Consider the following 53722-nt stretch of genomic DNA (forward strand, 5'->3'; position numbering starts at 1 on the left):
TGGCGAGCGCGGCCATGGGCGTCAGCGCGATCCGCCGGCTGCTGGCGGGGCTGGGCCCGTCCGTGGCGCAGTCGGTGACGGTCGGCGCGATGAATCTCGGCCTGCTGCTCTGGTACAGCGTCCCGATGGCGCTGGCCGCGATCGGCATGCTCGTCGTGATCGCCGGTGTGTTCCTGGGACTCGGCCTGTGGCAGGTGCGCCGGCAGCGGCAGCTCGTGGTGCTCTCCAACAAGCTGAACAACCAGGCGTTCCAGACCCTGCGCGGGCTGCCGAAGCTGCGGGTGGCGGCAGCCGAGAACTACGCGTACGCGGCCTGGGCGGAGCGGTTCGCGCACAGCCGTGAGCTCCAGCAGCGCCTCGGCCGGATCAAGAACCTCAACACGGTGCTGGGGGCGGTGTACCTGCCGTTGTGCTCCCTGCTGATGTTCATGCTGCTGGCAGGTCCGGCGCGGGGCGCGCTGTCGGCGGCGGACTTCCTCACCTTCAACACGTCGATGACGATGCTGCTGACCTCGGTCACCTCGTTGACCGGTGCCTTCGTGTCGGCGGTGGCCGCGCTGCCGCTGTTCGAGGAGATCCGGCCGGTGCTGGAGGCGACTCCCGAGGTCCGCACGGCGAGCACCCGCCCGGGTCCGCTCTCCGGCGCCCTTGAGGCCCGCCGGCTGTCGTTCCGCTATTCCGACGACGGCCCCCTCGTCCTCGACGACGTGAGCTTCGCGGTCCGGCCGGGCGAGTTCGTGGCGATCGTCGGTCCCAGCGGCTGCGGCAAGTCGACTCTGCTGCGCCTCCTGATCGGCTTCGACAGGCCGGTCTCGGGCAGTGTCCTCTACGACGGCCAGGACCTGGCGGCGCTGGATCAGTCGGCGGTGCGGCGGCAGTGCGGTGTCGTCCTCCAGCACGCCCAGCCGTTCACCGGCTCGATCCTGGACGTCATCTGCGGCACCGAGGCGTACTCGCCGGAGGAGGCGATGGCGGCCGCCGAGATGGCGGGGCTCGCGGAGGACATCAGGCGGATGCCGATGGGCCTGCACACCATCGTCTCCGGCGGCGGCGCGGTCTCCGGCGGCCAGCGCCAGCGGCTGATGATCGCGCAGGCGCTCATCCGCCGGCCGCGCATCCTCTTCTTCGACGAGGCGACCAGCGCCCTCGACAACGAGACCCAGCGCACGGTCATCGAGAGCACGCGCAAGCTGAACGCCACCCGTGTCGTCATCGCCCACCGTCTGTCGACGGTGATGGACGCCGACCGGGTCGTGGTGATGGAGAACGGCAGGATCGCCCAGCAGGGCCCGCCCGCCCAGCTCCTCGCGGACACCGGCGGACGGCTGCACGGGCTGGTGCGGCGGCAGCTGGCGTAGTCAGGTCCCGCCGGGCACCGGCGCACCGGACGGGAAGCCCGCCTCGACGTAGGCGCGGTAGTAGGTCTCCCACGACCGCGCTCCCCCGTCGGACGGCGCCGCCTGCCCGTCGCGCACCTGCGCGTCGAGGGCGGTCAGGCAGACCTCCCAGCCGGCGGCGTTGCGGGCGGCCGCGTCGGCGGACGCCAGGACGTTCGTGAGGGTGAGGCTGGTGCCGTTCTCGTCGGCCTCCAGGTCGAAGCGGAGTTCGTCGCCGCCCCACTCGAAGGACAGCCGGCTCAGGGCGTCCACGGCGAGTACCGTGCCGGTCGACTCCGGCATGTGGGGGTCGCCGCCGAACCTGATCGTGGCGCCGGGCCGCAGCTCCAGCTCGACCCGGGACGGGAACCAGTGGGCGAGTTCGGCGGGGTCGGTGACCAGTTGCCAGATCCGGCCCACGGGATGGGCGTAGGTGCGGGTGAAGCGGATGGCGGGGCGGCCGTCGTCCAGGGTGAGGCGGGTGCCGGTGAGGTCGGGCGACATCGCCGGCCGGCCGTGTCCCGCGGGGTCGGAGTGGTCCGCGCCGTGCTCCGTCCAGCTGTAGAGGTGCAGTTGGATGCCGTCGGGGTCGTCGAAGACGAGCAGCCGGCCGAAGGTGGCCTCGATGAGCGGGGAGTGCGGGACGCCGAGCGCGTCGAGGTGGGCGGCCCAGGCCTCGACGGCGGCGCGATCCCGGACGGCGAAGCTGACCGGGTCGAAGTTCCGGCAGCCGAGGGCCGCCTCCGGGTTGACCCGCAGGGCGAGCAGGGTGTCCCCGAGCCCCGGGACAGGGCCGCCGACTCCGCGCAGAACACCCTCGGCGTCGGGGAACTCGTGCGTGACCTTCCATCCGAACACCCGGCCGTACCAGTCGCGGGCCCGGTCGAGGTCGGTGACGGGGATCTTCACGTGATGGATTCCGGCGAGTTCCGGCATGACGTCCACGCTACGGCTCCGCCCCGCCCCCTCGCTAACGAAACTTTGCCGTTTCGCTGGAAGTGGTCTAACCTCGATGTGTACGAAACGGTTTCGTTTGCGGTTTCTTTGCCTTCCCTCTGCTCCTCCCGCACCAAACCCCCTGGAGTGGTTCCCCATGCCCTCGAAGATCTTGACGGGCGGCGCCCGAACAGGCGCCGACCAGGCGCCGCAGGCCGCCTCCACCAAGAAGTGGTGGATCCTCGCGGTCGTCGCCCTGGCCCAGCTGATGGTGGTCCTGGACGCGACCATCGTGAACATCGCCCTGCCCTCGGCCCAGGCCGACCTCGGCTTCTCCGACGGCAACCGGCAGTGGATCGTCACCGCGTACGCGCTGGCGTTCGCCTCCCTCCTGCTGCTCGGCGGCCGGACGGCGGACCTCTTCGGCCGCAAGACCACCTTCCTCGTGGGAGTCGTCGGCTTCGCCGCCGTCTCCGCGGTCGGCGGCGCCGCCACCAATTTCGAGATGCTGGTCACCGCCCGCGCCCTCCAGGGCGCCTTCGGCGCGTTGCTCGCGCCGGCCGCGCTCTCCCTGCTCAACACCACGTTCACCGACGCCAAGGAGCGCGCCAAGGCGTTCAGCGTCTACGGCGCCATCGCCGGCGCGGGCGGCGCGGTGGGCCTGCTGCTCGGCGGCGTCCTGACCGACGCCCTGGACTGGCGCTGGACCCTCTACGTCAACGTCGCCATCGCCGTGCTCGCCTTCGCGGGCGGCTGGATCCTGCTGACCAACCACCGCGACGCCCAGAACTCCAAGCTGGACGTCCCCGGCACCGTGCTGGTCGCCACCGGTCTCTTCGCCCTGGTGTACGGCTTCTCCAACGCCGAGACCCACGACTGGGGGTCGCCGCAGACCTGGGGCTTCCTGATCGCGGGCGGGGTGCTGCTGGTGGCGTTCACCTGGTGGCAGACGCGCGCCGCGCACCCGCTGCTGCCGCTGCGCATCCTGCTCGACCGCAACCGCGCGGCCTCCTTCCTCGCCGTCCTCATATCCGGCGCGGGCATGTTCGGTGTGTTCCTCTTCCTCACCTACTACCTGCAGCTCAACCTGGGCTTCAGCCCGACAAAAACCGGTGTGGCGTTCCTGCCGATGGTCGGCGCGCTGATGGTGACGGCGCAGATCGGCACGACGGTCCTGGTGCCCCGGATGGGTCCGAAGGCGGTCATCCCGCTGGGCTTCGCGATCGCCGCGGTCGGCATGGCCTGGCTGACCGGGATCGGCGTCGGCTCCCACTACGCCAGCGCGGTGCTGCCGCAGCTGGTCGTCACCGGCATCGGCCTGGGCCTGGTCATGCCGCCCGCCATGCAGATGGCCACCGGCGGGGTCGCCGCCGAGGACGCCGGCGTGGCGTCGGCGACGGTCAACGCGATGCAGCAGGTGGGCGGTTCGATCGGTACGGCGCTGCTGAACACCCTGGCCGCGGGCGCCGCGACCGACTACCTGGCCGGCCGGGACGCCTCCAGCAAGCTGGTCCAGGCGCAGGCGACCATCGAGAGCTACACCACCGCCTTCTGGTGGTCGGCGGGCCTCTTCGCGGCGGGCGCGCTGATCGCGTTCCTGCTCTTCCGCCGCGGGGTGCCGCAGCAGGACGCGGACGCCGCACCGGTCGTCCACATGTGACACGTCCGGGGAGCCGCACCGGGGAACGAGGGGCCGCCGTCCGTGGGGACGGCGGCCCCTCCTGCCCGTCGCGCAGCGTAGGGAAGCGTGCCTTTGGGTACTCGCCGGGCCATGAGAATCAGTGTGCTGGACGTGGGGTCGAACACCGTGCGGCTGGTGGTGGCGGACGTGGAGGGCGGGGTGCCACTGCCGGTCCACACGGCCAAGTGGCGGCTGAGGTTGTCCGAACAGGTGAGACCGGGCGCGCCGATCCCCGAGGAGGCCGTGGAACGTCTGGTGGCAGCGGTCACCGCGGCGGCCCGTACCGCGGACCGGTGGGGTGCGGCGGGCCCGCTGGCCTTCGCGACCGCCGTGGTGCGCGCCGCCCCCAACCGGCAGGAGGTGCTGCGCGCCGTCCGGACCCGGACAGGTGTCGCGCTGTGCACCCTGCCGGGCGAGCTGGAGGCCGAGCTGACCTTCCTCGGCGCGCGGCGCTGGATGGGCTGGCGGTCGGGTCCGCTGGCGATGCTGGACATCGGCGGCGGCTCGTTCGAGGTGGCCTTCGGGCGGGGCCGGCTGCCGGACTTCGTCGCCTCGCTGCCGCTCGGGGCCGGCCGGCTGACCCACGACTTCTTCGCGGGACAGGACCCGCCGTCCCCGGAGCAGGTCCGGGCGGTGCGGCGCCGGGTCCGCCACCAGCTCAGGGACGTGGCCGCCCGGATCCGCTGGGAGGGCCCGCGCACCGCGGTCGCCACCTCCCGCACGTTCCAGCAGCTGGGCCGGCTGTGCGGGGCCTCGCCCGGACGGCACGGTCCGTTCGTGGAGCGCACCCTGCACCGCCGTGACCTGGGTGCGGCGGTCGAGCGGCTGGCCGCGCTGCCCGCCGCGGAACGCGCCCGGCTGCCCGGTATCTCCGCGCCGCGCGCCGCACAGAGCCTCGCCGGGGCGGTGGTGGGGCACACGACGATGAAGCTGACCGGGCTGCGGACCGTCACCGTCTGCCCCTGGGCCATCCGCGAGGGCGTCATGCTGCGCCACATCGAGGACGGGGCGTCCTGGTGGGCGGAGGTGACCCGCCTCGCCGACGAGACCACGACCACCCCCGAACCGGTGCCGCTGCGCGTCGCGCGACACTAGAGGGCGTGTTCCGAAGGTCCCGTCCGGCCCGCGACGCCTGGCGCGGCGCCTCGCCGCGTTGCGGGGATCGTCCGCGTACGCCCCGTACGACGCCCGGTGCGCACGGCACCGGAGCGACGGGCCCCGCCCTCCGGGCGGACGACGCCGCTTTCGCCACACGCCCTGGACAGCAACGATGACGGAAACGTGAGGAGTCAGCCATGTCCGACGACCGCGAGCCCCCCGAGACCGCGCTCGAAGAGGTACTCAGGGAGATAGAGGACGCCGAGACCCGCGCGGACGATCCCGAGGACGAGCGGCGCCGCCGCCGGGGCGAGGCCGCCGAGGCCATCACCCCCAACCAGCGCGCCCAGGAGGAGTCCGAGGGCGACTGACGGACGGGTGGACCGGTGTCCCCGGGGTACCCGGCGCGCATGGCACACGAAGGCCCACGACTGCCGTCCCCCCGGGGCCCGGTCTCGGCGGCCGTCGCGGCGTACCTGCTGGAGAAGGGCCCGCTCCCGTCCGCCGGGGCGGTCGCGTCCGCCGCCCCGTACGGCGACGACCTGCAGCTGGCGCTGTATCTCTGCTACGAACTGCACTACCGCGGCTTCGCCGGGGTGGCCCCCGACCGCGAGTGGGACCCCGGCCTGCTGCGGGTGCGTGCCGCGCTGGAACACCGCTTCCTGACCGCCCTGCGTGAGGACACCACCGTCCACGACACGGTCGACGACGCGCTCGCGGACCTTCTCGTCGAGCCCGTCGACGGGACGGGCGTCAGCCATTTCCTGTCCGCCGACGGTGAGTTGTGGCAGCTGCGCGAGTACGCGGCACAGCGCTCCCTGTACCACCTCAAGGAGGCCGACCCGCACGCGTGGGTGCTGCCCCGGTTGTGGGGACGGGCCAAGGCGGCGATGGCGGCGGTCGAGTTCGACGAGTTCGGCGGCGGCCGCCCCGACCGGGTCCACGCCCTCCTGTTCGCGGACCTGATGACCGACCTCGGCCTGGACACCGCCTACGGCCGCTATCTCGACGCCGCCTGCGCGCAGACGCTGGCCACGGTCAACCTGATGTCCCTGTTCGGGCTGCACCGCTCCCTGCGGGGCGCGCTGGTGGGCCACTTCGCGTCCGTCGAGATCACCTCGTCCCCAGGTTCGCGCCGGCTCGCCCGGGCGATGCGCCGCGCGGACGCCGGGCCCGCCGCCGTGCACTTCTACGACGAGCACGTCGAGGCAGACGCGGTCCACGAGCAGGTCGTACGTCACGATGTCATCGGCGGTCTCCTCGACGAGGAGCCGCACCTCGCCCCCGACATCGCGTTCGGCATCGACGCCACCGGTCTGCTGGAGGACCGTCTCGGCGACCACCTGCTCACCGCCTGGCGCGCGGGACGTTCGTCCCTGCGCACGGCCCTCCCCACCGCACCGACTCCCGAAAAAGACCATATTTCCTGAATGTCGGGGTACCTGATCGGCGTGCAACCACTGGTGCTCCCGGGCGTCTACGCCCCTCAGGAGGACACCGCCCTGCTGGCCGGGGCGCTGTCCGAGGAACCGCTGTCACCGGGCGCCCATGTCCTGGACGTGGGGACGGGTTCCGGCGCGCTGGCCCTGGCGGCGGCGCGGCGCGGCACCCGGGTGACCGCGGTGGACGTGTCATGGCGGGCGGTGTACGCCGCGCGCCTGAACGCCTGGCGGGAGCGGCTGCCGGTGCGGGTGCGGCGCGGGAACCTCTTCGACCCCGTGCACGGCCAGTCCTTCGACCTCATCCTGACCAACCCGCCGTATGTGCCGGCGCCGGCCGGCGGACAGGCGCCGCGCGGAAGGGCCCGGGCCTGGGACGCGGGCCGGGACGGCCGACTGCTGCTGGACCGGATCTGCCGCGAGGCACCCGGGCTGCTGCGACCCGGCGGGGTGCTGCTGATGGTCCACTCCGCGCTGAGCGACCCCGCCAGCACCCTCACCTTCCTGCGGACGTCGGGACTGAAGGCCTCGGTGACCCGGCGGCGCCGCATCCCCTTCGGGCCGGTGCTGCGCGCGCGGGAGGACTGGCTGCGGGACCGGGGGCTGCTGTCCGCCGACGAGGAGAACGAGGAACTGGTGGTCGTCCGTGCCGAACTCCCCTGCTGACAGGCCCCGCCGGATCAGTGTCCGGCGCCAGGGTCCACTGCTCGTCGAGGGCCCGGTGGAGGTGGAACTCGAGGACGGGACGACGGTGACGTCCGACCGCTTCCGGGTGGCCCTGTGCACCTGCCGGCGCAGCCGCCGCTATCCCTGGTGCGACACGAGCCACCGGGACTCCCGCCCCAAGACCCGCAAGACAAGCGAGACGCCTGGAATTCACCGGGACGAGTGAAACAGATCTTGTCTCCTGCAGCGTAGGGATGGTGTGCGCCTCGCCGGGGTAGCTACCGCCTTCGACAGCACCCCCTGCCGAGGTGGAAACGGACATGACGCCACCGGCCAACTCGCATGCGCGTACTCGTGTCAGCGGCCCGTACACCGTGGTGGAGGTGGCGGGCGAGATCGACCTGGCCACGGCGGGCCTCCTCGCGGACCATCTGGACGCCGCGACGGCCCTGGCGGCCCCGGACGTCCTGGTCGATCTGCGGAGTGTGGTGTTCTTCGACTGTTCGGGGCTGCGGGTGCTGTGCCGGGCCGAGGAGCGGGCGCTGCGGGCCGGCGGACGGCTGCGCATCGTCTGCGACCAGCCGTCGCTGCGCCGGCTGCTCGGCGCGACGGGCCTGCTGGGCCGGTTCCCGCCGCTCGACTCGGTCCCCGGCACCCTCCCCGGCAGTACGGGGTGATCCCAGGGGCCGGCGGGCGGCCCCACTCCGCCCGTCCGGCCCCTGGTTACGAGATCGCGGTCGTCCCGTGTTCAGTGGCTCGCACTCCCCACGTCACGAGCCGGTCACGGCGCCCACGGGAGCCACGCGATCCCGGTCTCAGAAGGCGAAGAGACTGCTCCCGGCAGCGTTCTTCACACACTCGTTGGCGAAGGCGCGCTCGAAGGAGACGCGCTTGCCCTGCCACACCCCGTCGACGGTGACGACGACGGGGTCGTACTGCTTGGTGCACATGGCACCACCCGGACCCGCCAGGGCGTCCAGGTCGCCGCCGGCGGCGCGCAGTTCGGCGCAGGCCGAAGCGGCGGCGGGGTGGGTGCCGGAGGGCCCGGGCGCACAGCTCAGGGTGACCGCCCGGGCGGCGCCGACGGTGGCGGCGCTCTCGCCGTGGCCAACGGTGAGCACCAGGGCGGACGGGGCGTAGAGCGAGGCCGGTGGTGCGGCCGGGGCGGCGAGCGCGGCCCCGCCGAGGGGTGCGCAGAGGGTTGCGGCCGTGAGGCCGAGGGTCGCTGCCCAGCGCGCGGTGTTCCGCATTGTGTGCATCCTTCCGCTCGATTCGGGGGGTGCCGCATCCGGCGCGATCGGTGCCGAACGCGGCGACCGCGAGTCTGCCGAGTCCGCGGCGGAAACTCACATCGACCCCACAGGTTTCAGTAACCTTGCGTATTGAATCAGTGGCGCGAAGTCACGGATTCACACGTTCCAACTCCCGAAGCAAGCGCTTCATGATCCGCTCCCTCGGCCACAGTGGCCGATTCCCATCTGTTCGTTAATCGGCCTGAAACATTCCGCTCCCGCCCTCTTTCCGCTCTCGGCTGACCGCTGCGCGACCCCTTGTGTTCATGGATCATCGGAGTAATGGTCATTACATGATTACTTCAGAGCAGACAGAGAAGCTGAGGGGCTGGTTCGCCGGGCGGCTGCCCGACGACCTGTTCGAGGAACTCGTCGAGGTCGCGGTCGACCGCGAGGAGATCACCGTGATCGGCCGCGTCCCCGCGCCCCGGCTGGCCGAGGACGCCCCGGCCGCCGAGCGGGAGGCGGCCGTGACCGCCCGGATCCAGGAGTTCCGGGAGCGCACCCGGGAGGCCCGGATGGCCGTGGCCCGGGACGCCGAGCACCGCTTCCGCCGGAAGGTGTCCTGGGGCGTGGTGTGCGACGGGGAGCGGGCCCTGTTCACCCATGTGGCGGCGCCGGTCATGACCCGGCTGCGGCAGCCCGAGCGGCAGGTCCTCGACACCCTCATCGCCGGGGGTGTGGCGCGCAGCCGCAGCGACGCGCTCGCCTGGTGCGTCCGGCTGGTCCAGCGGCACACCGACGACTGGCTCGCCGAACTGCGGGACTCCCTGGAGCACGTGCAGCGGGTGCGGGCGCAGGGACCGGACGCGGAGGACGGTTCGTCCACTCAGGACGCGGAAGAAGGATGATTCGCCACTGGCCGGGGTCCTGCCCCACCTCGTGGGTTCGGCGGACCCCGTCCCGGACGGCATCCGCCCGCGTCACCCCCCTCCCCGCGGCAGCGACGGCCGCCCGGTCCGGGCCGCGACGTTCGCCACGTTGATCACCACGGCGGCCGTTACCGGTTCGTGCCCGGCTGCAACTGGCGGGGTATGACCGCCTGATGGGTGTCGGCGCTGCTCAGTGTGCTGTTCGCGAACTCTCTGCCCGCGCGCTCGAGGGCGGGTCCTGGGAGCTGGTGGAGATGGACACGGGCCACTGGCCGATGTTCTCCCGGCCACGCGAACCGGCCCGCATCCTGCGCGAGTCGGCCGCCGCCCGCTGAGCCGGTACCGGTCGGTATCGTCGCCGTGCGCGCGGGCTCGACGACGAGAGGCGGAACGTACGGATGGCGAAGCACTGGGCGGACTTCCAGTACGAGATCTATCTCAGCGGGATGACGGGCGGGGTTCCCCGGCTGCCCACCGATCTGACCCGGCTGGAGGAGCTCACCGAGCGGCTGCTCGGGCCCGGTCCGGTCGGCTATGTGGCGGGCAGCGCGGGGGACGGCAGTACGGCGCGGGCGAACCGTGCCGCCCTTCAGCGGCGCCGGATCGTGCCGCGCATGCTGCGGGACGTGCACGAGCGGGATCTGTCGGTCGAGGTGCTGGGCCGCGCCCTGCCCGCCCCGCTGGCCCTGGCGCCGGTCGGCGTGCTGTCGATCATGCATCCGGACGCCGAGTCCGCGGCGGCCCGGGCGGCGGCCGCGCAGGGGGTGCCGTACATCCTGTCCTCCGCGTCGAGTACGCCGATCGAGCAGGTCGCCGAGGCCATGGGGGACGCCGAACGCTGGTTCCAGCTGTACTGGTCCAAGGACCGCGAGGTGACCCGGAGTTTCCTCGGCCGGGCGCGCGCGAGCGGTTTCACGGTGCTGGTCGTCACCCTCGACACCCCGCTGCTGGCCTGGCGTCCACGCGACCTCGACCAGGCGTATCTGCCGTTCCTGCACGGCGTGGGCACCGCCAACTACTTCTCGGACCCGGCTTTCCGGGCGGGCCTCGCCAAACCGGTGCACGAGGATCCGAACGCGGCCGTGCTGCACTTCCTCGGTCTGTTCGCGGACCCCGGCAAGACCTGGCCGGACCTGGCGTTCCTGCGGGAGAACTGGGACGGCCCGATCGTCCTCAAGGGCGTCCTGCACCCGGACGACGCCCGCCTCGCCGCCGAGGCCGGGATGGACGGTGTGGTGGTCTCCAACCACGGCGGCCGGCAGGTGGCCGGTTCGATCGCGGCCGCCGACGCGCTGCCCCGGGTCGCGGCGGCGGTCGGCGACCGTCTGACGGTCCTCTTCGACAGCGGCATCCGCACCGGCGACGACGTGTTCAAGGCCCTCGCCCTGGGCGCCCGGGCGGTCCTGCTGGGCCGCCCGTACGTCTACGGCCTCGGCCTGGACGGACAGCCCGGAGTCGAACACGTCATCCGGTGTCTCCTCGCCGAACTCGACCTGACGATGGCCCTGTCCGGCCACGCCACCGTGTCGGCCGTCGGTCCGCAGGACCTCGTGGAGGAGGCCGGCTGACTCCCGCTCAGGCCGTGTCCGCGGAGAGCTCCACCGGCTGCGCCGGCGGGGGTGCGTCCGTGCCGGTGACGGTCAGGGAGCCGGGGGTGGCGTAGGCCGTGTCGGGGAGCCAGCGCTGGGCGGTGGAGTGGTCGCGGACCTTCACCACGACGTCGGCACCCGGGTCCTCACCGGCGCCGGCCAGGGCCAGGGCGTCGTCCCAGCGCGGCAGCAGCTCGCCCTGGACGGTGAAGTCGTAGCGGACGTCGTCGGCGCGGGCGTCGCCGGTGTCCGCGCAGTCGCCGAGGATGACCACCCCGGCGTCGGCGTGGGAGTCCACGCACAGGTCGGGCTGGGCGGCGCTGCGCAGCTGGCCGTCCTGGGCGTACGACCACAGCTGGGTGGCGTCGGCGCCGCAGTCGGCGAGTTCCAGGCCGGCGCCGGCCTTCGCCTCGCCCCTGACGTCCAGACAGAGGTCGCCTGCGGCGTTGCGCAGCCTGGTGCGCTGGGGGGCGGTGGGGAGTTGGGCGGTGCCGGGTGACGTCGGAGAAGCGGTCGCGGCCTGCGAGTCGGTGCCGGGGACGGCACCGCTGGTGGAGGCGGCCGGGTCGGCGCCGCCGTCGTCAGCCCACATCCCGGCGGCGAGCAGGGTGGTCACCAGCCCGGCCGAGGCGAGGCCCACGCCGGTGAAGAGGGCGCGCGGGGACCTCGCTTCCCCGTTCGCGCGACGGCGCGGCGACGGGATGCGCGAGAGCAGGTTGCTCCCCCGCCCGCCGCGCGGGCGTCCGCCCCGGTGCCGGGCGGACCCCTTCAGCCGTACGGTCTGCTGTTTGTCGCGGGCCGGGCGCGAGTCGTGGTAGCGGCGGGCGCCCCAGCCGAGCACCGCCTCGGCGAGCAGGAGGCCGAGGCCGCCCTCGAACTGGCCGAGCTGTTCGGCGGCGGCGCGGCAGTAGCGGCACTCGTCGAGATGCCGGCGGACGTCCGGGAGCAGTTCGCCGCCCCGGCGGATCGGCACGTCGAGGAGGCGGTTGTAGAACCGGCACTCCTTGCTCGGGGCGAGTTCCCGGTGCGCGCGGACCAGGCCCTCACGGAGCTTGTCCCGGGCCTGTTCGAGGGCGGCGGTGACCATCTCGGTGTCCATGCCGAGCAGTCCGGCGGTCGCGCTGATCGACTCGGCCTCGACCTCCACGTGCCACAGGACGCAACGGGCGACGGCGGGCAGGCTCTGGAAGGAGCGCTCGGCCAGCACCCGGTTCTCTGGGATCATGGACTTCGCGGTCCGCATGCCCCGGGCCCCGGCCGGCTTCTTCAGCACCGGCAGGACGCCGGCGATGTCCTCGTCGGCGGACCACAGCCGGGCCATGTCCCGCACGGTCACCAGCAGCCGGGGACGCAGCGCGGTGCCCGGCTCGCCCAGCTTCAGCCGGTCGAAGACCTGGTGCACGGCGGCCGCGGTCAGCATGTTCGCCACACTCCCGGAAGAGGCGAGGCAGATCACCGCGTACTCGTGCACCGGCCGCCAGTGCCGGGCGATCAGCAGCGCGGTGGACTGGGCGACCTCGCTGTCCGTGCCGCCGCGAATCCCTGCGGCGAGCGACTCGTCGGATTCGCCGGGGCCCCCTCCGGGCGGAGGGTAGGGAGGACGAGGAGGCTGGGTGGACACTGAGTGGTTCCTTTGGTGCGAGGGTGGTTCACCATTGCACAACTAAGTCGCGCGCAACAAGGCGCGAAGGCAACCTGGCCGTTGTTGAAAGGAAGTCGACAGGGGGGCTCAACTCCGCGCCCCGCCGCACCCTTTTCGTCCGACCTTGCGCCCCGTGTGAAACACACGCACGTGTGAGCGTGCCGCGCACCTTCCCGACACGTGCGGCGCGTAGTGGACTGGGGAGCGGCCACTTCCTCGGAGGCCCCGCGCAGGACGGCGGCTCTCCTGCGCGAAAATGGCCGCCGGCCTTGTTCCTCCCGCCCTCGGCCGGCGGCCCACAACACCTCCGAGCGGTTATATCTGCCAGGACCTCAGCCGGTCGGCCGCGCCGTAGACGTCGGCCTTGCCGTCGATCAGGTCCCGGGCGAGGTCCACGAGCGCGCCGTAGGGCGGGTCGATGCCGACGCCGCTGACGAACATGTACGCCACCGCCGTCGCACAGGCGAACCGGGCGTTGGCCGAGGGCAGGGGCTTGAGCAGGGCGAGGGTGTGCAGCAGCGCGGCGGCCCGCCAGGCCGGGTCGGAGTCGACGCCGAGGCGGGGCGGATCGACCCGGTGCCGGGCGACCGCGGCGACCAGCGCGGAGAAGTCGTTGACGGTCGGCTGGTCCGGCAGGACCTCTTCGTGGCGCTGGAGCAGCCAGGGCACGTCGATGTGGATGACGGGTGTCATCGGTCAGGCTACCCGCCCCTCGCCCTTGACAGCGGGTTCGTCCTCGGGGAAGGCGGCGGCGAACTCGTCGGCGTGCGAGGCGAAGAACCTGCGGAACGCCTCCGCACCCTCCTGCAGCGCCCGGTGCCGGGCGATGTCGGCGGCGGCCGCCTCCCGCACGAGTGCCTTCATCGACGTACCGCGTTCCTTGGCGATCTGCCGCAGGTCCTCCAGCTCGCGATCGCTGAACTCCACATTGAGGGCTGGCATGCTCTCACGGTACCGCTCGGGTACCCACTCGTAAATATCCCCAGGTCAAGACAGTGTCAACGAGCACCGAGGCGGTACCGGGAAGCGGCCGCCCGCTATCCCTGGTCGGCCACGAACGAGGCCATCCAGGTCAGTGCCGCGTTCCAGTTGATCGCGTTCTCGTTCGTCGACCAGGACTGGATGTCGTCGATGTAGCAGAACTGGCCCACGCACCCCTGGAGCTTGCTCTGCGCGTAGGGGTCCTGGATGCTCGAGTTCGCACCGCCCGCGAGGGTGCCCTTCGGCGGGTCCGGGAGGTTCGGGTCCAGCTGGTGGGCGTACCAACGGCTGTGCTGGCGGTGGGAGTTGACCTCGCCGTAGCCGGTGACGTACGAGAGGTTGAGCGCGTTGCGGCCGAGGACGTAGTCCATGCTCTGGACGGCGGCGTCGCGGTACTTCGAGGCGCCGGTGAGGTCGTAGGCGGTGGCGATGACGACCGCGTTGTTGAGGACCTGGTGGGTGGAGCCCCAGTCGTAGCGGTTGCCCTCGGGGGCGTACGGCATGCCGTACGGCTGTGAGGCGAGCGTGGCCAGGTAGGTGTCCGCGCCCCGCACCACCGACCCGCGCACCTTGTCCCGCCCCGGCAGCCGGCTGGGGACGAGCGCGAGGTCGAGGCGGCCTGCGGCTGCCGTACGGGACCAGTCGAAGCCGTAGGGGACGAAGATGTCGGCCGTGTGGACCGGCGAGTCGATCACGTAGTCGCTGAACGCCTCCTCCCCGGTGGTGAGATAGAGTTCCGCGGCCGCCCAGTAGAACTCGTCGGTCGCGTTGTCGTCGTTGTAGGCGCCGCCGCCGTTGGCGTCGTCGGCGCTCGCGTAGAGGTCGGGGTGCGCGAGCGCCGCCGCCCAGGCCTTGCGAGCGGCCGTCAGCGCCCTGGCCGCGAAGGCCTTGTCGTAGGGCCGGTAGAGGCGGGCGGCCTGGGCCGCCGTGGCGGCCAGGTTGAGGGTGGCCGTGGTGGTCGGCGGGTGCAGCTCGCGCTGTTGCGGGTCGTCGCTCGGGAGCAGCGGCAGGCCGGTCCACTGCTCGTCGTGGATCTTGTGGTGGGCCATGCCGGCGAGCGGCTGCCCGTCCGGTACCTGCATCTTCAGCAGGAAGTCCAGCTCCCAGCGGGCCTCGTCGAGGAGGTCCGGCACCTTGTTGCCGCTCTCGGGCAGCGCGAGGGTGCCGTCGCCGAGCTTCGACGGGTGGCCGGTGCGGGCGAGGAGGGAGCGTTCGTAGGTGCTGAGCAGCTCCCAGGTGGCGATCCCGCCGTTGACGACGTACTTGCCGTGGTCGCCGGCGTCGTACCAGCCGCCGGTGACGTCGAGACTGTAGTCGCAGACGCCCGGCTGGCAGGGGACGTTCGCGTCGCCCCGATTGGGTGCGACGCCCGCATGGCCGGCCGGCCTGCCGTAGCCGGGCCGCAGGTCGTTACGGATCGCGATGCCGCTGCGCTGGGTGTAGTAGTACTTCACCGAGTCCTGGCGCAGCTGTTCGTAGGCGGCCGTGCCGATGTCGAAGGGGCGGCTGGTCTCGCCGTCGGCGACCAGCGTGAAGCCCGTACCGCGCTTGCGGTAGGCGCCGAAGTCGAGGGTGTGGACGTTCTGCCCGGAGGAGACGTCCAGGCCGCGCGGTACGGTCCAGCCGTGCGCCACCGTCGCCCCGGAGGCACTCTTCAGCTGCCAGGGCAGCCTCTCGGTGGCGTCGGTCACGAGGGTGGCGTTCTTCGGCCCGGCGGGCAGGTAGGCGACCTGGTTGACGCGGACCCGCGGCCCGGTGTCCGGCTGGTACACCTCGGGCGGCACCCCGCCCAGCAACGACACGTCGTCCAGGCAGAACCGCCAGGGGTCCGCGCTGCCGCCGACCTGGAAGGCGACCTGCCCCTGGGTGGAGTCGACGGGCGAGGTGAAGGTGTACGTGTACGAGTCGCCCGACTCGCTCAGCACCGGGGTCGCCTCGTACCAGGTGTCGTACGGTGCGGCCCCGAGCCCCACGATCGCCCGCACCACATGCCCCTCGGGCACCCCGGAGGCGGCGAAGGAGAACCGGTACGAGGACCCCTTGACCAGGGTGATCGCGTCCTGGCCGATCGCCGAGTCCCAGCGGTTCACGGTGCCGCCCGGCACCTGCGCGCACAGCCGTCCGTCGGACAGGCCCGCGGTGACGTTGCTGGTCCACCAGGGGTCGGCGGTGGTCTCGAAGCCGCCGTTCCTGACCTGCTCGACCTCCTCGGCCCCGGCCTGCTGGGCGGGCAGCGCGGTCAGCGCCGCGCCCAGCAGGGCCGCGAGGGACAGCAGGGCGGTTCTGCGTCGTTTCACGTCCGGCTCCTCGGTCGACAAGTCATGGGAGCGCTCCCAGCAAGGTCGCACGCCCATGCTTGTCACAGCCATGACACCGCGTCAACGGTCCGGACGGGACCGCTTCCCGCCGGGACCGTACGACGCCTGCGTCCCCGCCATCCGATCCGTACCGCGCCTACGCCTCCGGCGTGCCGATCCACACCGCCACGCCTACACCTCCAACCTGCTGATCCGCACCGCCCCTCGCGCCTGCCCCGGCGCACTGCTGGTCAGCGTCAGCCGCAGCCGGGAGCCGCGTACCGCGTCGAAGGTGATGACGGTCGGCGCGTCCGAGTCGACGGCCCAGTCGACGGTCGCCCCGGTGACCGGCTTGTACCGCTCCCCGTCCCCCACCGCGACCTCGACCGCCGCGGGCAGGCTGTGCGTGGCGTCGACCGTGAAGGACACCGCCACCCGGTCGAAGTCGCGGGTCCGCCCCCAGTCCACCGAGACCCAGTCCTGCGCCCGTGCCCCGTCGAAGGCGGGCAGCAGGGCGGTGGCCGCCTTCGAGAAGGCGTTGGACCAGCCGGTGGCCGGGTCACCGTCCAGCACGGCGGCGGGCAGGGTGTCCGCCCGTCCGGAGTAACTGGCGTCGGCGTAGGGATAGTTCGGGGGCGCCGGATGGTCAGGGGCGAAGGCGGCGGCCTGCGTGGTGGCCACCGAGCGGGCGGGGGTGGTGCGGACGGTGGCGGTGCCCTTGCGCAGACCCTCCACGCTCGCCGTCACCTTCAGGGTGCCCGCCTCGGTCCCCGACCGCACGATGGCAAGTGCCTTGCCGTGAAAAGCGGTTCGGGTGCTCGCCTGGTACCGCTCGGCGCTCTCCTGCCGCCCGTTGTCGAGCCCGGCGACGGAACCGCCCTTCACCTGGAAGGAGATGAGGTGCTCGGAGTCCGGCACGACGACGCCGCGCGCGTCGACGACGTCGGCGGTGACGAAGACCAGCGAACGCCCGTCCGCCGGGAGGGACGTGCGGTCCGGGGTGAGGCGTACGGCGTGCGGGGCGCCCGCGGTGCGCAGGACGTCGGTGGCGACCACCTTGCCCTTCCGGCGGGCCACCGCCTTCAACTCGCCCGGCTCGTAGGCGACTTTCCACGTCAGGTGGAGCTTGCCCGCGCTGCCGTTGGGGCTGGTGTAACTGCCCGGGTAGGGGCCGCTGGTGAAGGTCTTGTCGTCGCCGGTGGCCTCGGTGGTCTCCAGGTAGGTGCGGCCGTCGACGGTCGTCTTGGTGTCGAACTTCCGTACGCCCAGGGACCTTCCGTTGAGGTACAGCTCGACGGTGTCGACATTGGCGTACGCCCACACCTCGACCGTGTCGCCCTTCTCGTGGTTCCAGGTCATCGGCACCAGATGGACCATCGGCTCCTCGGTCCACTGGCTCCGGAAGAGGTGGTACATGTCCTTCGGGAAGCCGGCCGTGTCGACCGCGCCGAAGAAGGACGCCTTCACCGGGAAGACGTTGTACGGCGTCGGCTCGCCGATGTAGTCGATGCCGGACCACAGGAACTGCCCGGCGAACCACTTGCGGTCCCGGTCCTTCTTGTGGCCGTACTCCCCGCTCATCGTCCAGGAGGCGAGATTGTTGTCGTAGGACGAGGTCGCCCGCCTCCCGGGCGTGTGGTTCTCGCCGGTGTTGAGGTGCTCCGGCTCCTGGTACGTCCCGCGCGTCGAGGTTTCCGAGGAGGACTCGGACTCGAAGAGGAACAGGTGCGGGTAGGTGGCGTGCAGGACGTCCACCGACTTCGCGGTGTTGTAGTTGAGGCCGAGGCCGTCCAGCTTCGCCAGCATCAGATCGGCGGCGGAGCCCTTGGCGGGCGGGTTGCGGTACTTGTCGGAGCCGATGACGAGGGGGCGGGTGTCGTCGGCGGCCCTGATCGCGGCGATGATCCGGTCGGCCATGGCGAGGCCGGCGGTCTGGGTGGAGTCGGGGATCTCGTTGCCGATGGACCAGAGCACGACGGCGGGCGAGTTGCGGGCGGCGAGGACCATCTCGGTAGCGTCCCGCTCGCACCATTCGTCGAAGAACCGGCCGTAGTCGTACCGCGTCTTCCCGGTCTTCCAGCAGTCGAAGGCCTCCACCATCATCACGATGCCCAGTTCCTCGCAGACCCGGATCATCTCCGGGGAGGGCGGGTTGTGGGAGGTGCGGAAGGCGTTGACGCCCATCGACTTCATGATCGTCATCTGGCGGCGGATCGCGTCGGCGCTGACCGCCGCGCCCAGGGCGCCCAGGTCGTGGTGGAGGTCGACGCCCTTGATCTTGGAGTGCTTGCCGTTGAGGAAGAACCCCTCGTCCGGGTCGAAGCGGAAGGTGCGGATGCCGAAGGGCGTGCGGCAGGTGTCGGTGCGCCGGCCGGCGACGCGGAGCTCGGTCTCCAGGGTGTAGCGGTGGGGTGCGGCGAAGTCCCACAACTTCGGTCGGCGAACCGTGAGTTCGTGGGTCTCCGTGGCCCCGTCGGTGACGGTGACCGTGGACGTCGTGCGGGCGACCGGGCGGCCGTCCGGGGCGAGGACACGGGAGACGACCTCGACGTCCGTACCCGCGCCGGAGGCGTTCGCGACGGTGGTGGCCACCCGGACGAGGGCCCGTTCGCCGGTGACCTCCGGGGTGGTGACGCAGGTGCCCCAGCGGGCGACGTGCACCGGTTCCGTGATGACCAGGCGGGCCTCGCGGTAGATGCCGCTGCCGGAGTACCAGCGGCTGCTGGGGAGACGGTTCTGCACCTTGACCGCGATCACGTTCTCGGTGGTGCCGTCGGTGTGCAGCAGATCGGTCAGGTCGAAGGCGAAGCCGGTGTAGCCGTACGGGTGGCGGCCGACCTCGGTGCCGTTGCAGTAGACGTACGCATCCATGTAGACGCCGTCGAACTCGACCGAGATCCGCTTGCCGGCGTGGGCGGGCGACAGGGTGAAGCCGAGGCGGTACCAGCCGAGGCCGCCGGGGAAGAAGCCGGTGCCGCTGGTGGTGCCGTTCTGTGTGGTGGGGGTCTGTTCGATGCTCCAGTCGTGCGGGACCGCCACCTCGCGCCAGGCGGAGTCGTCGTAACCGGGCGCGGCGGCGTCCGCGTACTGTCCGGTCGGGTCGGTGATCCCGCCCGGGTCGACCAGCGCGAAGCGCCAGCCGTCGCGCAGCGCCACCGTGCGGCGGCCGGCGACGCCCGCGGCTGCTTCCGCGGCCTCGGCCGGGCTGCCGAGGAGTGCTCCGCCGGCCGGGGCGGCCGCGGAGGCGATCAGGACGGATCGGCGAGTGACTGTCACTGGCGGCTCTCCCTCTCAGGACCCAGAAGTACTCACAACTGATCTCTCAAGTGATCGTTACCAAACAGAATCTGACGACGCGCCACTCCTGCCCGTCAAGGGGCCGGAGGCGTTCCGGTGACCCACGGGCACCGAGCGGCACCAGTGAGTCACTTCGGCCGGATTTTGCCCTTGACCTCGGCCGCAGCGCGCCCGCTCGGGCCCCTGCGGGGGTTCTCGTCCGTGCGGCAGCGGGACGGTCTAGGCTGGTACGGATGTGGCCCACTTGTTCACTGTGAGTGTCCGCGATGGAGCGACGACGATGAGCCCGGAGTACCCGTTCGACGAGGCCGCGACGGCCCGGGGGGTCGTCGACGACACGGGCACGGTCGTCGAGTGGAACGAGGGCGCCCGCGCCCTGCTCGGCTGGGCCCCGGCCGAGGTCGTGGGCAGGCCCGCCCGGGAGTTGCTGGCCGGGGAGGCCCCTCCGGTGCCCACCGGCCCGCGTTGGGACGGAACGCTCACTTTGCGCCACCGTGACGGCCGGCCCGTGCGGGCCTGGCTGCTCGCCCACCACCGTCCGCCCCGGGACGGCACGCCCGGCAGCTGGCTCGTCGTGACCCCGCTGACCGGCGACGGTAACCGCTCCCCCGGCGATCCCCTGGCCGCTGCGGTGCTCGCGCAGTCGCCGTGCGCCACCGCGGTCTACGACGAACGGCTGCGGCTGACCCGGATCAACGAGGCGATGGCCGAGGTGATCGGGCTGCCCGAGGAGCGCATCAGGGGGCTCAGACTCTCCGAGATCGGCGGCCGTCCCCAGAGCGCGGAGCTGGAGGGGCACATGATCCGGGTGCTCGCCAGCGGGCGGGCGGAGGACGTCCAGACCTACACGCGCACCGGCGGCGAGGGCCACGCGCACGCCTGGCTGGCACGGTTCGCGCCGGTCACCGACGCCGAGGGCCGGGTGCGGGGCGTGTGTCTGGCCGCCCACGACTTCACGGAGAACTACCTCGCCCGCGAGCGGCTGCGGCTGGTCAACGAGGCGAGCGTAAGGATCGGCACCACCCTGGACGTCACCCGGACGGCCCAGGAGCTGGCCGAGGTGTGCGTGCCCGCGCTCGCGGACTTCGTCAGCGTCGACCTTCTGGACCCGCTGGACGACGGTGACCCCCCGACCCGGTTCGCCGCCCCACTGAGCCTGCGCCGCGCCGCCCACCACTCCGTCAACCCCGGCAACCCGATGGCGGTCGCCAAGCCCGGCGAGCTCCTGCGGTATCCGGCCGGATCGCCGCAGGCCGACTCACTGGTCGCGGGGCGCACCATCGTCGCCTCCGTGGGCGAGCTGAACGCGTGGCTGGCCTGGGACACCCTGCGCGGCGAGCGGGTGCGCCAGTTCGGCGTCCACTCCACGATGTCCGTGCCGATCCGGGCCCGGGGCACGACCCTCGGAGTCGCGGTCCTCACCCGGTACCGGCGGCCGGACCCGTTCACCGCGGACGACGTACTGCTCGCGGAGGAGATCACGGCACGGGCCGCCGTCTGCGTCGACAACGCCCGCCGGTACTCCCGGGAGCGCGAGACGGCCCTCGCCCTGCAGCGCAGCCTGCTCCCGCGCAGCCTGCCGCACACCGCCGCGGTCGACGCCGCCTCCCGCTATCTCCCGGCCGCCCGCGCCGGAGTGGGCGGCGACTGGTTCGACGTGATCCCGCTGTCCGGGATGCGGGTCGCCATGGTCGTGGGGGACGTGGTCGGACACGGCATCCAGGCCTCGGCCACCATGGGCCGGCTGCGTACCGCCGTCCGCACCCTCGCCGACATCGACCTGGCCCCCGACGAGCTGCTCACCCACCTCGACGACCTCGTCGTACGGCTGTCCGAGGAGGCCGACGGCGAGGGCAGCCCCGGCGAGGTCGGCGCGACCTGTCTGTACGCGGTGTACGACCCGGTGTCCCGGCGCTGCACCCTCGCCCGGGCCGGGCACCCCCCGCCGGTGCTGCTGCGGCCGGGCGGAGTGCCGCGGCGGATCGAGCTGCCCGCCGGTCCCCCGCTGGGCCTGGGCGGGCTGCCGTTCGAGTCGACGGAGCTGGAGCTGGCCGAGGGCAGCGTCCTCGCCTTCTACACGGACGGTCTGATCGAGTCCCGCGAGCGGGACGTGGACACCGGTCACCGACTGCTGGGCGAAGCCCTCGCCGCGTACTCGGACTCCCTGGACGAGATGTGCGACCGGGTGCTGCACGCCGTGCTGCCCGCCGGTGGCGTCGCCGACGACGTGGCGCTGCTGCTCGCGCGCACCCGGGGGCTGCCCGCCGCGCGGGTCGCGACCTGGGACATCCCCGCCGATCCTGCGCTGGTCGCGCCGATCCGCAAGCAGGTCGTCGGGCAGCTCGCGCGGTGGGAGCGGAGCGAGGCGTCGTTCACGACCGAGCTGGTGGTGAGCGAGCTGGTCACCAACGCCATCCGGTACGGCTCCCATCCCATCCGGCTGCGGCTGATCCACGACGAGACGACGCTGATCTGCGAGGTGTCCGACACCAGTCACACCGCGCCGCATCTGCGCCGGGCGAAGACCTGGGACGAGGGCGGCCGCGGCCTGCTGCTGGTGGCCCAGCTCACCCAGCGCTGGGGCAGCCGGCACACGGCCGAGGGCAAGACGATCTGGGCGGAGCTGGGGTTGTTCGAGGAGGCGGACTAGTACTCCAGCAGCACTTTGACGTTTTCCCTGTTCAGGGGCGGTTTGGGCGAGTGTGGTGGGCTGGTCGTCGGACTGTGCTCTCTTTCCCGGGTCGCCCCTCGATCGTGTGCAGCCGCCGCTGATAGTGGCAGCGGTGGGCGACGGCTTGACGTCGTCTGCGCCAGTGTGACCATCTCAGCGCGCCTGCGGTGATGAGGCGTTGGTGAAAGGCGATGGGTGAGTGGACGGTTGCCAGGAGCAAGAGCGACTGCTACCTGCGGATTACCGGCGGGGTGCGCGCGAAGCGACGCGCTTCACCCGGCGTCACCCCAAAGCGCTTCTTGAAAGCCCGGCTGAAGTGGGCGGGGTCGGGGATGCCCCAGCGGCGCCCAACCAGCAAGACGGGTTCGTCCACCAGCGAAGTCGTCAGGTCTCGATGAGCCCCCTTGAGTCGTTGCTCGCGCAGGTAGCCGACAATGGTCGTCCCCTCGGTGGCGAAGAGGCGATGCAGGTAGCTGAGGGAAACACCGCAAGCAACGGCGACATCGGCGGGAGCGAGTGTGGATTCGCCGAGGTGTCGCACGATGAACGACTTCGCCAGGGACAGATGCACGGACGGCGGGCTCCCCATCGCTCCTTCGTCGGACATGAACGCGACGCACAGACTGACCAGCGCATGCTGAATCGCGACCTGCTGGCTGGGATCCGAATGAGCCGCACTTCCGCCGGCCAGTGAGGTGAGTAGCGCACCGAGTGCCGCGCCGACCCCATCCGCAGGGGGCGTAGCCCGCGTCGTCCGATCGGCGAGCACCTTCTCGGGCAGCGGCAACAGCCGCTTGGGCAGGAGGCCAATGGTGAACTGGAAGGCTCCTGACGTCGCGAATCGGAACGGTCGCGAACTGTCGTACAGCACGAGGTCGCCGGGTTTGAGAATCGTCGTCCGCCCGTCCTGCTCCATGTGACAGGAGTGACCGTGGTCCATGGACAAGACGTGAAGGACCTCTGGGTCGCCGGTCCTGATGTCCGATGGGCGTCGCTCGAAGACGTGCTGGCTCGCACGAATCCGCCGCAGCCGGGTCTCGGCGATGCTCGCACCCGCGACACGCCCGTGCAGCTCGACGAGGGTCGGCCGCACGGCAAGGGGGACGAACTGATCACAAACGCTGGAGCGCCAGTATTCCGTCCGCTCTGCGGCAGGTCGATTCGCAGTATCGACCTGGAACGAATTCGGCATGGCTCATCGTGTGTTTCTCACGCCGAACCAGTCAACCCCCGTTCGGGAGCGGTTCATGGGCGAGATTGCCCGTGTCTCCACATGCCTTGACTACGGCAATCCAAAGGCGCTCCAGGTCACCTTCCGCCGTTGACGCGGGCACTTCGGGGGTCGTTTGCTCCTGCGCCAAGACGTATCGGCAGTGCCGTGCCGAGGATCTCGCGTCGACCGGAGCGAAGAACTGTACGAACACAGAGGAGAGCGGCCATGGAGTTGCCATCTCGCCGAGCGGTCGAAGACCTCGCCAATGAGCTGAAGCTCGGCATCACCGACGACCTGGACTTTTACCACGCCGCCGCGAACGGACTGCTGGGATCATGGGCGGTCGTCGACGGGCTCTACGAGCGCGAGGTGGCGCCCAGGGCGCCCGAACGGGACTGGTCGGAGCCGACTGACAACCCACTGGGGGCGTGGTACGTCAGGACTCACCTGCGCAGGACCGAGTCCGGCCCGCTGGCGGGCCGCCGGGTCGCGATCAAGGACAACGTCGCTGTGGCCGGCGTCCCGATGATGAACGGCTCGGAAACGGTGCGCGGCTTCGTCCCGAGGACGGACGCCACCGTCGTCACTCGCCTGCTCGACGCCGGTGCCACCATCGCCGGCAAGTCCGTGTGTGAAGACCTCTGTTTCTCCGGCGCGTCTCACACGGCGAAGAGCGGACCGGTCCGCAGTCCGTGGGACCCCAGCCGCACCGCCGGTGGCTCCTCGAGCGGCAGCGCGGCGCTGGTCGCCGCGGGTGAGGTCGATCTTGCCCTCGGCGGCGACCAGGGTGGTTCGATCCGCATCCCGTCAGCCTTCTGCGGTGTGGTGGGCCACAAGCCGACCTTCGGCCTCGTGCCCTACACCGGCGGCTTTCCGATCGAGCAGACGATCGACCACCTTGGTCCCATCGCTCCGACGGTCGCCGACGCCGCGGCCATGCTGACGGTGATCGCCGGGGCTGACGGTCTCGACCCGCGCCAGCCGACGGGTGTGACCGGCACCGACTATGTCGCTGCACTGTGCGAGTTCGATCGTGGTCTTCGGATCGGTGTTGTCACGGAGGGCTTCGAGCAGGCCAACTCCGATCCGGGGGTCAACGCGGTCGTACGAGCTGCGATCGAGCGTCTGACTGCCGCCGGCCACCTCGCAGAGGACGTCTCGATTCCGTGGCACAAGCACGGCGCTGCGATCTGGGACGTGATCTCGGTCGAGGGAGCGACCTGGCAGATGGTGGACGGCAACGCCTACGGCCTCAACTGGAAAGGCGCCTACGACCCCGACCTGATGGCCTTCTACGGCGAGCGGTGGCGCCAGAACCCGGCCGCGTTCTCGGAGACGGTCAAGCTCGTGGCGCTCGGTGGCACATACGCCCTCCGCAACGGGTACGGCGCGAGCTACGGCAAGGCGCGCAACCTCGAGTCGGTGCTCGCGGCCGCGTACGACACAGCCCTTGACCAGTACGACGTCCTCGTCATGCCGACCCTCCCGATCACGGCCAGCCTCATCCCCGCTGCCGACGCGTCGGCCGAGGAGATCGTGACGCGAGCGCTGGAGATGGTGACCAACACCGCGCCCTTCAACGTGACAGGCCACCCGGCCTGCACGATCCCCGCCGGCCTGAGCGAGGGCCTGCCCGTCGGCCTCATGGTCATCGCCAAGCGATTCAGCGACGCATCACTCCTGCAGGCAGCGCACGCCTTCGAGCAGACGCTCGGAATGCTTCCCCGCCCCCAGCACACGTAAGGAGGGACCCGAATGAACGGTGTATTCGACCTCGCTGGTACCGACGGCATCGGCCCCGTTGTCGTCCCTGAGCACGAACCGGTCTTCCGTGCCGAATGGGAGAAGGCCGTCTTCCCGATGTTCGCCATGTGCTTCCGCGCAGGGTTCTTCGGCGTGGACGAGTTCCGCCACGGAATCGAGCTCATCGACCCGGCCGTCTACCTGAAGTCGCCGTACTACGAGCACTGGGTGCACACCGTCGAGCACTTCGGCGAGAAGCTGGGCAAGCTCGACATGGCCGAGCTCGACCGCCGTACCGCCCACTACCTGGCCGACCCGGACGCTCCGCTGCCGCAGCACCAGGACGACCCGGAGTTGCTCGCGTTCGTCGAGGCGGTTGTCCCGGCCGGTGCGACCGCGAAGCGTGAGTCCGACAAGGCCGCTCGCTTCAAGGTGGGCGACATCGTCCGGGTCGACCGGTCGGCTCCGAAGGGCCACACGCGCCGCGCCCGCTACATCCGTGGCGCCGTCGGTGAGGTCGTCCTGGCGCACGGCGCGTTCATCTACCCCGACACGGCGGGCAACGGACTCGGCGAGCACCCTGAGCACGTCTACACCGTCCGGTTCACCAACGAAGAGCTCTGGGGTGCCGATCACGCCGAGCCCAACGGTTCCGTCTACTTCGACGTCTGGGACCCGTACATCGAGCCCGCCACCCCTGCGTCCGCCAACACCCAAGGAGCTGTCGCGTGAGCGTCAAGATCCGTACTCAGGAAGAAATCGCCGCTCGGGTCAAGGCGCTCGAGTCCATGCTCATCGAACAGGGCGTCATGACCACCCAGGCCATCGACCGCATGGTCGAGATCTACTAGCACGAGGTGGGCCCGCAGCTCGGCGCGAAGGTCGTGGCCAAGGCGTGGAGTGACCCGGAGTTCAAGGCGCGCCTGGTGGAGGACGCCTCCGAGGCCTGCAAGGAGCTCGGCATCAGCGGTCTCCAGGGTGAGGACATGGTCCTCGTCGAGAACACCGACGACGTACACAACATCATTGTCTGCACCCTCTGCTCCTGCTACCCCTGGCCCGTCCTCGGACTGCCGCCGAACTGGTACAAGGACCCGCAGTACCGTGCCGCCATCACGCGCGAGCCCCGCAAGGTCCTCAGCGAGTCCTTCGGCTTCACCGTTCCGGAGAGTGTCGAGGTCCGCGTCTGGGACTCCAGCAGCGAGATGCGCTACTGGGTGCTTCCGCAGCGCCCGGCCGGCACCGACGGCTGGAGCGAGGAGCAGCTCGCCGAGCTCGTCACCCGCGACTCGATGATCGGCGTCGGTCCGGTCGCTCAGGTCGCGTCGTGACCACCGCGGCCACGCCTCCGGCGCCGTACGCGAGTGCCACGACACTCGGGGAGTCCCGCCGTGAAGTCGAGGAGCTCATCTGCGGGATGCCCGTCGCCGATCCGAGCGAGCTGGGCTTCGAGTTCCCCTGGGAGATCCGCGCCTTCGCCATGGCGGTCGCTGCCCACAGGGCACTGCAGTTCGACTGGTCCGCATTCCAGGGTGCGTTGATCTCCTCGATCCGGGAGTGGGAGACCACTGCGGCTGAGAGCGGTGCGAAGTGGTCTTACTACGAGCACTGGGTGACGGCGCTCGAGAACGTCATGTCCCAGCACGGCGTCATGGCCACGTCCGACCTCGACCAGCGGGTCGCTCGGGTCATGGCCGAGTCGCCCAACCGCAACCACCACGAGGCCCACACCGAGCCGATCGCCATCGACCCGGCCACCCCGCCGCGGGCCTGACCTGAAAGGAATCGCCGACATGGCACACAGCAACGCCACGGTCGCGAACGCGCCCGTCGTAACCACCGCCCTCAGCATCGCGCTCGCCGTGTTCGCCCTGCTGACCGTCCTTTTCCTCCTGCAGGAGAACGGGCTCCTCATCCCGTCCGGGGCTGCGCACTACCTGCACGAGGTCACGCACGACGCGCGTCACGCTCTCGGCGTGCCGTGCCACTGAGAGGTCGACTCCCATGGCCGCGATGACCGTAGGTCGCACCATCGGCTACGGCGCCCTGGCGGGCGCCGTAGCCGGCGGTGCCGGTGCCGCTGTTCAGTACTGGCTCGTCGAGCCGTCCATCCGCGCCGCGATCGCGATCGAGGACGCCAAGTCGGCGATGGATCACGCCGATCACGATCACATATCCGATGCGGTCGTCTCCAGGGGAGAGCAGGTCGGATTCGGCATGCTCACCGTTCTGGTCGTCGGAACCCTGGTCGGTATCGCCTTCGCACTGGTTCGTCGTTTCCTCGGTGCCCGAGTGCCGGGGAACTCGGCTGCCGGTTCGGCGCTGGCCCTCACGGGGCTTGGGTTTGCCGCATTCACCCTCGCCCCCGCGATCGTCATCCCCGCCAATCCGCCGGCGGTCGGCGACCCGGCCACCGTCGACGCTCGAACGGTGACGTACATCGGAACGATCTTCTGTGCGGTCGTACTCACGTCAGCGGTGACCTCCTTGGCGCGTCAGCAGCGTCTCGAGCCGGGGCTTCGGGCCGTCGCCGCCACGGCGCTCGCCGTCGTCGGTTCGATCATTCTGCTCTGGGCGATCCCTGACGTCGCCGACCCGATTCCCTCCGACGTGCCCGCTCAGTTGATCTGGAACTTCCGGCTCGGCTCCCTGGCCCAGATCGGTCTGATGTGGCTGATCATGGGCGGGGTCTTCGGGTACCTCTCACAGGCCGTTGCCCGTGCCCGGAGCGGGGTCGGCGCCGCAGCTTCCGCTGCGGTCGCGCCCAGGTGAGCCGGACATGACCGCAACGTCGGCCCCGAAGACGGATCCTCGACCTGGCCAGGGGCCGCGGATCAGGATGTGCCGGGGTTGCTGTTGCGGCACCCGGCGCAAGCACCCCGACGTGGATCACGACGGCATCGCGGAGATTCTGGCGCACGAGAGCGGGAGCGACGTCGAGCTGGTGAGCACCGACTGCCTGTGGCGGTGCGAGCTCTCCAACGTCGTTGTCGTCAACCCCTCCGCGGACGCACGACGCGCGGGCGCCCGACCGGTGTGGATCCAGAAGGTCAACACGCTCGAGCGGGCCCGCGCGATCGCCGAGTGGGTCCGCCGAGGCGGACCTGGGCTCGCCGAGCCGCCCGACGACCTCGGCGACGCCGACCCTCGGTCCGTTCTCCACCGCTCGCCCCTCGCCGGCTGGTGACCGCCGGCCGCTGAGGCCACCGGTACCCCTTTCGCTGTTCGCCCGCTCGAAGAGAAGGAAGATCATGGAATCCGCGATCGACACCCACCTCCAGTGTCCGCGCACGCTGTCGCGGCGCGTCGCTGACGACTACCAGCCGCCCTTCCCGATGTTCGTCGCCCGGGCGGACCAGTCGCTCCAGCAGGTGGTCATGGCCTACTTCGGTGTTCAGTACGCCGAGGACTCGCAGCGGCCGAAGGCGCTCGCGGCGCTGCGGCACATCGTTGAGAGCTTCGACCTGGCTGACGGGCCGGTCCGCCACGATCTGACCGACCACATCGACAACCGGCACCACCACAACCTGATGGTCGTCGCGTACTGGGCGGACCCCGCGGCGTACTGCCGTTGGCTGCGCTCGGACGGGGTCGACGGTTGGTGGAACTCGGACGAGCGCCTCACCGAGGGTCTCGGCTACTTCCGTGAGATCGTCGCACCGCGCGTCGAGCAGTTCGAGACGCTGTACGCCTTCACCGAGGACTTCCCCGGTATCGGTGGCGTGATGGGCACGTGCAGCGGCGACGTCAGCGAGCACGCGTACTGGGGCTCGATGCGCGACCGCATTCCGCTCTCGCAGACCGACTGGATGCAGCCCAAGGACGAGCTCGCCGTCGTCTCCGGTGACCCGTCCCAGGGCGGGCGCGTCATCGTTCGGGGCCACGACAACATCGCCCTGATCCGCTCGGGTCAGGACTGGCGCTCCGCCGGCGAGGCCGAACGGGGTCTCTACCTCGACGAGATCCTGCCGAGCCTTGAAGCCGGTATGGACTTCCTGCGAGACAACGGCGAGACGGTCGGCTGCTACAGCAACCGTTTCGTCCGCAGTATCGACCTCGACGGCAACGAGCTCGACGAGAGCTACAACATCGGACACTGGCGGTCCCTGGACCAGCTCGAGCGGTGGGCGGAGTCCCACCCGACGCACCTGCGCATCTTCGTCACGTTCTTCAAAGTCGTGGCCGGTCTGGAGAAGCTTCGCCTTTACCACGAGGTCTCGGTCTCCGACGGCAAGGACCAGCTCTTCGAGTACATCAACTGCCACCCGCTCACCGGGATGATGCGGGACGCGGTCGTTCCGTCGGGCGTCTGAGGAGGACTCCGCTCGTCGCCGGTCGGTTGTCGGGCGGAGCCCGCGCTCGGCTCGACAACCGACCCCTGCATCGGACGGACCGACGACGTCTTCAAGAAGGTCCGGCAGCTGGTCGAGTCGGTCAACGACACCCTCAAGGGCCAGCTCGACCTGGAAGACCATGGCGGCCGTTCCTGGTCACTGATCGCCTACGACCACCGACCGGAGATCGGACTTACTCGTCTGGGGCGTTTCCGGCCCATTGGCCCCGGCGCCGGGCCTCTCGGCCCCCCGCCCCTCGCTCAGTCGCGTCCGCCGCCGGAGTAGGAGCCGTATCCGCCGAAGCCACCGTACCCGGAGCCGCCGTACCCGGAGCCGCCGTAGCCTCCGGACGAGCCGGACTGGCCGTTCCAGGTGCAGTAGTACCAGGAGTAGTACGAGCAGGAGGTGCTGTTCGACGAGCCGGCGGAGCTCTTCGGCTCAGGAGCGGCCGAGGGGGTGGGGGACGGTGCCGGGTCGGGCGCCTGGGTCTTCGCCGACTTGGTGCCGGGTGCCGGCGCCGGCGCGTCCGAGGAGGTGCTGTCGGCGCCCCAGTTGACGAACTCCATCTGCGGGTCGGGCTGCGAGGTGTCGATCACCCAGCGCTGGGCGGTGCCGTCCGCGCGGGTCTTCAGGACCAGAGCGCCCGAGCCGTCGGTGGCGGCGGGGGCGAGCGCCAGGTTCTGGTTCGAGCGCGGCACGAGCGTGCCCTGGAGGGTGAAGTCGTACCGGATGTTCTTGACGGCCGCGTCCGAGGCACCCGTGCACAGGCCCAGCCGCACCGAGTAGCCGAGGCGGGAGTCGAGGCACAGGTCGGGGTCGGCGGCACTGCGCAGCAGCCCGTCGGTCTCGTACGTCCACTGCTGGTCCGCGTCGGACGAGCAGGTGGCGAGCTCGATCTCGGCGCCCTGGACGGCCTTGCCGTCGACGAGGCCCATGCAGAGCCCGGAGGCGACGTTGTGCAGCCGGCCGTGCAGGGTGCCCTGGGTCTCCTCCTCGGCGATCCAGGACGGCTTGTCGGTGGCCGTGTCGGTGCCCGCGGACGGGGTCTGCGACGCCTCGCCGCCGGCGGTCGGACCGGTGCCGCCGTCGGAGCCGAGGGCGGCCCACACCACGAGCGGGAGGACGACCATCCCGCTGACCGTCAGGACGGCGGCGGTGAGGTTGCGCCGGCGGGCGCGGCGGGCCGCCTTGCGGTCCGATCGGCGGGAGGCGGGACGGCTGTCGGTGCCAGGGCCGGTTCCGGCGGCGTTCCGGGCACCGCGGCGCCCGGCGTCACCGGGTACGGCGGCCTCGCCCGCCGCACTCCCCTCCGGGGCCCTGCCGAGCGGGTCCGCCGTGCCGGGTGCGTGGGCCGTGCCCGGCCCGGGGGACTCTCCCCGCACGTCGTCGAAGGCCTCGCCGCTCATGGCCGGGCTGCGCCGCTCCCTCGGCGCCTCGGCGCGTGCGCGCCCGTCCGCGGTGGCCCTGCCCTCCAGGTAGGCGCCGGCCGCCCAGCCCAGGATGCCCTCGGCCAGGGCGACGCCCAGAAGGCCCTCGAACTGCAGCAACTGGTCGGCGGTGTACGCGCAGTGCCGGCACTGCGCGGTGTGCGCGCGCAGGTCGGGGTCGACGTCGACGCCGCCGCGCCGGCAGGTGACGTCCAGCAGCCGGTGGTAGCGGTGGCAGTCGTCGTCGGTGGCGAGTTCGCGGTGGACCTGGAGCACTTCCTCGCGCAGCCGCTCGCGGGAGCGGCGTAGTTCGACCCGGGCGCCCTCCTCGTCGAGGCCGAGCAGACCGGCCGGGACCGCCAGGGGTTCGGCCTCGGCCTCCGTGTGCCACAGCAGGCAACGGGCCGACTGGGGCAGCCGCTGGAAGGCGCGGGCCAGCATCCGCCGGTTGGGTGGCGGGAGCAGCAGGACGGCCACGCGGTCTCCGTCGCCGTCCACGGCGCGCAGGTCGGGGTGGAGCAGGTCACGGCGGCCGTCGGAGTCCCACTCGGCGGCGAGCCGGCGGACGGTGGCCAGCAGATGGGGGCGCCATGCGGCGGTCGGCCCGTTCTGCTGCTGGGTCGCGCCGAACAACCGGGTGAAGGCCGCCGTGGTGAGCATGCCGGCCGCGCGCTCGCCGTCGGTGCACAGCCGCGCGTAGGCGAAGGCCGCCTCCCAGTGCCGGTCCAGCAGCTCGCCCACGGGGTAGAGCGCGGGCGACGCCCCCGCCCACTGTGTCAACTCGGAGCTCAGCTGTTCGTCCGTCGCGTCGAGGCGGCGAGCCGAAGGGGAATTCGACAGGCCTGCGTCATTCAAGGCTGCATTCCTCCTGGAAGCATGTCCTGGGGACACGGACACGCGGCAAAGGGCAGGGTTCGGCACCAGTGTGAGGTCGGCAGGGGACGGCTCTTTTGAAGCGTGGGGGATGCGACCGAACACCGGGCCTCGTGCGCACGGAGGAGAAAGCGTTGTCCGTGCGCCGACAAGGCACACCTTCGCACAGCCGGACCAGGAGGAACAAGAGATCTCGCGGTTTCGTGCGCGGTACGCGGGAGCCGAGGATCTGACGTTCCGTCAATAGAATCCCGAACGAGGACGACTTCGGGGCCCTTTGGGGGCGGTCACTGTATTGGTGTCCCTTTCGGGAGGGTAATTACGGCACGCATTCCGTTCCGTCGACCGAGGAGGAGCTCCATGTCCGTCACCGGCGCCGGCCTGACCCAGGCCGGGTTGAGGCAGTACGAGAAGGACGGTTTCACCGTCGTACCCGGGCTGTTCGGATACGGCGAAGTGGGCCGCCTGTGCGCCGAGTTCGCGGCGCTGCAGGCGGCCGGGAGCTCCGTGCCGGGGCACTTCGAGCCGCGGGCCGGGGACGATCCGCTGGACCGGTACCCGAGGGTGATGCATCCGCACGAGATCAGCGCGCTCGCCCGGCGGATGCTGCTGGACGCCCGGCTGCGGAGTGTGCTGGAGGAACTGCTGGGCGAGGAGGTGCTGGCCGCGCAGAGCATGTTCTACTTCAAGCCGCCGGGGGCGCGCGGGCAGGCCCTTCATCAGGACAACTTCTATCTGCGGGTCGAGCCGGGCACGTGTGTGGCGGCGTGGCTGGCGTGCGAGGTGATCGACCGGGACAACGGCGGGCTGGAAGTGGTGCCCGGTACGCATCGGATGGAGTTGTTCTGCCCGGACGAGGCGGACGAGGGGGTGTCGTTCGCGCGAGAGTACGTGCCGCCGCCGGCCGGGCTGGCGCCCGTGCCGGTGGACATGGCTCCGGGGGACGTGCTGTTCTTCAACGGCAGTCTGGTGCACGGGTCGCAGCCGAACCGGTCCTCCGACCGCTTCCGGCGGTCGTTCATCGGGCACTACGTGGGGCGGTCGGCGGAGCGGATCGGCGGTTATTACCGGACGTTGTCCATGAGTGGGGCGCGGGTCTCCTTGCCGGAGAGTGAGGGGGCGGGACCGTGCGGGACCGAGTTCGCGTCGCCGTCGGGTCCGCACTAGGGGGTGGTACAGCCCCCGCGTCCTGCGTCTCTTTCAGTGGCCGGCGACGGGGTGGGGGCCGTAGGGCTGCTCCAGCTCCTCCAACTCCTTGGCCGTCAGCGTGAGTTCCACCGCCGCCACCGCGTCCTCGATGTGCTGGGGTTTCGCCGCTCCGATGATCGGGGACGTCACCGTGTCCTGGTGGAGGAGCCACGCCAAGGCCACCTGGGCGCGGGGGACGCCTCGTTCCGTGGCGATGCGGGAGACGGCCTCGACGATGGTGTGGTCGCCCTCCAGGTAGAGCGTGCTGCCGAAGTTGTCCGTGGAGCTGCGAGCGGTACGGGCGCCCCAGTCGCGGGTGAGGCGGCCTCGGGCCAACGGGCTCCAGGGCAGTACCCCGACGCCCTGGTCGGCGCAGAGCGGCAGCATCTCGCGCTCCTCCTCGCGGTAGAGGAGGTTGTAGTGGTTCTGCATGGAGACGAACTTCGTCCAGCCGTGCCGTTCGGCGGTGTACTGCATCTTGGAGAACTGCCAGGCGTACATCGAACTCGCCCCCAGATAGCGGACCTTGCCCGCCTTGACGACATCGTGCAGCGCCTCCATCGTCTCCTCGACCGGGGTGTGCGGGTCGAAGCGGTGAATCTGGTAGAGGTCGACGTGGTCGGTGCCGAGGCGGCTCAGGCTGTGGTCCAGTTCGGACAGGATCGCCTTGCGGGAGAGGCCGCCGCCGTTGGGACCGGGGCGCATGCGGCCGTGCACCTTCGTGGCGAGGACGATCTCGTCGCGGCGCGCGAAGTCACGCAGCGCCTTGCCGACGATCTCCTCGCTGGTGCCGTCGGAGTAGACGTTCGCCGTGTCGAAGAAGTTGATGCCGGCGTCCAGCGCCTGCCGGATCAGCGGCCGGGACGCCTCCTCGTCGAGGGTCCACTCGTGCACGCCCCGGTCGGGGAGACCGTAGGTCATGCAGCCCAGACAGATCCGCGAAACGTCCAAACCGGTCGAGCCGAGCTTCACGTACTGCATCGTCGCTGCCCCTGACGTCGGTGTGGACACCCACAGGGGAGCCTACGTCGCCCGGCGCCGCTGCGGCGGGGTGACTCACCCCAGCAGGTCGAGCGCCCGCTCCCAGCCGAAGTCCTCCCGCTCGCCGCCCTCGTAGGGGTATCCGAACCGAGCGCCCATGTCACGCAGGCGTATCAGGCTCTCCTGGTAGGCGGGGTGGGCGGCGAGGGCGCGGGAGACGCAGGGCAGGACGCCGATGGGGACGCCCTGGCCGGACACCTCGCACAGGGTGCCCAGGGCGAGGGTGTCGGCGATGCCGGCCGCCCACTTGTTGATGGTGTTGAAGGTGGCCGGGGCGACGACGACGGCGTCGGGGTCGGGGAAGGGACGCGGATCGCCGGGGCGGCGCCAGGCGGAGCGGATCGGGTGGCCGGTCTGCGCCTCCACGGCGACGGTGTCGAAGAAGCCGTTCATGGCGGGGGGCGTGGCGATGACACCGACCTGCCACTCGCGCTCCTGCGCGGCGGTGATCAGCTTGCCGACGCCCGCGGCGATGCCGGCGGCACAGACGACGACGTAGAGGAAGGGCGGCTTCTCGTCCTGTGCGGTCACGCCGGAAAACCTACTGGAGCGGGGCCGGCGGTCCGCGTTCGGCCCGGGCCTGGGCATCTTCCGGTACCGGACCCGCTGCGGTGTCGTGCCCGGGCACACCGGGAACTTCCCCGGCCACACCCGGCTGGCGGCCGCGACGCCGGACCGCCGCCGCTCGCCGACGTTCTCCGTGACCGGCCGGGTCAACGAGGCCCGGGCCCCCGCCGTGGCGGCGCGGACGCGCGCCCTCCGGGAGGACTTCGTCTGCGCCCTGCCGCGGGGCCGGCACTGAGGTGCCGTGTCACCGGTCCGGTCCGGACACCGTGATCGCGCCGACCGGGCAGGCCCGTGCCGCCTCGCGGACCATCGGGTCCCCGGCACCGTCCTCCCGGCCGGGCAGCAGCGTGCTGAAGCCGTCGTCGTCCTGGGTGAAGACGCCCGGCGCGGCGAGGGCGCACTGGCCGGCGCTGATGCAGACGTCCGTGTCGATGTGGATGCGTGCGTGCTCGGTGTGCATGGCGGTGCCTCTCACCAGGTCACGGGGAGTTCCAGCATCCCCTGGATGGTGTCGCCCGGCTTGATGCGGACCTCCTCGGCCGGGATCGCGAGCCTCAGGCCGGGGAGCCGCTCGACGAGGGTGCCCAGGGCGATCTCCAGCTCGGCGCGGGCCAGGTTCTGGCCCAGGCACTGGTGGATGCCGAAGCCGAACGCGAGGTGGTGGCGGGCGGGGCGGTGCCAGTCGAGGGTGTCGGGGTCGGAGTAGGTGTTCTCGTCGCGGTTGATGACGGAGGTCGAGAAGACCACGCCGTCGCCGGCCCGGATCGTCGTCCCGGCGATCTCGATGTCCTCGGTGGCCAGCCGCAGCAGCCCGTCGGCGATGGACAGCAGGCGCATCAGCTCCTCGACTGCCGTCGGCAGCAGCGCGGGGTCGGCGCGCAGTTCGGCGAGCCGCTCGGGGTGCTGGAGCAGGGTGTACGTGCCGAGGGAGATCATGTTGGCGGTCGTCTCGTGGCCGGCGACCAGCAGGATGGTGGCCAGGGCGATCGCGCCCTCGCGGTCCACCGTTCCGTCGCGCAGCTGTTCGTGGACCAGGGCGTCGAGGACGCCGTCGCCGGGAGGGCTCTCCATCTTGCGGTCGATGAGCGCCCCGAGGTAGTCGTCGAGCCGGTCGCGGGCGTCGCGCACCTCCTCAGGCACCCGGCTGCGCAACATTCGCCGGGACTGCTCCTCGAAGAACTCGTGGTCGGCGTACGGGACGCCGAGCAGCTCGCAGATCACCGTCGAGGGCACCGGCAGCGCGAAGGCGGAGACCAGCTCGGCGGGCGGCCCTTGGGCGAGCATCGCGTCGATCCGCTCGTCGACGATCCGCTGGATGGCCGGCCGCAACGCGGTGGCGCGTTTCAGCGTGAAGCTCGCCACGAGCAGGCGCCGCTGGGCGTGGTGTTCGGGGTCGTCGACGTTCAGCAGGGCGGCCCGGCGGTCGAGCAGCGCCTTGAAACGCGGAGAGGTCGCCGGGTAGCCGGGGCGGGTGCGGTCGGTGGACAGACGGCGGTCGGCGAGCAGGGCGCGGGCCGTGTCGTGGCCGGTGACCAGCCAGGCGGTACGGCCGTCGTAGAGGGTGACGCGGGCGAGCGGGCGGGCGGCGCGCAGGGGGTCGTAGGCCGTGGGCGGATGAAAGGGGCAGGTGCGGTTCTGGGGGAAGTCGACGGGGTGCGTGAGTTCCGTCATGGGAGACCTCGCAGGCGAAGGGTGCGGCGTGCCGATCTGTGGTGCCGTTCGTCGTGCCGTCTGTCACACTGATCGCCATTAGATGCCCCAGGCACCTACATGACCACGCAGAGTTCGGCCAGATGGACGAAGGGCGCGAATTGGCCGGAACCAGCCGCTCCGGGTTTCCGCCGCCCCGAGCCGGCCGGGAAATCCGGTTGCCGTCGGCCGCCCCGGACCCGCAGGATCCGGCCATGTTCACCTTCGAAGCCCCGCTGCCGCTGATGTCCGACGCCGTCCGTCCGGCGCGGGTCCAGCAGCAGCCCGGCCGTCCCCGAAGGCCCGATCCCGCGCGTCCGTGACGGCCGCGCTCCTCGCGGGCCTGATCGCGGGCTACGGCATCGCCGTGCCCGTCGGGGCCGTCGCGACCTACCTCGTCTCCCTCACCGCCCGTACCTCCCTGCGCACCGGCGCGTGCGCCGCGCTCGGCGTCGCCACCGCCGACGGGCTCTACGCGCTCCTGGCCACCGTCGGCGGTTCCGCCGTGGCCGCCGTGCTGCGGCCGGTGCTGGTGCCGCTGCGCTGGGCCTCGGCCCTGGTACTGCTGGCCCTCGCGGCCCGCGGCGCGCTGACGGCCGTACGCCGGTACCGCGCCCACCACCTCGCCACCCGCTCCGCGCCGCCCCCTCCGAACCCCGCCCGGGCCTACCTCGGCCTGCTCGGCATCACCCTGCTCAACCCGACCACCGTCGTCTACTTCGCCGCACTGGTACTCGGCGCCGGCACCACGGACGCGGTAAGGCCCCTGGAACAGGGTGTGTTCGTACTGGCGGCCTTCGCCGCGTCCGCGAGCTGGCAGCTGCTGCTCGCCGGGGGCGGTGCGCTGCTGGGCCGGGCGCTCACCGGTAACCGGGGGCGGCTGGTGACGGCCCTCGTGTCGAGCGGGGTGATGACCGTGCTGGCCGTGCGGATGGCGAGATAGCGCGCTCCCGACCGGCACCGGGGCGTCCACAGCGCGGCCATCCGATCGGGATCGCCCTCGGGGATTACCCGCGGGCCAATGGCGTACTCGGAAGAGCGGTCCGACGCGGATGAATTCCGGCGATGCGGGTGTTGAAGCAGACAACCAGTCGGACCGACGACGTGACGAAGACGCGACGAAAGGGACCCATACCATGCCTCTCGAAGGCGAGTACGAGCCCAGCCCGGCCGAATGGGTGCGCGAGCAGGTGGAGTTGTACGAGAGCTCCGGCGGCACCAAGGGGACCACGCTGCTGGACACGGGCCTTCCGGTGATCGTGCTGACCACCCGGGGCGCGAAGAGCGGGAAGATCCGCAAGACGCCGCTGATGCGGGTCGAGCACGACGGGCGGTACGCCCTGGTCGCCTCCCTGGGCGGGGCGCCCCAGCACCCGGTCTGGTACCACAACGTCAAGGCCGACCCTCGGGTGGAGCTCCAGGACGGGCCCACCAAGCAGGACATGACGGCCCGTGAGGTCACGGGTGAGGAGAAGGCCCAGTGGTGGGAGCGTGCCGTCGCCGCGTATCCGGCGTACGCCGACTACCAGAAGAAGACGGACCGGGAGATACCGGTGTTCGTCGTGGAGCCGGCCGACGGCTGAGCCGGGAGGACCGGGCCTCCCGGCGCGGCCCCGGCGGGATCCGTAGAAAAATCTGCCGCCAGAACGCATGAACGGCTCCGCACCGGGCAACCGACAGTCAGGCCCCGCCGCGCTCCCCCGTCGCGGCGGGGCTTTCTCGTTCCTCGCGCGCGGGGCGGTCGGTCACGTCGAGGAAGATCTCGCCCGTCTCCGGGATCTCGCGGGCGACGGCGCGCTTGATCCGGACGGCGACCTCCTCGACCCGCTCGCTGTCCATGCCCGGCGCCAGGTCCACCCGGGCCGCGACGAGGGCCGTGTCGAGGCCCATCTTCATCGTGAACACCCCCTCGACGCTGTCGATCTCCGGCTGCGCGTCCAGCAGCGCCCGGATCCGCTCGGAGGTCTCCGGGTCGGCGGCCTCGCCGATGAGCTGGTCGCGGGCCTCCCGGCCGAGGCGGTAGGCGACGTACACCAGCAGGGCGCCGATCGCGAGCGAGGCGGACGCCTCCCACACGACGCTCCCGGTGACCATGTGCAGGGCCATGCCGATCGCGGCCAGGGTGACACCGAGCACGGCCGTGCCGTCCTCGGCGACCACGGTGCGCAGGGCCGGGTCGCGCATCGTCGCGGTGCCGCCCTGCCGGCGCACCTGGTAGAGGGCGCGGACGAGGGAGACGCCCTCGGCGAGGAAGGCGACGCCGAGGACGATCAGACCCGCCACATAGCCGCTGAGTGTTTCGTCGGCGCCGCTCCTGAGGGCCTCGACGCCCTGGAAGAAGGAGAAGCAGCCGCCCATGACGAAGATCCCGACGGCGGCCAGGAGTGACCAGAAGAAGCGTTCCTTGCCGTAGCCGAAGGGGTGGCGCCGGTCGGCCGGGCGGCGGCTGCGGCGCAGCGCGGCCAGGAGGAACACCTCGTTGAGGCTGTCGGCCACGGAGTGCGCCGCTTCCGACAGCAGCGCGGGAGAGCCCGCGGCCAGACCGCCGACCGCCTTGGCGACGGCGATCAGGAGGTTCGCGGCGAGGGCCACGAGGACGGTGAGGCGTGTCTTGCGGTCGGCATGTGTGTTCGACGATGTCCCGCTCACCTGAGCCGACTGCCCCGGCCCGTCGGGCTCACACCGTGCCGTCGGCGGAAATCGGGGAACGCGTTCAGCAGAACGGCTCGGACAGGAGGAGACACGATGAGCGGCGGGGCCGACGACAACACCGTTGGCGGCAGTGCCCCGGGCGGCAGTGCCGCCGGCGGCACCACCCAGGACGGCAACAGCGCGTACGGGCACAAGCGGTTCCAGCGGTCCAAGAGCCACTTCTCCGACCGGATCACCGCGGACGGCCGGGACGGCTGGCCCGTGGAGGCGGGCCGCTATCGGCTGGTGGTCAGCCGTGCCTGCCCGTGGGCGAGCCGTGCGGTGATCTCCCGGCGGCTGCTCGGGCTGGAGGACGCTCTGTCGATGGCGATCGCCGACCCGGTCCAGGACGACCGCAGCTGGCGTTTCACCCTGGACCCGGACGGCCGTGACCCGGTCCTCGGCATCCGCTATCTCGCCGAGGCCTACGACAGGCGGGAGACCGGCTACCCGGGCGGCGTCAGCGTGCCGGCGCTCGTGGACGTGCCCAGCGGCAGGCTGGTGACGAACGACTACCAGCGGATCACCCTCGACCTCGCCACCGAGTGGCGGGCCCTGCACCGCCCCGGAGCGCCCGATCTGTACCCGCAAGGGCTGCGCGACGAGATCGACGCGGTCATGGCCGAGGTGTACGAGGACGTCAACAACGGGGTGTACCGGGCCGGCTTCGCCAGCACCCAGGAGGAGTACGAGGAGGCCTGCGCGGGCGTCTTCCGGCGGCTGGAGCTGCTGGCGTCCCGGCTGGCCGGGCGGCGCTACCTGGTCGGCGACACGGTCACCGAGGCGGACATCCGGCTGTTCACCACGCTGGTCCGCTTCGACGCGGTGTATCACGGCCACTTCAAGTGCAACCGCTGGAAACTCACGGAGAACGAGGTGCTGTGGGCGTACGCCCGCGACCTCTACCAGACGCCCGGCTTCGGTGACACGGTCGACTTCGATCACATCAAACGGCACTACTACCAGGTGCACACCGGCATCAACCCGACGAGGATCGTCCCCGTCGGCCCGGACCTGGCCGGCTGGCTCACCCCGCACCACCGCGAGCGGCTCGGCGGCCGCCCCTTCGGGGACGGTACGCCACCGGGGCCCGTGCGCGCGGCCGAGGAGGTCCCGCCGCCGGGGCGTCCCTAATCACCCATCCGACCCAGACGTCAAGGAGAACCTCGTGGTCAAGAAAAGGAAACTCCCCCTCGTCTACCAGCCCGTGGGTTTCGTCCTCGGCTGGGCGAGCGGCGCACTGGCGGGGCTCGCCTTCCGCAAGGCGTGGCAGGCGATACGGCACGAGGACGACGCCCCCGACGCCCTGGACCGCGACCGCGGGTGGACCGAGGTCCTGCTGGCGGCGGCGCTGCAGGGCGCGATCTTCGCCGCGGCCCGCAGCGCCGCCGACCGCACGGGCGCGAAGGCCATCGAGCGGTCCACGGGGGTGTGGCCGGCGAAGGAGAAGGGGGGCCGGGACTGAGAACCCCCGGGGCCCCTTCCCGGGGCCCTTGAGGGCTCTCCCCGAGAAATCCTGGGAGACCCGGCCCCGGGAAGCCCCCTGTCGGCTCACCCCTGTTTCGGCGCGGTGGACGGCGCACGCCGCAGGGTGAAGGAGTGGCCCGCCGGGTCGGCGTAGCCGCGCTCCTCGTGCGGGCCGGCGGCCCCCTTGGTGTCCACGGGCCGGCCGCCGAGGCCGACGATCCTGCGTTCCGCCTCGTCGAGGTCGTCGACGACGAAGTCCAGGTGGGCCTGGAGGGAGTTCTCGGGGCGGGGCCAGCTCGGCGGGGTCGCGTTGACGTCGCGCCGGAAGGCCAGCCGGGTGCCGCCGGCGCCCCTGATCTCGACGCGGTTGGCCGTCACATCGGTCTCCTCGGCGTCCAGGAACCCCTTGTAGAACTCGGCGAGCATCTCGGGCTCGGCACAGTCGAGCACCACGACGCCCGCTTTCACCAGTGCCATGTCTTCTCCTCCACGAGGTGCCGGACGGGCCGCTCCCGCCCCGAACCTTGCGGATACCCCCGTATCGGCGCCATGTTCGCGCATCTCCCTGGACTTCTTGGACAGCTGTCCCGCTATAGTGGACACCTGTCCAAGAAGTTGGGGGAGACCATGGAGATCCTGGCGAACGTGCTCGTCGTGCTGGTGGCCGCGTTGCACTTCTACATCCTGGTGATGGAGATGTTCCTGTGGCAGAAGAAGCCCGGGATGGGCTTCCACGGCTTCGACGCCGAGATGGCGCGGCGGACCGCCGCCATGGCCGCCAACCAGGGGCTCTACAACGGGTTTCTCGCCGCGGGGCTGGTGTGGGGGCTCGTCGCCGGTGACCCGACCGGGTTCCGGGCGCAGGTGTTCTTCCTGTCATGCGTGATCGTCGCCGGGGTGTACGGCGCCGCCACCGCCAACCGGCGGATTCTGGTCGCGCAGGCCCTGCCCGGCGCGCTCGCGCTGGCCGCCGTGCTGATCGCGCGGTGAGCGCGGTGAGCCGCGCCGAGCCCGAGGACCCGAGGGCGGCCCGCACCCGGGCGAGGCTGCGGGCGGCGCTGCTCGAGGAGTGCGCCGAGCGGCCGCTGGAAGAGGTCGGCGTGGCCGCGCTGGTGCGCCGGGCCGGGATCGGCCGGGCCACCTTCTACGTGCACTACCCCGACCTGGAGGCTCTCGCCGTCGACGCCTGCGCCGATGTCGTACGCGAGGCCGTGGAGGCGCTGCACGCCTGGCAGGGGCGGCCGGACCCGGTGCGGGCGCCCGCCGCGCTGGCCGGGTTCTTCGCCTCGCTGACCCCGCACGCCGTGCTCTACCGCACCCTGCTGGCGCCGGGCGGCGGCGGACCGCTCGGCCGGGTGCTCCACCGGGACCTGCGCGCCTACAGTCTGCGGGAGCGCGAGCGGGCGGGCGCGGCGGACGCCCCGCTCGTGGCCTCCGCCGTCGCCGCGACCTTCGCGGGGGTGCTGGCGGACTGGCTGCACGGCGATCTCGACGGCACCCCCGAGGAAATCGCCGACCAGGTCTGGCAGTTGCTGGTCGTTCTGCACGCGAGCCGTTGAGCGTCGGTCACATGCAGGCCACCGGTTCCTTGGCCAGGGGCCAGGCCTCGACGCCGTCGGGCGTGCGCACGTAGGCGGTCGTACGGTCCTCCGTCAGCCACAACCGCCAGTCCCCGTAGCGGTATCCGGTGTCTCGCGCGTCGGCGGGCATACGGACGTCGCCGTCGTACGGGGCGGTGAGCTGCTCGTCCGGGAGCAGGCCGCCGGGGTCGCGGACGTACTGCCGGTGGTCCTCGCCCCCGCCCATTTCCAGGAAGTGCGCCTTCTGCCAGCCGCAGTGCTCCGCGCCGGCGTAGCTGCTCAGTGTCGTGGTCGGGACGCGCTTTGCGTTCCGGTCGGTCCAGATCTCCTCGTCGCCGGTGACACTCGCCGGGAGTTCGGCCGGGTCGCAGGAGGCGTTGGTCTCCGGGCCCCAGCCCGGCCGGTCCTCCTGGTCCTTGGCGACGACGACCGCCACCTTGGTCCGCCCGCCGACGTCGTACGAGTACAGGACGCGGTCGGCCTCCTCGCGCTCCACGCGGAAACCGGTGCGGGGTCCCGTCGGCTCGAACATGTCGAAGTAGAGCCGAAGCCCCTGCTCAGGGGTGTCACCGCCGTCGCCCCTCCCCCAGCCGTCGGGCCCGCCGCCCCGGAAGATCTCCCCGTCGCACTCCAGTGCCCGGCCCGCGGCGCCCGAGGCCAGGAGCATGGCCTCGGGGGTGTCCTCGTCCGTCTGCCGGGTGGGGATGTCCAGCGGACCGCTGTAGGGCGTCACCGCGGGCCAGTAGTCGATGATCAGGTCCTCGTCGTCCTCGGTGCCGCATCCCACGGCGGCCACCAGTGCCGCCGTCACCGCCACGAGTCCTCTGCGCATGTCCGTCCACCCGTTCCCTCGACCATCGCTGCGCCACTTCGACGCCGGATCGGTCCGGAACGTTCAGCGGGTCGCCTGGAACGTCCTGCGGTACGCCTGCGGGGAGACCCCGATCTCGGCGTGCAGGTGCCGGCGCGGGGAGGCGCCGGTGACGAAGCCGAGGCGGCCGGCGATCCGGTCCACGGAGAGGTCGCCGGCCTCCAGCAGGTGCCGGGCGTGCGCGACGCGCTGCTGAATCGGCTGGCGGCCGGGGCTGGGGCCGACCTCGTCGTGGAAGCGGCGGGCGAAGGTGCGCGGACTCATCCGGGCGAGGTCGGTGGGGGTGAGGGGCTCGCCCAGGCGCTCCAGGGGGCCCAGGCCCGGTGGCCGCGTGCCGGCCGCGCCGGTCGCGGGCACCGGCTGTTCGATGTCCTGCGCCTGGCCGCCGTCGCGGAACGGCGGGACCACACAGCGGCGGGCCACCTTGTCGGCGACGGCCGATGCCGCCGAGGCGCACAGGCTCGGCGACACCGGCCGGACCACCGGGAAGCTCGTGCTGACGGTGGACTGACGGATGTCAGAAGGTCAGGACCGGCTTGATGGTCTTGCCCGAGGTCATGTCCTGGACCGCCTGGCCGATGTCCTCGAAGGCGTAGGTGCCGATCAGGCGGTCCAACGGGAGCCGGCCTTCCTTGACCAGCCTGACCAGGGCCGGGATGAAGGTCTGCGTCTCGCTGTCGCCGAGGGTGAGGCCGACGACCCGCTTGCCGCCGAGCAGCCCGTTGACGTCCAGGGCGACCTCGCTGCCGAACGGCGGGGCCCCCACGACGACCAGGGTGCCCCGGCCGGCGAGCGCGTCGACGCCCTGGCGCAGCACGCCCGTGTTGCCCGTGGTCTCCACGATGCCGTCGGCGCCCTGCCCACCGGTGATCTCCGCGATCGCCTCGCCCAGCGCGGTCTGGCCGGAGTCGACGGTGTGGGTGGCCCCGAGTTCCTTGGCCAGTTCGAGGCGTTCGGCGACCCGGTCGACCGCGATGATCGTGGTGGCCGGGGTCAGGGCGGCCGCCATGACCGCCGACAGACCGACCGCTCCGGCGCCCAGGACGACGATCGTGCTGCCGGTCGCGGGCTTCAGCACGTTCCAGACCGCGCCGACACCCGTCTGCACACCGCAGCCCAGCGGGGCGATCGATGCCAGCGGTACGTCGGGGTCGACCTTGACGAGGCTGCGCTCGTCGACCAGCGCGCGCTCGGCGAAGGAGGACTGGCCGAAGAAGTGGCCGCCGAGGGGCTCGCCGTCCCGGCTGATGGTGGCGGTGCCGTCGGCCCGGCGGCCGCCGAGCAGGTTCAGCGGCAGCCACGTGGTGCAGTAGGCGGGGTGACCGCCGTGGCAGTTGCGGCAGTCGCCGCAGGAGGTGAAGGACAGCACGACATGGTCGCCGGGGGCCACGCCGGTGACGGCCGAACCGACCGCCTCCACGACCCCGGCACCCTCGTGGCCGAGGACGCCGGGCAGCGGGAAGGGCAGTCCGCCGCTCGCCACGCCGAGGTCGGTGTGGCACAGGCCGGCCGCCACCAGACGGACCACCGCCTCGTGCGGGGCGGGGTCGTCGAGGACGACGTCGGACAGGGTGAAGGGGGCTCCGCCGGACTCGACGACGGCGGCGCGGGTGGTGATGGACATCGGTTGAACTCCCTGTGCGCTGCGGCGCGTTCAGTCGAGCGAGACGACGACGGACTTGACTTTGGTGTAGGAGGCGAGCGCCTCGGGGCCGTACTCACGGCCGAAGCCGGAGTCCTTCACCCCGCCGAAGGGGACGGCCGGGTCGAGCATCGCCCAGTCGTTGACCCAGACGATGCCGGCCTGGAGGCGGTCGGCCACGCGGTGGGCGCGGGCGAGGTTGCCGGTCTGGACACCCGAGGCCAGACCGTACGGCGTGGAGTTGGCGAGCGCGACGGCCTCGTCCTCGCTGTCGAAGGGCTGGACGGTGAGGACCGGGCCGAAGATCTCCTCCTGGATGACACGGGAGTCGTTCGGGAGGTCGGCGATGACGGTGGGCTTGTAGTAGTAGCCGCCGTCGAGGTCGAGGCGCTCCCCGCCGCAGACGACGCGGGCGCCCTCCTTGCGGGCGATGTCGACGTACTCCTCGACCTTGCGCAGGTGCTTCTCCCCCGCCATCGGGCCGATGACGGTCTCCGCCGCGCGGGGGTCGCCGAGCGGGACGCCCGGGACGGCCTCGGCGAGGATGTTCAGCAGGGTGCTGTAGACCGGGCGGGCCACCAGCAGGCGCGGGCCGCCCATGCAGAACTGGCCGGTGTTGAAGACGAAGCCCTTGATGACCGCGCCGACGGCCTTCTCCAGGTCGGCGTCCTCGAAGACGATGTGCGCCGCGTTGCCGCCGAGCTCCATGGTGACCGGCTTGAGGTTCTCGCCGGCGATGCTCGCGGCGTGCCGGCCGATCGCGGTGGAGCCGGTGAAGGCGATCTTGTCGACGCCGGGGTGGCGCAGCAGCGCCTCGCCGGCGACCGGGCCGCTGCCGGTGACGACGTTGAGGACGCCGTCGGGGACACCGGCCCGCTGCAGCAGTCCCGCCATGTACAGGGCGCTCAGCGGGGTCTCGTCGGCCGGCTTGTGCACGACCGTGTTGCCGGTGGCGAGGGCCGGGGCGATCTTCGAGCCGGCCAGGATCAGCGGGAAGTTGAACGGGGTGATCGCGGCGACGACACCGATGGGCCCGCGCTTGGTGTAGGCGAGGGCGTTCATCGGGGTCTCGCGGTTGCCGCCCTCCAGGGAGAAGGCGAGGGTGGCGTAGTACTCGTAGTCGTTGGCCGCGTTCGTGACGTCGACCACGTGGGCGAGGGTGATCGGTTTGCCGACGTCCAGGCTCTCCAGCCGGGCGATCTCGTCGGCCTCCTCGCGGATCAGCTGCGCCACGCGCAGCAGGATGCGGCCGCGCTCCCGGCCGCTGAGACCGGACCACTTGCCGGAGTCGAAGGCCTCGCGCGCGGCCCGTACCGCCGCGTCGACGTCGGCGGCGCCCGCCTCCGCGACGGTGGTGACGACCGCGCCCCGGGACGGGTCGACCACCTCGGTCCGCGCTCCGTCCGCGGCCTCGCGCCACTGTCCCCCGATGAACAGTCGACCGGGGTCGATCTCGAAGGTGGTCATCACCACTCCTCAGCATCGTCGCCAAGATTTCAACCAACAGGATTCCTGTTGGTCCGCAGTCTCATTACAGACAGGTTTCCTGTCAATGGTTTACGCTCGGACTCATGGCCGGCACGCAGACAACCCAGGCAGCATCCGCACCTCCGCCCCACAAGGCGCCCCCGTCCCTCCTTTACATGGTGAAGCAGGTCGAGCTCGTGGTGCGATCCCGTCTGGACGAACTCGTCAAGCCGTCCGGAATCACCGCCCTGCAGTACACGGCGCTCACCGTCCTGGAGCGGCACGACGGGCTGTCCGCCGCCCAGCTGGCGCGGGACTCCTTCGTGACCGCCCAGTCGATCGCCGACCTGGTGCGCTCCCTGGAGAACCGCGGTCTGATCCGCCGCGAGCGCAATCCCCGCAACCGGCGCGAGCTGCTGATCCTGCTCACCGATTCCGGGCGCGAACTGCTCGAGCAGTGCGCGCGGCCGGTGCGGGAGCTGGAGGATCGGATGGTGCGGGAGCTCACGGCGCACCAGACGGAGCAGTTCCGCACGGCGCTCTCCAAGGCGTGGCAGGCCCTGTCCTAGACTCCCGCGACCCCCTTCGTTCACGATCCGAAAAAACTCGATCGAGACACGCCCTCATTTCGAAGACATATGTCAATCGAACATGCTGGAATTCACTCCATCGGGGGTACCTTGCTGGGGCGGGGAACTGCTGCGCACGCCCCCGCCGTTGGAGGCTCCCGACCGGTGGAGCGGGTTGGAGGCGATGTCGTCGTGCAGCAGGAACGCGCCGCGGACACCCCGCATCTGCGCGTCCGGCAGGAGCGGGGCTACACGGTGCTGGAGTTCCGCGGCGAGATCGACATCGTCGCGGCGACGGAGATCGGCCCGCGGCTCGACGAGGCGACCACAGGGCACGCGCCGCGGGTCGTCATCGACCTCTCGCGGATCGAGTTCTTCGACTGCTCCGGGCTGCGTCTGCTGTACCGGGCCCGGAGCCGCGTCCTCGACCAGGGCGGCCATCTGCACCTGGTCTGCGCCCACCCGCTGACCCTGCGCGTCCTGCGGGCCACCGGACTGCACCGGCTGCTGCCGCCCGCGACGACGCTGGACGCGGCCCTGGGACAGCCCGAGGCCACGTCCGGCTCGTTATGACGGCGCATGCGAGCGCCTCATTGCGACGATCAGCGCCTCACCCGAGGACCAGCGTCCTACCCGACGGTCAGCGCCCTACTTGACCATCTTCGTGACCTGCCCGGCCGCCACGTCCGCTGCGGCTCGGCACCCCCTCGTCCACCGCGCGCACCGCGTCCAGCGGGTGCAGCCCGAGCGCGTCCACCGTGGTTCGCCTTCGAGTGCCCTGAGCGCGCGGACCACTCCTTCCTGCCTATTCGCCGCGGACCGCGTCGAACAGGGCGCTGACGGACTCACCGTTGTGAATGCGGCGCACGGCCTCCGCGAGGGCGGGGGCGATGGACAGGATCCGCAGCTTGTCGGTGTGCTCCTCGGCGGGCACCGGCACGGTGTTGGTGCAGACGATCTCCAGGACGTCCGGCTGCTCGCTGAGCCGTTTGAGGGCCCCGGCCGCGAACAGGCCGTGGGTGCACGCCACCCGTATCGAATGCGGCTGCAACTCCCTGAGTCGGTCCAGGAGTTCGAGGACGGTGCTGCCCTTGGCGATCTCGTCGTCCAGGACGATGACGTCCCGCCCGGCGACCTCCCCGATCACCGAGCTGATGCTCACCCGGTCGTCGGCGTAGCGCTGTTTGGCGCCGGCCGCCACCTGGGCGCCGATCATCCGGGCGAAGGCGGCGGCCTCCTTGGCGTTGCCGAGGTCGGGCGAGACGACCGTGGTGGAGGTGAGGTCGTAGCGGCGGAAGTGGGCGGCCAGCTCACGGAGGGCGTGCAGATGGTCCACGGGCATCGAGAAGAAGCCGTGCACCTGCGGTGAGTGCAGGGTCATGGCGAGGACCCGGTGCACGCCTGCCGCCGCCATCAGGTCGGCCACCAGCCGGCCGCCCAGGGAGATACGGGGCGCGTCCTTCTTGTCCGAGCGGGCGTAGGAGTAGTGCGGCATCACGACGGTGATCCGGCCGGCGGACGCCCCGCGGGCCGCGTCGCACATCATCAGCAGCTCGACCAGGTGCTCCTGCACGGGCTTCACCAGGGGCTGGATCAGGAAGACGTCCCGTTCCCGGCAGTTGGCCTGGAGCTGCACCTCCAGGCAGTCGTTGGCGAACCTGCTGACGCGGGTGGGGCTCAGCGGGACCCCGAGGTGGGCGCAGACCTCGGCGGCCAGCTCGGGGTGGGCGCTGCCGCTGAACACGGAGATGTCTCGCACGAAAGGGGCTCCTCGACCAGGTCCGGCTGGAGGCGGGATCTCTCACGGGATCTCTCATGCTACGGACCGCGTCCGTTTCGCCCACCACGGGGAATCCAAGAATCCGGCTTGAGGAGGCCGGGAATCCGGTCACCGCCTTCCCGGGTTCCTGCGGTCGCAGTCGCCGCGCACCGCCCGCACCGGCACATGGGCGCGGCGCAGGGCGGGGCGACGCGCGGGCCGGACTCCATCAGCAGCGCCCTGCGGCCGGCCGGGGACTGGCCGCCAACCGGTCGACACGGCGTTGCTGCGCCGGAGTGAGCCGGTCCCGGATGTCGCCCTCCTCGCCGCCCTGCCAGGCCGGTGCCCACAGGACGCCGGGCAAGGTGAGGATCGTGCGTTCGACGTGGTCGGGGTGAGCGGCGAGGTACTCGGCGGCCTGCATGGCGCCCCAGGGGGCACCGAGCAGCACCACCCGTTCGGCGCCGATCCGCCCATGCACCGCCTCCCGGTCGGCGGCCTGCCGGGCGACCGTGCAGCCGCTCGGATCGGCCGGCCGGGATGCCGTCTCGTCGAGCGGCTGGAGCACCGTGGCCCAGGCCGCGACGGAGCCGACGAGCAAGGTGACCCCCTTGCGCCGCACGACCCCTACACGGGCGTCGCGCAGGACACGACGAGCCCGGTGCCGGCGGCCACCGCGAGCAGCGCGGGGTCGGCGGCGGGTGGCATCCGGTTGCCGACGCTCTGTCACAGGTCCGCGACAGCGCGGTCTGACAGGGGGCTCGGCGGGAATCCGGTCAGGTAGGAAGGAGGGCCGTCGCCATGACGACTCCCGTCAAGCGCCTCCCGAGGCGCATGCCCGGCTGGGCCAAGGTGCTCACCGCGGTCGTGGTCGTACTCGTCGTGATGTTCGCCGGGATCAGGCTCAGCCTGCTGCCCGGACTGCGCGATTTCTTCGGCACCGAGACCAAGGACCGCTCGGGTCCCGCCCTGCTCAAGTCCATCCAGGACATGAGCCGTTACGACGCCGCCTCCGGCAACTTCCAGGTCGTCGTGGACCTGGAGAAGGACGCCAAATACCTCCCGGACGCGATCCGCGGCACCCGCACCCTGTACGTGGGGGCGGGCACCGTGGACGCCTATGTCGACCTCGGCAAGGTCGGCGACAAGGACGTGACGGTCGACGACGACCGCACCTCCGCCACGCTCCGGCTGCCCCACGCCCGGTTGGGCAAGCCGGCCCTCGACCCCGACCGCTCCTACGCGGTCTCCAAACAGCGCGGTCTCCTGGACCGCCTCGGCGATCTCTTCTCGGGCAACCCCAACAGCGAGCAGGCGGTGCAGAAGCTCGCCGTGAGGCACATCGGCGAGGCGGCGAAGGACAGCGAGCTGACCGCGCGCGCCGAGACCAACACCACCGACATGCTGGAGGGCCTGCTGCACTCCCTCGGCTTCAAGGAGGTCAAGGTCACCTACGGCACATGACCCAGGGCCCCCGGCAGGGCCAGCGCGCCCAGCAGGGCGGTGCCGACCAGCAGCCAGGCCACGTAGTCGCCGACGTGTCCGGACTGCAGGCGGCGCAGCGGCAGGGCCCGGCGGGGGGCGGACAGGAGTCCGGGCCTGGTGACCGCGACGGTCGCCAGGCCCGCGGCCAGCAGGGTCGAGGCCAGGCCCAGCAGAACACCGGGCAGGGTCCAGTGGACGGAGGTGAGGGCACCTCCCGAACCGGTCTCGTTCACGGCGTGCGCGACCACGTGGGCGAGGCCGGGGGCCACACCGACGGCGACCGCGGCGGCGAGCAGCAGCGCGGGGACCACGGTCATGGTGTCGGGGATCCGGGTCAGCCGGCCTCGGGTCTCGGGCCGCTCGCCGGAGCCCGTCGTCTCGTAGTCCTCGCTCTCCCGCGGGCGCGGGCCGAGGCCCAGGAAGACACGGGCGGTGACCCGCAGCACCGCCCCGGCGGTCACGGCGGAGACGGCGACGTAGAGCACGGTGAGCGGGTGGCCGACGGCCTCCTCGGTGACCGACTTGCCGAGGGCCGTGCCGAACGGCGGCAGCCCGGCCAGGCCCAGCGCGCCCACGCCGAACATCACGGCCACCCCCTTGAGCTTGCGGGCCCTGCCGTGCAGGGCGTGCTCGTCGACACTGCCGTAGCGGTCGAGGAGGATGCCGGTGCACGCGAAGAGGGCGGCCTTCACACCGGCGTGGCCGAGGAGGTACAGGGCGACGCCATCGTCGGCCTCCGGTTTCAGGACGCCGACGCCGACCAGGAAGAGCCCGGTGTGCGCGATCGTCGAGTAGGCGAGCAGGCGTTTGATGTGCCGCTGGTACCAGCACATCACCGCGCCGACGGCCGCCGTCAGGGCGCCCAGGACGACGAGGGCCCGTTCGAGGTCGGCGGCCGGGATGCCGCCGGGCCCGGCGAACACGGTCCCGTACACCCGCCACACGCCGTACACGCCCATCTCGACCATGACCCCCGACAGCAGCATGCACACGGGGGTGGGCGCGACGGCGTGGGCGTCGGGCAGCCAGAAATGGAAGGGCACGACGGCCGCCTTGACCAGCAGCCCGGTCAGGAGGAGGACGAAGGCGGCGAGCACGAGCGCGTCCGGGCCTCCGTGGGTGTCGAGGCCGCGCCCGATCTGTGCCATGGCCAGCTCACCGGTGCGCCCGTACAGCAGGCCGATGCCCATCAGTATCGCGTAGGCGCCCAGTGAGTTGACGATGCCGAAGGTCAACGCCCCCTGTACGGCCCGGGGTTCGTCGATGCGGTAGCCCGTGAGCGCGTAGGCGACGACGCTCATCAGCTCGAAGAACACGAACGCGTCGAACAGGTCCCCGGCGATCGCGAACCCGCACATGCCCGCCTGGAACACCAGCATCAGCGCCGGGAAGGAGGCGGCGTGGCGGCGTGGCGGCTCCTCGAAGTAGCGCCAGGAGTACGCCAGTGCGGCGAGGGTGAGCAGCGAGGCGAGGGCGGCCATGCCGAGGCCGGGGCCGTCGCCGACCACGACGATGCCGACGCTCCGCCCGTTCACGGGTGTCCGGCCGCCCACCCATTCCACCGTCGGCGGTGAGGAGTCGAGGAGCAGGACCAGGGCGAGGGCGGCGGTGCCGGCGGAGACCGCGCAGCCGAGCGACTCGGCGGCGACCCTGGGCAGCCGCCGGCCGCCGGCGACCAGCAGCCCGGCCCCGAGGAGCGGGACGGCGACGAGCAGCGGCAGGAGGTGGTTCATCAGCCGCGCAGCTCGGAGAGTTCGTCGGGGTCGAGTGTGCCGTGCCGCTTCGCGACCTGGACCACCAGCGCGAGCAGCAGTGCGGTGACGGTGGCTCCGACGACGACATCGGTGAGGGCGAGGGCCTGGACGACCGGGTCGACGACCGGCCGGGAGCCCGGCTTCAGGTCCGAGAAGACGGGCGCGGTCGCGTGGTCGCGGTAGCCGACGGCCAGCAGCAGGACGTAGGTGGCGGACTGGCAGACGGCGAGGCAGCCGACGGCGTGGATCAGGTTGCGGCTGGTGGCGAGGCCGTAGCAGCCGACCAGAAGGATCCAGACGGCCACCAGGTAGGGAAGCACGTCCATCACGGAGGTCACCTTCCGCTCTCCTCCTCGATTTCCACGGCCTGGTCCAGGAAGCGGGCGAGCAGCACGACGACCGCGCAGGCGACCTCCATGCCGATCGCCGCGTTCAGCAGCGGGACGGTGCCGCCGGACGACAGGCTGTTGAACGTGCCGTACGGCAGCAGGGTGTTGGCGAGGAACGCGGTGCCGGCGAGGACCGCGGCGAGTCCGGTGACGAGGTAGGCGGAGGCGGAGAGGGCGTCGCCGACCTCGTAGATGCCGAGGGGCCGGACGCGTTCCAGGGCGCGGTAGTCGGCGCCGAGGTAGAGCAGGTGCAGGGAGGTCGCGGCGACGACCCCGCCCTGGAAGCCGCCGCCGGGGCTGAGCTGGCCGTGGGCGATGACGTAGAGGCCGGTGAGCAGGGCGACGGGCAGGACGAGGAGGGCGTAGCGGCGGACGGGGGCGGCGACCTCGGCGGGTTCGGGGCGGGCGCGGCGTTCGTCGCGGGCCTGGCGCAGCAGGACCACACAGCCGAGGACGGCCGCGAACAGGATGGCCATCTCGCCGAGGGTGTCGAAGGCGCGCTGGTCGAAGTTGACGGAGGCGATGGTGTTGGCGCTGTGCCGGGCGAGCGAGGCGTGGACCGCGCGGTCGCCGTAGGGGTGCCGGTCGCCGCCGAAGCGGGGCAGGTCGAGACAGGCGGCGACGAGGAGCGCGGCGAGTCCGGTGCCGCCCGCGCAGACGAGCCACAGGCGGAAGCGGGGGTTCACGGCCCGTCCTCCTTCCGCCGTGGCCGGCGCCGCACCTTGCGGACCGTCAGCATCAGCAGCAGCGGAGTGAGCGCGGAGCCCACGGCCAGTTGGGACAGGCCGACGTCGGGGGCCTGCAGGACGGTGAAGAGAAGAGCCAGTGCGGTGCCGAGGACGGCGAGTACGAGGGCCTGGCGCATCGGGTCGCGGGTGGCGACGGCCACGGTGGCGGCGGCCGCGACCAGCAGCAGCGCGACGACGATCACTACGTCGGTCAGCACGTCAGCCACCGCGCACCCCGCCGAAGCCGCCGGACAGCGCCCGTGAGGCCATGACGTTGCCGCCGATCAGCAGCGCGCCGACGACCAGCAGCTTGCCCGTCTCCCGGCTCGGGCCCGCGGCCACGCACAGGGCCGCCACGACGGCCGCCCCGAGTCCCGCGACCGCCCAGGTGACGCCCCGGGCGCGCGGCGGGTCCCCGGCGAGTTCGTCGGCGAGCAGCCGGGCGAAGACGAGGGTGCCGACGGGGCCCAGCAGGGCGAGGACGAGGGCGAGATCGACGTAGGAGGGACGGTCGTAGCCCTGCGAGAGGAGCAGCAGACCGGGACAGGCGAGGGCGGTGCAGAGGTTCTGGGCGACGACACGGCGGCGCAGCGGGCCGGTGGCGACGCCCCACACGGTGGCGCCCACTCCCCCGGCCAGGACGACGGCCGCCGCGCACAGCCAGCCGTTCACCGGTCGGTCACCGCCCGCCGGGCCGCCCGGGCCGCGAGCGCCGCGACGGCCGAGGCACCGGCGCCGACCGCGAGTTCGAGGGGGTCGACGGTGCTGATGAGCAGCAGCCAGAGCAGGGCGAGAGCGGCCCACCAGGCGAGCAGCTCCCCCAGGGTGAGAAGCGCCGTACGCCGGTGCATGCGCGCCTCCTCCCCAGGACTGATCACTTTGTTCGGCTTTGCTCCGGTTGCGTATCCAAGCACGGAGTGCCCCGGCAGCCGGTACGGAAACGCCGACTGGCGCCTTCCCCGCCGCATCCTGCGGCCGTACCTGGGTAACCGCCCTATGTCGCAGGTCAGTTGAAGACTGGAGGACCGCATGGCCCGCTCAGCCTCACGTCCGTTCCCCGGGTTCCGCCTGCGCACCACCAAGCGGGACAAGCCGGAGAGGAAGCCGGAGCCACCCGCACGCCGGCCGCTCGCCTTCCCCCTCCGCCTCCTGGCCATGCTGTTCGCGTTCGCCTTCATGGTGGGGTTCGCCGTCCTGCTGGCGCGGCTCACGCTGGAGCCGTCGCCCGCCTCCGAGGCGCTGGTGCACACGAACCTGCGTCCGGGCCGCTCGCTACGGGCCTACCTCGACCAGCCCGAGCTGCGCGACGCGGTCAAGCAGATCGGCGGGAACGTGCTGCTCGGGGTGCCGTTCGGCATCCTGGTGCCGGTGCTCGCGCCGCAGGCGCGCGGCATGCTGCGCGTGCTGC

Annotated in this window: 58 protein-coding genes and 3 pseudogenes (2 of these 61 cut by a window edge); 33 read left to right on the forward strand and 28 right to left on the reverse strand. The window is 71.6% G+C overall.

The genetic code is table 11. The features are described 5' to 3' along the window. On the forward strand, window positions 1–1358 hold the 3' portion of the coding sequence (locus ACIBVL_RS07345) for an NHLP bacteriocin export ABC transporter permease/ATPase subunit (RefSeq protein WP_399093275.1). The gene continues 1459 nt to the left of window position 1, outside the view; only the last 1358 of its 2817 coding nucleotides appear in the window; its start codon lies beyond the left edge, outside the window; the stop codon is at window positions 1356–1358. Here the strand turns inward: ACIBVL_RS07345 and ACIBVL_RS07350 are convergent, their stop codons facing one another. Both ACIBVL_RS07350 and ACIBVL_RS07355 read right to left on the reverse strand, forming a co-directional pair. Continuing rightward, the gene (locus ACIBVL_RS07350) at window positions 1359–1880 is read right to left on the reverse strand and encodes an SRPBCC family protein (protein ID WP_399094815.1); all 522 of its coding nucleotides are present in this window, start codon (window positions 1878–1880) and stop codon (window positions 1359–1361) included. A gap of 75 nt (window positions 1881–1955) precedes the next feature. Then, window positions 1956–2471 (reverse strand): annotated as a pseudogene (locus ACIBVL_RS07355) (VOC family protein); the annotation flags it as partial. Between ACIBVL_RS07355 and ACIBVL_RS07360 the strand changes: the two are divergent. From ACIBVL_RS07360 to ACIBVL_RS07390, 7 genes are all read left to right on the forward strand, one after another. After that, complete coding sequence (locus tag ACIBVL_RS07360) at window positions 2470–3972, forward strand: MFS transporter (protein ID WP_399093278.1); 1503 nt, start codon at window positions 2470–2472, stop codon at window positions 3970–3972. The pseudogene ACIBVL_RS07355 and the gene ACIBVL_RS07360 sit on opposite strands and share 2 nt — an antisense overlap. A gap of 111 nt (window positions 3973–4083) precedes the next feature. After that, the gene (locus ACIBVL_RS07365; protein WP_399093281.1) at window positions 4084–5088 is read left to right on the forward strand and encodes a Ppx/GppA family phosphatase; all 1005 of its coding nucleotides are present in this window, start codon (window positions 4084–4086) and stop codon (window positions 5086–5088) included. A 200-nt stretch (window positions 5089–5288) separates the two neighbouring features. Then, on the forward strand, window positions 5289–5462 hold the full coding sequence (locus ACIBVL_RS07370; protein WP_399093284.1) for a hypothetical protein: 174 nt from the start codon (window positions 5289–5291) through the stop codon (window positions 5460–5462). Window positions 5463–5501: 39 nt separating this feature from the next. Further along, on the forward strand, window positions 5502–6521 hold the full coding sequence (locus ACIBVL_RS07375) for an iron-containing redox enzyme family protein (RefSeq protein ID WP_399093287.1): 1020 nt from the start codon (window positions 5502–5504) through the stop codon (window positions 6519–6521). Further along, window positions 6522–7196, forward strand: a complete 675-nt coding sequence (locus tag ACIBVL_RS07380; protein ID WP_399093290.1) for a HemK2/MTQ2 family protein methyltransferase — start codon at window positions 6522–6524, stop codon at window positions 7194–7196. Then, window positions 7177–7422, forward strand: a complete 246-nt coding sequence (locus tag ACIBVL_RS07385; protein WP_399093293.1) for a CDGSH iron-sulfur domain-containing protein — start codon at window positions 7177–7179, stop codon at window positions 7420–7422. The genes ACIBVL_RS07380 and ACIBVL_RS07385 overlap by 20 nt, the downstream gene beginning before the upstream one ends. A gap of 94 nt (window positions 7423–7516) precedes the next feature. Beyond that, a complete protein-coding gene (locus tag ACIBVL_RS07390) occupies window positions 7517–7873 on the forward strand; it encodes an STAS domain-containing protein (protein ID WP_399093296.1) in 357 nt (118 codons plus the stop codon). Between the two features lie 138 nt (window positions 7874–8011). Here the strand turns inward: ACIBVL_RS07390 and ACIBVL_RS07395 are convergent, their stop codons facing one another. Continuing rightward, entirely contained in the window at window positions 8012–8446 is a 435-nt protein-coding gene (locus ACIBVL_RS07395; protein WP_399093299.1) for a protease inhibitor, read from the reverse strand. Between the two features lie 335 nt (window positions 8447–8781). Here ACIBVL_RS07395 and ACIBVL_RS07400 point away from each other — a divergent pair, with 335 nt between their 5' ends. From ACIBVL_RS07400 to ACIBVL_RS07410, 3 genes and pseudogenes are all read left to right on the forward strand, one after another. Continuing rightward, entirely contained in the window at window positions 8782–9339 is a 558-nt protein-coding gene (locus tag ACIBVL_RS07400) for a hypothetical protein (RefSeq protein WP_399093302.1), read from the forward strand. A gap of 236 nt (window positions 9340–9575) precedes the next feature. Beyond that, window positions 9576–9695 (forward strand): annotated as a pseudogene (locus ACIBVL_RS07405) (alpha/beta hydrolase); the annotation flags it as partial. Between the two features lie 63 nt (window positions 9696–9758). Continuing rightward, complete coding sequence (locus ACIBVL_RS07410) at window positions 9759–10928, forward strand: lactate 2-monooxygenase (RefSeq protein WP_399093305.1); 1170 nt, start codon at window positions 9759–9761, stop codon at window positions 10926–10928. 7 nt (window positions 10929–10935) lie between these two features. Here ACIBVL_RS07410 and ACIBVL_RS07415 read toward each other — a convergent pair whose 3' ends face one another. The 5 genes from ACIBVL_RS07415 to ACIBVL_RS07435 form a co-directional block, all read right to left on the reverse strand. Continuing rightward, window positions 10936–12570, reverse strand: coding sequence for a ricin-type beta-trefoil lectin domain protein (locus ACIBVL_RS07415; protein WP_399093308.1), 1635 nt, complete (start codon window positions 12568–12570; stop codon window positions 10936–10938). A gap of 336 nt (window positions 12571–12906) precedes the next feature. After that, a complete protein-coding gene (locus tag ACIBVL_RS07420) occupies window positions 12907–13284 on the reverse strand; it encodes a toxin Doc (RefSeq protein ID WP_383778778.1) in 378 nt (125 codons plus the stop codon). 3 nt (window positions 13285–13287) lie between these two features. Then, entirely contained in the window at window positions 13288–13533 is a 246-nt protein-coding gene (locus tag ACIBVL_RS07425; RefSeq protein WP_399093312.1) for a hypothetical protein, read from the reverse strand. 95 nt (window positions 13534–13628) lie between these two features. After that, the gene (locus tag ACIBVL_RS07430; protein WP_399093315.1) at window positions 13629–15869 is read right to left on the reverse strand and encodes a glycoside hydrolase family 9 protein; all 2241 of its coding nucleotides are present in this window, start codon (window positions 15867–15869) and stop codon (window positions 13629–13631) included. Window positions 15870–16061: 192 nt separating this feature from the next. Further along, complete coding sequence (locus ACIBVL_RS07435) at window positions 16062–19145, reverse strand: glycoside hydrolase family 2 TIM barrel-domain containing protein (protein WP_399093318.1); 3084 nt, start codon at window positions 19143–19145, stop codon at window positions 16062–16064. A gap of 301 nt (window positions 19146–19446) precedes the next feature. Here ACIBVL_RS07435 and ACIBVL_RS07440 point away from each other — a divergent pair, with 301 nt between their 5' ends. After that, the gene (locus ACIBVL_RS07440) at window positions 19447–21816 is read left to right on the forward strand and encodes a SpoIIE family protein phosphatase (protein WP_399093321.1); all 2370 of its coding nucleotides are present in this window, start codon (window positions 19447–19449) and stop codon (window positions 21814–21816) included. 250 nt (window positions 21817–22066) lie between these two features. Here the strand turns inward: ACIBVL_RS07440 and ACIBVL_RS07445 are convergent, their stop codons facing one another. Continuing rightward, on the reverse strand, window positions 22067–23029 hold the full coding sequence (locus tag ACIBVL_RS07445; protein ID WP_399093324.1) for a helix-turn-helix domain-containing protein: 963 nt from the start codon (window positions 23027–23029) through the stop codon (window positions 22067–22069). A 246-nt stretch (window positions 23030–23275) separates the two neighbouring features. On the opposite strand from ACIBVL_RS07445, the gene ACIBVL_RS07450 reads away from it, so the two are divergent. The 9 genes from ACIBVL_RS07450 (at window position 23276) to ACIBVL_RS07490 (ending at window position 29106) form a co-directional block, all read left to right on the forward strand. After that, on the forward strand, window positions 23276–24793 hold the full coding sequence (locus tag ACIBVL_RS07450) for an amidase (protein ID WP_399093327.1): 1518 nt from the start codon (window positions 23276–23278) through the stop codon (window positions 24791–24793). A gap of 12 nt (window positions 24794–24805) precedes the next feature. Then, window positions 24806–25525, forward strand: coding sequence for a nitrile hydratase subunit beta (nthB, locus tag ACIBVL_RS07455; protein ID WP_399093330.1), 720 nt, complete (start codon window positions 24806–24808; stop codon window positions 25523–25525). Beyond that, window positions 25522–25644 (forward strand): hypothetical protein, encoded by a 123-nt coding sequence (locus ACIBVL_RS07460; RefSeq protein ID WP_399093333.1) that lies wholly within the window; start codon window positions 25522–25524, stop codon window positions 25642–25644. Before nthB ends, ACIBVL_RS07460 begins: the two co-directional genes overlap by 4 nt. A 6-nt stretch (window positions 25645–25650) precedes the next feature. After that, entirely contained in the window at window positions 25651–26124 is a 474-nt protein-coding gene (gene nthA, locus ACIBVL_RS07465) for a nitrile hydratase subunit alpha (RefSeq protein ID WP_399093336.1), read from the forward strand. Then, window positions 26121–26567, forward strand: coding sequence for a nitrile hydratase accessory protein (locus tag ACIBVL_RS07470; RefSeq protein ID WP_399093339.1), 447 nt, complete (start codon window positions 26121–26123; stop codon window positions 26565–26567). The genes nthA and ACIBVL_RS07470 overlap by 4 nt, the downstream gene beginning before the upstream one ends. A 19-nt stretch (window positions 26568–26586) precedes the next feature. Further along, window positions 26587–26784: a CbtB-domain containing protein gene (locus ACIBVL_RS07475; RefSeq protein WP_399093342.1), complete on the forward strand. Its 198-nt coding sequence runs from the start codon at window positions 26587–26589 to the stop codon at window positions 26782–26784. Window positions 26785–26797: 13 nt separating this feature from the next. After that, on the forward strand, window positions 26798–27565 hold the full coding sequence (locus ACIBVL_RS07480; RefSeq protein WP_399093345.1) for a CbtA family protein: 768 nt from the start codon (window positions 26798–26800) through the stop codon (window positions 27563–27565). Between the two features lie 112 nt (window positions 27566–27677). Continuing rightward, on the forward strand, window positions 27678–27980 hold the full coding sequence (locus ACIBVL_RS07485) for a (2Fe-2S) ferredoxin domain-containing protein (RefSeq protein ID WP_399093348.1): 303 nt from the start codon (window positions 27678–27680) through the stop codon (window positions 27978–27980). A 64-nt stretch (window positions 27981–28044) separates the two neighbouring features. Beyond that, window positions 28045–29106 carry a phenylacetaldoxime dehydratase family protein gene (locus ACIBVL_RS07490; protein ID WP_399093351.1) on the forward strand — a complete coding sequence of 354 codons (1062 nt, stop codon included), beginning with the start codon at window positions 28045–28047 and terminating at the stop codon, window positions 29104–29106. A gap of 281 nt (window positions 29107–29387) precedes the next feature. Here the strand turns inward: ACIBVL_RS07490 and ACIBVL_RS07495 are convergent, their stop codons facing one another. After that, window positions 29388–31409, reverse strand: a complete 2022-nt coding sequence (locus ACIBVL_RS07495; RefSeq protein ID WP_399093354.1) for a ricin-type beta-trefoil lectin domain protein — start codon at window positions 31407–31409, stop codon at window positions 29388–29390. A gap of 378 nt (window positions 31410–31787) precedes the next feature. Between ACIBVL_RS07495 and ACIBVL_RS07500 the strand changes: the two genes are divergently transcribed. Further along, window positions 31788–32594 (forward strand): phytanoyl-CoA dioxygenase family protein, encoded by an 807-nt coding sequence (locus ACIBVL_RS07500; RefSeq protein WP_399093357.1) that lies wholly within the window; start codon window positions 31788–31790, stop codon window positions 32592–32594. Window positions 32595–32627: 33 nt separating this feature from the next. On the opposite strand, the gene ACIBVL_RS07505 is transcribed toward ACIBVL_RS07500, so the two are convergent. Together ACIBVL_RS07505 and ACIBVL_RS07510 are read right to left on the reverse strand one after the other, a co-directional pair. Continuing rightward, window positions 32628–33596 (reverse strand): aldo/keto reductase, encoded by a 969-nt coding sequence (locus ACIBVL_RS07505; RefSeq protein WP_399093360.1) that lies wholly within the window; start codon window positions 33594–33596, stop codon window positions 32628–32630. 75 nt (window positions 33597–33671) lie between these two features. Continuing rightward, entirely contained in the window at window positions 33672–34187 is a 516-nt protein-coding gene (locus ACIBVL_RS07510) for a flavoprotein (RefSeq protein ID WP_399093363.1), read from the reverse strand. Window positions 34188–34272: 85 nt separating this feature from the next. Here ACIBVL_RS07510 and ACIBVL_RS07515 point away from each other — a divergent pair, with 85 nt between their 5' ends. Continuing rightward, window positions 34273–34458: a hypothetical protein gene (locus ACIBVL_RS07515; RefSeq protein ID WP_399093366.1), complete on the forward strand. Its 186-nt coding sequence runs from the start codon at window positions 34273–34275 to the stop codon at window positions 34456–34458. A 9-nt stretch (window positions 34459–34467) separates the two neighbouring features. On the opposite strand, the gene ACIBVL_RS07520 is transcribed toward ACIBVL_RS07515, so the two are convergent. Both ACIBVL_RS07520 and ACIBVL_RS07525 read right to left on the reverse strand, forming a co-directional pair. After that, window positions 34468–34683, reverse strand: coding sequence for a ferredoxin (locus ACIBVL_RS07520; RefSeq protein WP_399094818.1), 216 nt, complete (start codon window positions 34681–34683; stop codon window positions 34468–34470). An 11-nt stretch (window positions 34684–34694) separates the two neighbouring features. Further along, complete coding sequence (locus ACIBVL_RS07525; RefSeq protein WP_399093369.1) at window positions 34695–35894, reverse strand: cytochrome P450; 1200 nt, start codon at window positions 35892–35894, stop codon at window positions 34695–34697. Between the two features lie 337 nt (window positions 35895–36231). On the opposite strand from ACIBVL_RS07525, the gene ACIBVL_RS07530 reads away from it, so the two are divergent. Together ACIBVL_RS07530 and ACIBVL_RS07535 are read left to right on the forward strand one after the other, a co-directional pair. After that, window positions 36232–36855, forward strand: coding sequence for a LysE family transporter (locus ACIBVL_RS07530; protein WP_399093372.1), 624 nt, complete (start codon window positions 36232–36234; stop codon window positions 36853–36855). Window positions 36856–37048: 193 nt separating this feature from the next. Continuing rightward, complete coding sequence (locus tag ACIBVL_RS07535; protein WP_399093375.1) at window positions 37049–37495, forward strand: nitroreductase family deazaflavin-dependent oxidoreductase; 447 nt, start codon at window positions 37049–37051, stop codon at window positions 37493–37495. A 97-nt stretch (window positions 37496–37592) separates the two neighbouring features. Here ACIBVL_RS07535 and ACIBVL_RS07540 read toward each other — a convergent pair whose 3' ends face one another. Continuing rightward, window positions 37593–38561, reverse strand: coding sequence for a cation diffusion facilitator family transporter (locus ACIBVL_RS07540; RefSeq protein WP_399093378.1), 969 nt, complete (start codon window positions 38559–38561; stop codon window positions 37593–37595). A gap of 96 nt (window positions 38562–38657) precedes the next feature. On the opposite strand from ACIBVL_RS07540, the gene ACIBVL_RS07545 reads away from it, so the two are divergent. Together ACIBVL_RS07545 and ACIBVL_RS07550 are read left to right on the forward strand one after the other, a co-directional pair. Continuing rightward, on the forward strand, window positions 38658–39737 hold the full coding sequence (locus ACIBVL_RS07545; RefSeq protein WP_399093381.1) for a glutathione S-transferase family protein: 1080 nt from the start codon (window positions 38658–38660) through the stop codon (window positions 39735–39737). A 34-nt stretch (window positions 39738–39771) separates the two neighbouring features. After that, window positions 39772–40068 (forward strand): DUF4235 domain-containing protein, encoded by a 297-nt coding sequence (locus ACIBVL_RS07550; RefSeq protein WP_399093384.1) that lies wholly within the window; start codon window positions 39772–39774, stop codon window positions 40066–40068. Between the two features lie 86 nt (window positions 40069–40154). On the opposite strand, the gene ACIBVL_RS07555 is transcribed toward ACIBVL_RS07550, so the two are convergent. Next, window positions 40155–40547: a VOC family protein gene (locus tag ACIBVL_RS07555; protein WP_399093387.1), complete on the reverse strand. Its 393-nt coding sequence runs from the start codon at window positions 40545–40547 to the stop codon at window positions 40155–40157. 150 nt (window positions 40548–40697) lie between these two features. Here ACIBVL_RS07555 and ACIBVL_RS07560 point away from each other — a divergent pair, with 150 nt between their 5' ends. Together ACIBVL_RS07560 and ACIBVL_RS07565 are read left to right on the forward strand one after the other, a co-directional pair. After that, window positions 40698–41060, forward strand: a complete 363-nt coding sequence (locus tag ACIBVL_RS07560; protein ID WP_399093390.1) for a DUF1304 domain-containing protein — start codon at window positions 40698–40700, stop codon at window positions 41058–41060. A gap of 5 nt (window positions 41061–41065) precedes the next feature. Then, window positions 41066–41629, forward strand: a complete 564-nt coding sequence (locus ACIBVL_RS07565; protein ID WP_399094821.1) for a TetR/AcrR family transcriptional regulator — start codon at window positions 41066–41068, stop codon at window positions 41627–41629. A 7-nt stretch (window positions 41630–41636) separates the two neighbouring features. Here the strand turns inward: ACIBVL_RS07565 and ACIBVL_RS07570 are convergent, their stop codons facing one another. The 4 genes and pseudogenes from ACIBVL_RS07570 to ACIBVL_RS07585 all read right to left on the reverse strand — a co-directional run bounded on the left by ACIBVL_RS07570 (window position 41637) and on the right by ACIBVL_RS07585 (window position 45630). Beyond that, on the reverse strand, window positions 41637–42482 hold the full coding sequence (locus ACIBVL_RS07570) for a hypothetical protein (RefSeq protein WP_399093393.1): 846 nt from the start codon (window positions 42480–42482) through the stop codon (window positions 41637–41639). A gap of 63 nt (window positions 42483–42545) precedes the next feature. Continuing rightward, window positions 42546–42962 (reverse strand): annotated as a pseudogene (locus ACIBVL_RS07575) (helix-turn-helix domain-containing protein); the annotation flags it as partial. Between the two features lie 76 nt (window positions 42963–43038). Next, complete coding sequence (locus ACIBVL_RS07580) at window positions 43039–44145, reverse strand: NAD(P)-dependent alcohol dehydrogenase (RefSeq protein WP_399093396.1); 1107 nt, start codon at window positions 44143–44145, stop codon at window positions 43039–43041. A 30-nt stretch (window positions 44146–44175) separates the two neighbouring features. Further along, on the reverse strand, window positions 44176–45630 hold the full coding sequence (locus tag ACIBVL_RS07585) for an aldehyde dehydrogenase family protein (protein ID WP_399093399.1): 1455 nt from the start codon (window positions 45628–45630) through the stop codon (window positions 44176–44178). A 176-nt stretch (window positions 45631–45806) separates the two neighbouring features. On the opposite strand from ACIBVL_RS07585, the gene ACIBVL_RS07590 reads away from it, so the two are divergent. Both ACIBVL_RS07590 and ACIBVL_RS07595 read left to right on the forward strand, forming a co-directional pair. After that, the gene (locus ACIBVL_RS07590; protein ID WP_399093401.1) at window positions 45807–46199 is read left to right on the forward strand and encodes a MarR family winged helix-turn-helix transcriptional regulator; all 393 of its coding nucleotides are present in this window, start codon (window positions 45807–45809) and stop codon (window positions 46197–46199) included. Between the two features lie 165 nt (window positions 46200–46364). Next, entirely contained in the window at window positions 46365–46772 is a 408-nt protein-coding gene (locus ACIBVL_RS07595) for an anti-sigma factor antagonist (protein ID WP_399093404.1), read from the forward strand. 232 nt (window positions 46773–47004) lie between these two features. Here the strand turns inward: ACIBVL_RS07595 and ACIBVL_RS07600 are convergent, their stop codons facing one another. Both ACIBVL_RS07600 and ACIBVL_RS07605 read right to left on the reverse strand, forming a co-directional pair. Beyond that, entirely contained in the window at window positions 47005–47958 is a 954-nt protein-coding gene (locus ACIBVL_RS07600; RefSeq protein ID WP_399093407.1) for a ribose-phosphate diphosphokinase, read from the reverse strand. 229 nt (window positions 47959–48187) lie between these two features. Then, window positions 48188–48559, reverse strand: coding sequence for an alpha/beta fold hydrolase (locus ACIBVL_RS07605; protein ID WP_399093410.1), 372 nt, complete (start codon window positions 48557–48559; stop codon window positions 48188–48190). 200 nt (window positions 48560–48759) lie between these two features. On the opposite strand from ACIBVL_RS07605, the gene ACIBVL_RS07610 reads away from it, so the two are divergent. Then, on the forward strand, window positions 48760–49422 hold the full coding sequence (locus ACIBVL_RS07610; protein ID WP_399093413.1) for a DUF4230 domain-containing protein: 663 nt from the start codon (window positions 48760–48762) through the stop codon (window positions 49420–49422). Here ACIBVL_RS07610 and ACIBVL_RS07615 read toward each other — a convergent pair. The 6 genes from ACIBVL_RS07615 to ACIBVL_RS07640 are packed head-to-tail and all read right to left on the reverse strand — an operon-like array spanning window position 49410 to window position 53165. Continuing rightward, on the reverse strand, window positions 49410–51176 hold the full coding sequence (locus ACIBVL_RS07615; protein WP_399093416.1) for a complex I subunit 5 family protein: 1767 nt from the start codon (window positions 51174–51176) through the stop codon (window positions 49410–49412). The genes ACIBVL_RS07610 and ACIBVL_RS07615 overlap by 13 nt on opposite strands. After that, complete coding sequence (locus tag ACIBVL_RS07620) at window positions 51176–51523, reverse strand: sodium:proton antiporter (protein WP_399094824.1); 348 nt, start codon at window positions 51521–51523, stop codon at window positions 51176–51178. Before ACIBVL_RS07620 ends, ACIBVL_RS07615 begins: the two co-directional genes overlap by 1 nt. An 8-nt stretch (window positions 51524–51531) precedes the next feature. Further along, complete coding sequence (locus ACIBVL_RS07625; protein WP_399093419.1) at window positions 51532–52272, reverse strand: MnhB domain-containing protein; 741 nt, start codon at window positions 52270–52272, stop codon at window positions 51532–51534. Further along, entirely contained in the window at window positions 52269–52529 is a 261-nt protein-coding gene (locus tag ACIBVL_RS07630; RefSeq protein ID WP_399094827.1) for a Na(+)/H(+) antiporter subunit B, read from the reverse strand. The genes ACIBVL_RS07625 and ACIBVL_RS07630 overlap by 4 nt, the downstream gene beginning before the upstream one ends. 4 nt (window positions 52530–52533) lie before the next feature. Continuing rightward, window positions 52534–52986 carry a monovalent cation/H+ antiporter complex subunit F gene (locus ACIBVL_RS07635; RefSeq protein WP_399093422.1) on the reverse strand — a complete coding sequence of 151 codons (453 nt, stop codon included), beginning with the start codon at window positions 52984–52986 and terminating at the stop codon, window positions 52534–52536. Then, on the reverse strand, window positions 52983–53165 hold the full coding sequence (locus ACIBVL_RS07640; RefSeq protein WP_399093425.1) for a hypothetical protein: 183 nt from the start codon (window positions 53163–53165) through the stop codon (window positions 52983–52985). The genes ACIBVL_RS07635 and ACIBVL_RS07640 overlap by 4 nt, the downstream gene beginning before the upstream one ends. 178 nt (window positions 53166–53343) lie before the next feature. Here ACIBVL_RS07640 and ACIBVL_RS07645 point away from each other — a divergent pair, with 178 nt between their 5' ends. Beyond that, window positions 53344–53722, forward strand: partial view of a VanZ family protein gene (locus ACIBVL_RS07645; RefSeq protein WP_399093428.1) — the 5' portion only. It continues 188 nt past the right edge of the window; the window shows 379 of its 567 coding nt (coding positions 1–379); the start codon lies at window positions 53344–53346; its stop codon lies beyond the right edge, outside the window.

Source organism: Streptomyces sp. NPDC049687 (genome assembly GCF_044465285.1).
GTDB lineage: Bacteria > Actinomycetota > Actinomycetes > Streptomycetales > Streptomycetaceae > Streptomyces.

Coding starts and splice junctions, on each gene's coding strand:
- ACIBVL_RS07350 (WP_399094815.1), bottom strand. CDS start 1,880: ATGTCGCCCGACCTCACCGGCACCCGCCTCACCCTGGACGACGGCCGC.
- ACIBVL_RS07360 (WP_399093278.1), top strand. CDS start 2,470: ATGCCCTCGAAGATCTTGACGGGCGGCGCCCGAACAGGCGCCGACCAG.
- ACIBVL_RS07365 (WP_399093281.1), top strand. CDS start 4,084: ATGAGAATCAGTGTGCTGGACGTGGGGTCGAACACCGTGCGGCTGGTG.
- ACIBVL_RS07370 (WP_399093284.1), top strand. CDS start 5,289: ATGTCCGACGACCGCGAGCCCCCCGAGACCGCGCTCGAAGAGGTACTC.
- ACIBVL_RS07375 (WP_399093287.1), top strand. CDS start 5,502: ATGGCACACGAAGGCCCACGACTGCCGTCCCCCCGGGGCCCGGTCTCG.
- ACIBVL_RS07380 (WP_399093290.1), top strand. CDS start 6,522: ATGTCGGGGTACCTGATCGGCGTGCAACCACTGGTGCTCCCGGGCGTC.
- ACIBVL_RS07390 (WP_399093296.1), top strand. CDS start 7,517: ATGACGCCACCGGCCAACTCGCATGCGCGTACTCGTGTCAGCGGCCCG.
- ACIBVL_RS07395 (WP_399093299.1), bottom strand. CDS start 8,446: ATGCGGAACACCGCGCGCTGGGCAGCGACCCTCGGCCTCACGGCCGCA.
- ACIBVL_RS07400 (WP_399093302.1), top strand. CDS start 8,782: ATGATTACTTCAGAGCAGACAGAGAAGCTGAGGGGCTGGTTCGCCGGG.
- ACIBVL_RS07410 (WP_399093305.1), top strand. CDS start 9,759: ATGGCGAAGCACTGGGCGGACTTCCAGTACGAGATCTATCTCAGCGGG.
- ACIBVL_RS07420 (WP_383778778.1), bottom strand. CDS start 13,284: ATGACACCCGTCATCCACATCGACGTGCCCTGGCTGCTCCAGCGCCAC.
- ACIBVL_RS07425 (WP_399093312.1), bottom strand. CDS start 13,533: ATGCCAGCCCTCAATGTGGAGTTCAGCGATCGCGAGCTGGAGGACCTG.
- ACIBVL_RS07440 (WP_399093321.1), top strand. CDS start 19,447: ATGAGCCCGGAGTACCCGTTCGACGAGGCCGCGACGGCCCGGGGGGTC.
- ACIBVL_RS07445 (WP_399093324.1), bottom strand. CDS start 23,029: ATGCCGAATTCGTTCCAGGTCGATACTGCGAATCGACCTGCCGCAGAG.
- ACIBVL_RS07450 (WP_399093327.1), top strand. CDS start 23,276: ATGGAGTTGCCATCTCGCCGAGCGGTCGAAGACCTCGCCAATGAGCTG.
- nthB (WP_399093330.1), top strand. CDS start 24,806: ATGAACGGTGTATTCGACCTCGCTGGTACCGACGGCATCGGCCCCGTT.
- ACIBVL_RS07475 (WP_399093342.1), top strand. CDS start 26,587: ATGGCACACAGCAACGCCACGGTCGCGAACGCGCCCGTCGTAACCACC.
- ACIBVL_RS07480 (WP_399093345.1), top strand. CDS start 26,798: ATGGCCGCGATGACCGTAGGTCGCACCATCGGCTACGGCGCCCTGGCG.
- ACIBVL_RS07490 (WP_399093351.1), top strand. CDS start 28,045: ATGGAATCCGCGATCGACACCCACCTCCAGTGTCCGCGCACGCTGTCG.
- ACIBVL_RS07500 (WP_399093357.1), top strand. CDS start 31,788: ATGTCCGTCACCGGCGCCGGCCTGACCCAGGCCGGGTTGAGGCAGTAC.
- ACIBVL_RS07505 (WP_399093360.1), bottom strand. CDS start 33,596: ATGCAGTACGTGAAGCTCGGCTCGACCGGTTTGGACGTTTCGCGGATC.
- ACIBVL_RS07520 (WP_399094818.1), bottom strand. CDS start 34,683: ATGCACACCGAGCACGCACGCATCCACATCGACACGGACGTCTGCATC.
- ACIBVL_RS07525 (WP_399093369.1), bottom strand. CDS start 35,894: ATGACGGAACTCACGCACCCCGTCGACTTCCCCCAGAACCGCACCTGC.
- ACIBVL_RS07535 (WP_399093375.1), top strand. CDS start 37,049: ATGCCTCTCGAAGGCGAGTACGAGCCCAGCCCGGCCGAATGGGTGCGC.
- ACIBVL_RS07545 (WP_399093381.1), top strand. CDS start 38,658: ATGAGCGGCGGGGCCGACGACAACACCGTTGGCGGCAGTGCCCCGGGC.
- ACIBVL_RS07555 (WP_399093387.1), bottom strand. CDS start 40,547: ATGGCACTGGTGAAAGCGGGCGTCGTGGTGCTCGACTGTGCCGAGCCC.
- ACIBVL_RS07560 (WP_399093390.1), top strand. CDS start 40,698: ATGGAGATCCTGGCGAACGTGCTCGTCGTGCTGGTGGCCGCGTTGCAC.
- ACIBVL_RS07570 (WP_399093393.1), bottom strand. CDS start 42,482: ATGCGCAGAGGACTCGTGGCGGTGACGGCGGCACTGGTGGCCGCCGTG.
- ACIBVL_RS07580 (WP_399093396.1), bottom strand. CDS start 44,145: ATGTCCATCACCACCCGCGCCGCCGTCGTCGAGTCCGGCGGAGCCCCC.
- ACIBVL_RS07585 (WP_399093399.1), bottom strand. CDS start 45,630: ATGACCACCTTCGAGATCGACCCCGGTCGACTGTTCATCGGGGGACAG.
- ACIBVL_RS07590 (WP_399093401.1), top strand. CDS start 45,807: ATGGTGAAGCAGGTCGAGCTCGTGGTGCGATCCCGTCTGGACGAACTC.
- ACIBVL_RS07610 (WP_399093413.1), top strand. CDS start 48,760: ATGACGACTCCCGTCAAGCGCCTCCCGAGGCGCATGCCCGGCTGGGCC.
- ACIBVL_RS07615 (WP_399093416.1), bottom strand. CDS start 51,176: ATGAACCACCTCCTGCCGCTGCTCGTCGCCGTCCCGCTCCTCGGGGCC.
- ACIBVL_RS07620 (WP_399094824.1), bottom strand. CDS start 51,523: ATGGACGTGCTTCCCTACCTGGTGGCCGTCTGGATCCTTCTGGTCGGC.
- ACIBVL_RS07640 (WP_399093425.1), bottom strand. CDS start 53,165: ATGCACCGGCGTACGGCGCTTCTCACCCTGGGGGAGCTGCTCGCCTGG.